The 55957-nt window shown below is 69.0% G+C and carries 54 protein-coding genes and 1 pseudogene (1 of these 55 only partly in view); 35 read left to right on the top strand and 20 right to left on the bottom strand.

Annotation, left to right across the window (positions count from 1 at the left end; translation table 11 throughout):
• Positions 1 to 73: 73 nt before the first annotated feature.
• A complete protein-coding gene (locus POL67_RS26525) occupies positions 74 to 1057 on the bottom strand; it encodes a bile acid:sodium symporter family protein (RefSeq protein ID WP_271921929.1) in 984 nt (327 codons plus the stop codon).
• 189 nt (positions 1058 to 1246) lie between these two features.
• Here POL67_RS26525 and POL67_RS26520 point away from each other — a divergent pair, with 189 nt between their 5' ends.
• The 5 genes from POL67_RS26520 to POL67_RS26500 all read left to right on the top strand — a co-directional run bounded on the left by POL67_RS26520 (position 1247) and on the right by POL67_RS26500 (position 3820).
• Positions 1247 to 1636, top strand: a complete 390-nt coding sequence (locus tag POL67_RS26520; RefSeq protein WP_271921927.1) for a hypothetical protein — start codon at positions 1247 to 1249, stop codon at positions 1634 to 1636.
• A gap of 155 nt (positions 1637 to 1791) precedes the next feature.
• Positions 1792 to 2580, top strand: a complete 789-nt coding sequence (locus tag POL67_RS26515) for a HipA family kinase (RefSeq protein WP_271921925.1) — start codon at positions 1792 to 1794, stop codon at positions 2578 to 2580.
• Positions 2564 to 2956, top strand: coding sequence for a DUF3037 domain-containing protein (locus tag POL67_RS26510; RefSeq protein ID WP_308789552.1), 393 nt, complete (start codon positions 2564 to 2566; stop codon positions 2954 to 2956). Before POL67_RS26515 ends, POL67_RS26510 begins: the two co-directional genes overlap by 17 nt.
• Positions 2957 to 3048: 92 nt before the next feature.
• Positions 3049 to 3447, top strand: a complete 399-nt coding sequence (locus POL67_RS26505; RefSeq protein ID WP_271921921.1) for a hypothetical protein — start codon at positions 3049 to 3051, stop codon at positions 3445 to 3447.
• 13 nt (positions 3448 to 3460) lie between these two features.
• Positions 3461 to 3820 (top strand): hypothetical protein, encoded by a 360-nt coding sequence (locus POL67_RS26500; RefSeq protein ID WP_271921919.1) that lies wholly within the window; start codon positions 3461 to 3463, stop codon positions 3818 to 3820.
• A gap of 1 nt (position 3821) precedes the next feature.
• Here POL67_RS26500 and POL67_RS26495 read toward each other — a convergent pair whose 3' ends face one another.
• Positions 3822 to 5363 carry a sigma-54 interaction domain-containing protein gene (locus POL67_RS26495; protein WP_271921917.1) on the bottom strand — a complete coding sequence of 514 codons (1542 nt, stop codon included), beginning with the start codon at positions 5361 to 5363 and terminating at the stop codon, positions 3822 to 3824.
• Between the two features lie 155 nt (positions 5364 to 5518).
• On the opposite strand from POL67_RS26495, the gene POL67_RS26490 reads away from it, so the two are divergent.
• The 5 genes from POL67_RS26490 (at position 5519) to POL67_RS26470 (ending at position 10508) form a co-directional block, all read left to right on the top strand.
• Positions 5519 to 6757, top strand: coding sequence for an RtcB family protein (locus POL67_RS26490; protein WP_271921915.1), 1239 nt, complete (start codon positions 5519 to 5521; stop codon positions 6755 to 6757).
• On the top strand, positions 6754 to 7392 hold the full coding sequence (locus tag POL67_RS54315) for a peptide chain release factor-like protein (RefSeq protein ID WP_373372372.1): 639 nt from the start codon (positions 6754 to 6756) through the stop codon (positions 7390 to 7392). The genes POL67_RS26490 and POL67_RS54315 overlap by 4 nt, the downstream gene beginning before the upstream one ends.
• A gap of 17 nt (positions 7393 to 7409) precedes the next feature.
• Positions 7410 to 7904: a hypothetical protein gene (locus POL67_RS26480; protein ID WP_271921913.1), complete on the top strand. Its 495-nt coding sequence runs from the start codon at positions 7410 to 7412 to the stop codon at positions 7902 to 7904.
• Positions 7905 to 8040: 136 nt separating this feature from the next.
• A complete protein-coding gene (locus POL67_RS26475; RefSeq protein WP_271921911.1) occupies positions 8041 to 9450 on the top strand; it encodes a TolB family protein in 1410 nt (469 codons plus the stop codon).
• A gap of 26 nt (positions 9451 to 9476) precedes the next feature.
• Complete coding sequence (locus tag POL67_RS26470) at positions 9477 to 10508, top strand: synaptic vesicle VAT-1 family membrane protein (protein ID WP_271921909.1); 1032 nt, start codon at positions 9477 to 9479, stop codon at positions 10506 to 10508.
• Here POL67_RS26470 and POL67_RS26465 read toward each other — a convergent pair.
• Both POL67_RS26465 and POL67_RS26460 read right to left on the bottom strand, forming a co-directional pair.
• Positions 10498 to 11373, bottom strand: coding sequence for an ankyrin repeat domain-containing protein (locus POL67_RS26465; protein ID WP_271921906.1), 876 nt, complete (start codon positions 11371 to 11373; stop codon positions 10498 to 10500). The two genes, POL67_RS26470 and POL67_RS26465, sit on opposite strands and share 11 nt — an antisense overlap.
• Positions 11374 to 11428: 55 nt before the next feature.
• On the bottom strand, positions 11429 to 12046 hold the full coding sequence (locus POL67_RS26460; protein ID WP_271921904.1) for a glutathione peroxidase: 618 nt from the start codon (positions 12044 to 12046) through the stop codon (positions 11429 to 11431).
• A gap of 85 nt (positions 12047 to 12131) precedes the next feature.
• Between POL67_RS26460 and POL67_RS26455 the strand changes: the two genes are divergently transcribed.
• Positions 12132 to 12917: an alpha/beta fold hydrolase gene (locus tag POL67_RS26455; RefSeq protein ID WP_271921902.1), complete on the top strand. Its 786-nt coding sequence runs from the start codon at positions 12132 to 12134 to the stop codon at positions 12915 to 12917.
• A gap of 4 nt (positions 12918 to 12921) precedes the next feature.
• Complete coding sequence (locus POL67_RS26450) at positions 12922 to 14862, top strand: AMP-dependent synthetase/ligase (RefSeq protein WP_271921900.1); 1941 nt, start codon at positions 12922 to 12924, stop codon at positions 14860 to 14862.
• A gap of 25 nt (positions 14863 to 14887) precedes the next feature.
• Here POL67_RS26450 and POL67_RS26445 read toward each other — a convergent pair whose 3' ends face one another.
• Entirely contained in the window at positions 14888 to 15838 is a 951-nt protein-coding gene (locus tag POL67_RS26445) for a hypothetical protein (RefSeq protein WP_271921898.1), read from the bottom strand.
• Positions 15839 to 16144: 306 nt separating this feature from the next.
• Between POL67_RS26445 and fabG the strand changes: the two genes are divergently transcribed.
• A complete protein-coding gene (gene fabG, locus POL67_RS26440; protein ID WP_271921896.1) occupies positions 16145 to 16882 on the top strand; it encodes a 3-oxoacyl-ACP reductase FabG in 738 nt (245 codons plus the stop codon).
• A gap of 3 nt (positions 16883 to 16885) precedes the next feature.
• Here the strand turns inward: fabG and POL67_RS26435 are convergent, their stop codons facing one another.
• Positions 16886 to 17416: a hypothetical protein gene (locus POL67_RS26435; RefSeq protein WP_271921894.1), complete on the bottom strand. Its 531-nt coding sequence runs from the start codon at positions 17414 to 17416 to the stop codon at positions 16886 to 16888.
• A 115-nt stretch (positions 17417 to 17531) separates the two neighbouring features.
• Positions 17532 to 18359, bottom strand: coding sequence for an N-acetylmuramoyl-L-alanine amidase (locus POL67_RS26430; RefSeq protein ID WP_271921892.1), 828 nt, complete (start codon positions 18357 to 18359; stop codon positions 17532 to 17534).
• 129 nt (positions 18360 to 18488) lie between these two features.
• On the opposite strand from POL67_RS26430, the gene POL67_RS26425 reads away from it, so the two are divergent.
• The 3 genes from POL67_RS26425 to POL67_RS26415 all read left to right on the top strand — a co-directional run bounded on the left by POL67_RS26425 (position 18489) and on the right by POL67_RS26415 (position 23009).
• Positions 18489 to 19406 (top strand): alpha/beta fold hydrolase, encoded by a 918-nt coding sequence (locus POL67_RS26425; RefSeq protein ID WP_271921890.1) that lies wholly within the window; start codon positions 18489 to 18491, stop codon positions 19404 to 19406.
• 77 nt (positions 19407 to 19483) lie between these two features.
• Positions 19484 to 21811: a glutamine--tRNA ligase/YqeY domain fusion protein gene (locus tag POL67_RS26420; protein WP_271921888.1), complete on the top strand. Its 2328-nt coding sequence runs from the start codon at positions 19484 to 19486 to the stop codon at positions 21809 to 21811.
• A gap of 388 nt (positions 21812 to 22199) precedes the next feature.
• Positions 22200 to 23009 carry a DUF3025 domain-containing protein gene (locus POL67_RS26415; protein WP_271921886.1) on the top strand — a complete coding sequence of 270 codons (810 nt, stop codon included), beginning with the start codon at positions 22200 to 22202 and terminating at the stop codon, positions 23007 to 23009.
• Here POL67_RS26415 and POL67_RS26410 read toward each other — a convergent pair.
• Entirely contained in the window at positions 22968 to 23855 is an 888-nt protein-coding gene (locus tag POL67_RS26410) for a hypothetical protein (protein WP_271921884.1), read from the bottom strand. The two genes, POL67_RS26415 and POL67_RS26410, sit on opposite strands and share 42 nt — an antisense overlap.
• Positions 23856 to 24007: 152 nt before the next feature.
• On the opposite strand from POL67_RS26410, the gene POL67_RS26405 reads away from it, so the two are divergent.
• From POL67_RS26405 to POL67_RS26395, 3 genes are all read left to right on the top strand, one after another.
• Entirely contained in the window at positions 24008 to 24991 is a 984-nt protein-coding gene (locus tag POL67_RS26405) for a TIR domain-containing protein (protein WP_271921882.1), read from the top strand.
• 193 nt (positions 24992 to 25184) lie between these two features.
• Entirely contained in the window at positions 25185 to 25808 is a 624-nt protein-coding gene (locus POL67_RS26400) for a nuclear transport factor 2 family protein (protein WP_271921880.1), read from the top strand.
• Between the two features lie 77 nt (positions 25809 to 25885).
• Positions 25886 to 27073 carry a PAS domain-containing protein gene (locus POL67_RS26395; protein WP_271921878.1) on the top strand — a complete coding sequence of 396 codons (1188 nt, stop codon included), beginning with the start codon at positions 25886 to 25888 and terminating at the stop codon, positions 27071 to 27073.
• Between the two features lie 350 nt (positions 27074 to 27423).
• On the opposite strand, the gene POL67_RS26390 is transcribed toward POL67_RS26395, so the two are convergent.
• Positions 27424 to 28284 (bottom strand): AraC family transcriptional regulator, encoded by an 861-nt coding sequence (locus POL67_RS26390; RefSeq protein ID WP_271921876.1) that lies wholly within the window; start codon positions 28282 to 28284, stop codon positions 27424 to 27426.
• A gap of 57 nt (positions 28285 to 28341) precedes the next feature.
• Here POL67_RS26390 and POL67_RS26385 point away from each other — a divergent pair, with 57 nt between their 5' ends.
• Complete coding sequence (locus POL67_RS26385; protein WP_271921874.1) at positions 28342 to 29172, top strand: HmuY family protein; 831 nt, start codon at positions 28342 to 28344, stop codon at positions 29170 to 29172.
• Positions 29173 to 29192: 20 nt separating this feature from the next.
• Positions 29193 to 30764 carry an MXAN_6640 family putative metalloprotease gene (locus POL67_RS26380; RefSeq protein WP_271921872.1) on the top strand — a complete coding sequence of 524 codons (1572 nt, stop codon included), beginning with the start codon at positions 29193 to 29195 and terminating at the stop codon, positions 30762 to 30764.
• Here POL67_RS26380 and POL67_RS26375 read toward each other — a convergent pair.
• On the bottom strand, positions 30713 to 32269 hold the full coding sequence (locus tag POL67_RS26375) for a S8 family serine peptidase (protein WP_271921870.1): 1557 nt from the start codon (positions 32267 to 32269) through the stop codon (positions 30713 to 30715). The genes POL67_RS26380 and POL67_RS26375 overlap by 52 nt on opposite strands.
• Positions 32270 to 32353: 84 nt before the next feature.
• On the opposite strand from POL67_RS26375, the gene POL67_RS26370 reads away from it, so the two are divergent.
• Positions 32354 to 33622 (top strand): tetratricopeptide repeat protein, encoded by a 1269-nt coding sequence (locus POL67_RS26370; protein ID WP_271921868.1) that lies wholly within the window; start codon positions 32354 to 32356, stop codon positions 33620 to 33622.
• Between the two features lie 6 nt (positions 33623 to 33628).
• Here the strand turns inward: POL67_RS26370 and POL67_RS26365 are convergent, their stop codons facing one another.
• Positions 33629 to 34555, bottom strand: a complete 927-nt coding sequence (locus tag POL67_RS26365; RefSeq protein ID WP_271921866.1) for a hypothetical protein — start codon at positions 34553 to 34555, stop codon at positions 33629 to 33631.
• Positions 34556 to 34698: 143 nt separating this feature from the next.
• Between POL67_RS26365 and POL67_RS26360 the strand changes: the two genes are divergently transcribed.
• Positions 34699 to 35343: a hypothetical protein gene (locus POL67_RS26360; protein ID WP_271921864.1), complete on the top strand. Its 645-nt coding sequence runs from the start codon at positions 34699 to 34701 to the stop codon at positions 35341 to 35343.
• Here POL67_RS26360 and POL67_RS26355 read toward each other — a convergent pair.
• Positions 35331 to 35885, bottom strand: a complete 555-nt coding sequence (locus POL67_RS26355) for a dihydrofolate reductase family protein (RefSeq protein ID WP_271921862.1) — start codon at positions 35883 to 35885, stop codon at positions 35331 to 35333. The genes POL67_RS26360 and POL67_RS26355 overlap by 13 nt on opposite strands.
• A 63-nt stretch (positions 35886 to 35948) precedes the next feature.
• On the opposite strand from POL67_RS26355, the gene POL67_RS26350 reads away from it, so the two are divergent.
• The 3 genes from POL67_RS26350 to POL67_RS26340 are packed head-to-tail and all read left to right on the top strand — an operon-like array spanning position 35949 to position 38025.
• Positions 35949 to 36944 carry a helix-turn-helix transcriptional regulator gene (locus POL67_RS26350; protein ID WP_271921860.1) on the top strand — a complete coding sequence of 332 codons (996 nt, stop codon included), beginning with the start codon at positions 35949 to 35951 and terminating at the stop codon, positions 36942 to 36944.
• Positions 36945 to 36979: 35 nt separating this feature from the next.
• Positions 36980 to 37348 carry a nuclear transport factor 2 family protein gene (locus tag POL67_RS26345; RefSeq protein WP_271921858.1) on the top strand — a complete coding sequence of 123 codons (369 nt, stop codon included), beginning with the start codon at positions 36980 to 36982 and terminating at the stop codon, positions 37346 to 37348.
• A gap of 56 nt (positions 37349 to 37404) precedes the next feature.
• Positions 37405 to 38025 carry an FMN-binding negative transcriptional regulator gene (locus tag POL67_RS26340; RefSeq protein ID WP_271921856.1) on the top strand — a complete coding sequence of 207 codons (621 nt, stop codon included), beginning with the start codon at positions 37405 to 37407 and terminating at the stop codon, positions 38023 to 38025.
• A 31-nt stretch (positions 38026 to 38056) separates the two neighbouring features.
• Here POL67_RS26340 and POL67_RS26335 read toward each other — a convergent pair whose 3' ends face one another.
• Both POL67_RS26335 and POL67_RS26330 read right to left on the bottom strand, forming a co-directional pair.
• Positions 38057 to 38539 carry a YchJ family protein gene (locus POL67_RS26335; protein WP_271921854.1) on the bottom strand — a complete coding sequence of 161 codons (483 nt, stop codon included), beginning with the start codon at positions 38537 to 38539 and terminating at the stop codon, positions 38057 to 38059.
• Positions 38540 to 38740: 201 nt separating this feature from the next.
• Positions 38741 to 41170: a hypothetical protein gene (locus POL67_RS26330; protein WP_271921852.1), complete on the bottom strand. Its 2430-nt coding sequence runs from the start codon at positions 41168 to 41170 to the stop codon at positions 38741 to 38743.
• A 127-nt stretch (positions 41171 to 41297) separates the two neighbouring features.
• Between POL67_RS26330 and lipP1 the strand changes: the two genes are divergently transcribed.
• Complete coding sequence (gene lipP1 / locus POL67_RS26325) at positions 41298 to 42239, top strand: LipP1 family hormone-sensitive lipase (RefSeq protein WP_373372371.1); 942 nt, start codon at positions 41298 to 41300, stop codon at positions 42237 to 42239.
• A gap of 9 nt (positions 42240 to 42248) precedes the next feature.
• Here lipP1 and POL67_RS26320 read toward each other — a convergent pair whose 3' ends face one another.
• From POL67_RS26320 to POL67_RS26305, 4 genes are all read right to left on the bottom strand, one after another.
• The gene (locus POL67_RS26320; RefSeq protein ID WP_271921848.1) at positions 42249 to 43844 is read right to left on the bottom strand and encodes an acyl-CoA carboxylase subunit beta; all 1596 of its coding nucleotides are present in this window, start codon (positions 43842 to 43844) and stop codon (positions 42249 to 42251) included.
• Positions 43845 to 43901: 57 nt separating this feature from the next.
• Positions 43902 to 44405, bottom strand: a complete 504-nt coding sequence (locus POL67_RS26315) for a methylated-DNA--[protein]-cysteine S-methyltransferase (protein ID WP_271921846.1) — start codon at positions 44403 to 44405, stop codon at positions 43902 to 43904.
• Positions 44402 to 45856 carry a DNA-3-methyladenine glycosylase 2 gene (locus POL67_RS26310; RefSeq protein WP_271921844.1) on the bottom strand — a complete coding sequence of 485 codons (1455 nt, stop codon included), beginning with the start codon at positions 45854 to 45856 and terminating at the stop codon, positions 44402 to 44404. Before POL67_RS26310 ends, POL67_RS26315 begins: the two co-directional genes overlap by 4 nt.
• Before the next feature lie 86 nt (positions 45857 to 45942).
• Positions 45943 to 46746, bottom strand: a complete 804-nt coding sequence (locus tag POL67_RS26305; RefSeq protein WP_271921842.1) for a hypothetical protein — start codon at positions 46744 to 46746, stop codon at positions 45943 to 45945.
• Positions 46747 to 48064: 1318 nt separating this feature from the next.
• Here POL67_RS26305 and POL67_RS26300 point away from each other — a divergent pair.
• Positions 48065 to 48307, top strand: coding sequence for a hypothetical protein (locus tag POL67_RS26300; RefSeq protein ID WP_271921840.1), 243 nt, complete (start codon positions 48065 to 48067; stop codon positions 48305 to 48307).
• The gene (locus POL67_RS26295) at positions 48304 to 49767 is read left to right on the top strand and encodes an FAD-dependent monooxygenase (RefSeq protein ID WP_271921838.1); all 1464 of its coding nucleotides are present in this window, start codon (positions 48304 to 48306) and stop codon (positions 49765 to 49767) included. The genes POL67_RS26300 and POL67_RS26295 overlap by 4 nt, the downstream gene beginning before the upstream one ends.
• 39 nt (positions 49768 to 49806) lie before the next feature.
• On the opposite strand, the gene POL67_RS26290 is transcribed toward POL67_RS26295, so the two are convergent.
• A complete protein-coding gene (locus POL67_RS26290; protein WP_271921836.1) occupies positions 49807 to 50682 on the bottom strand; it encodes a hypothetical protein in 876 nt (291 codons plus the stop codon).
• A 197-nt stretch (positions 50683 to 50879) separates the two neighbouring features.
• Here POL67_RS26290 and POL67_RS26285 point away from each other — a divergent pair, with 197 nt between their 5' ends.
• The 3 genes and pseudogenes from POL67_RS26285 to POL67_RS54310 all read left to right on the top strand — a co-directional run.
• Positions 50880 to 51179: a hypothetical protein gene (locus POL67_RS26285; RefSeq protein WP_271921834.1), complete on the top strand. Its 300-nt coding sequence runs from the start codon at positions 50880 to 50882 to the stop codon at positions 51177 to 51179.
• Positions 51180 to 51307: 128 nt separating this feature from the next.
• Positions 51308 to 51790 carry a hypothetical protein gene (locus POL67_RS26280; protein WP_271921832.1) on the top strand — a complete coding sequence of 161 codons (483 nt, stop codon included), beginning with the start codon at positions 51308 to 51310 and terminating at the stop codon, positions 51788 to 51790.
• A gap of 78 nt (positions 51791 to 51868) precedes the next feature.
• A pseudogene (locus POL67_RS54310) lies at positions 51869 to 52045 on the top strand (transposase); the annotation flags it as partial.
• A 40-nt stretch (positions 52046 to 52085) separates the two neighbouring features.
• Here the strand turns inward: POL67_RS54310 and POL67_RS26275 are convergent.
• Entirely contained in the window at positions 52086 to 52943 is an 858-nt protein-coding gene (locus POL67_RS26275) for an alpha/beta hydrolase (protein ID WP_271921830.1), read from the bottom strand.
• Positions 52944 to 53907: 964 nt separating this feature from the next.
• On the opposite strand from POL67_RS26275, the gene POL67_RS26270 reads away from it, so the two are divergent.
• From POL67_RS26270 to POL67_RS26260, 3 genes are all read left to right on the top strand, one after another.
• Complete coding sequence (locus POL67_RS26270; protein WP_271921828.1) at positions 53908 to 54087, top strand: hypothetical protein; 180 nt, start codon at positions 53908 to 53910, stop codon at positions 54085 to 54087.
• Positions 54084 to 54890 (top strand): CPBP family intramembrane glutamic endopeptidase, encoded by an 807-nt coding sequence (locus POL67_RS26265; protein WP_271921826.1) that lies wholly within the window; start codon positions 54084 to 54086, stop codon positions 54888 to 54890. The genes POL67_RS26270 and POL67_RS26265 overlap by 4 nt, the downstream gene beginning before the upstream one ends.
• A 143-nt stretch (positions 54891 to 55033) precedes the next feature.
• Positions 55034 to 55957, top strand: the start of a protein-coding gene (locus tag POL67_RS26260) for a hypothetical protein (RefSeq protein ID WP_271921824.1). 2010 nt of this gene lie beyond the right edge of the window; only the first 924 of its 2934 coding nucleotides appear in the window; it begins with the start codon at positions 55034 to 55036; its stop codon lies off the right edge, out of view.

Below are 55957 nucleotides of genomic sequence, written 5' to 3'. Positions count from 1 at the left end.
CCCCATGGGGGGGTCCTCGGGCTGAGCATTTGTGCTGGGGCAACGGCCCAGCTCCGCGCCTCCAAAAGAACGCTCAGGCTTCTGCCAGGGCGAGACGTGCCTGACGGTTCGCGATGACGCTGACGATGACGAGCTGACAGAAGTGGTAGAGCATGATGGGCGCGAGGATCAGGCCGAGGGCTGGGTTCGCGCCGAAAATGATGGGCGCGAGCGGCACGCCGGTGGCGAGTGATTTTTTGGAGGCGCAGAAGAGACAGGCGACTGTGTCGGGTCGGTTGAAGCCGAGCAGACGGCAGGGAATCATCATGAGCGCGTAGATGAGGACGAAGAGCGCGAGGACGCCGAGCAGGATCTCCACGATTCGCAGCGCGTCCTGGCCCTGCCAGATCCCCTCCATCATTGAATCGGAGAACGAGTTGTAGACGATTGCGAGGATGATGGCCCGGTCGGCGAGCTTGATCTGCTTTTCGTTGCGCTGCGCCCAGGCGGCGAGCCCATGGCGCGCCACCTGGCCGATGACGATGGGCAGCAGCACCAGCAGGACGATCTTCCCGATCACGGGCAGCAGCGGCATTGCCTCGCCGCTCGTCGAGAGAAACCAGGCCATCAAGAGCGGCGTCGCGAAGACCCCGATCAGGCTCGACAGCGTGGCATTGAAGATGGCGGCCGGCACGTTGCCCTGGGCGAGCGACGTCATCGCCACCGAGGAGGAGACCGTCGAGGGGAGCGCGGCGGTATAGAAAAAGCCGATCCAGATTTCCTGCGGCAAAAAGCTCTTCAGCGGCGTGCCGAAGAGCAGCACCACCACCGGGAAGAGCACGAAGGTGCAGAGTTGCACGCAGAGATGCAGCCGCCAGTGCTTGATCCCGGCCTTCATCTTTTCCGGCGCGAGTGTCAGGCCGTAGAGGAAAAAGACCACGGCGACGCCGTAGGCCGCGACTTCGTTCATGTGCAGGATGCCGCCCGTCGCGCCGGGCCCGGGCATCGCCATGGCGAGCGCCACGACGGCGATGAGCGCGAGGAGAAAACCGTCGATCGTGAAGCCGCGGATCGTCATGGCCTCGCCTTCCTTAGCGTGGGGTGCGCCAAGGGGAAAGCGCGCTGCCGGCAAAGCGGCTTCGCCACGCCGTGAGGTTCGCCGCCTCCTCGACCGTCAGCGTGCTGGCAGAAGCGCCGCGCGCGCCCGGCCGGCCGTGCCCCGGCATGAGGGGCCTATCCCTCGGGGGCGTCGACGTGCGATAGCGCAATGATGCGAAAGATTCTCTTTCTCCTCCCGATCCTCGGCATCCTCGCGTGTGGCGACCTTCTCGATCAGGCGCCGCTCGGCACGAAGCAGGCGCGCTGTGACCTTCGCCCCGAGCGACCGCAGTGTACCGACATTCGCAACTTCAAGGGTCCCTCGCTGATCACGTTCCAGGGCGTCTGCGCGACGCTCGAGGCCACGACGAAGAGCGCGTCGTACGAGGAGGGCGCCGTCTGCGACCTCTCGGACGCCTGGGGGGGCTGCCAGTCGAGCAACATCGACGGCCACCGGCAGACGAACTGGTACTACAAGGGCGACGACAAGTACCCGGACGAGGCCGCGGCGAAGGCGGAGTGCGAGAGCGGCCAGACCTGGGTGGCGCCGGAGAACTAAAATTTTCTCTCGCGGCGCGGGGCTCTCGTCCCGAGGGGGACGCCTCGCGTCCCCCTCTCGCCCGGGCAAAGCCCGGTCGATTCACCCCCCGAGGCGAGCTCGCTTCGCGATCTCGCAGAGCATCGAACGGTTCGATGCTCTAGACTGCGCCGCGCATGCTGCGCACCATCAACGCTGTCCGGTACGTCACCCCGCTGCGCGAGGGAGGGTCCGTGCCTGCGCTCGTGGAGGCCAACGACGATGGGCTTTACGTCGTCAAGCTCCGCGGCGCGGCCCAGGGGCCGAAGGCGCTCATCGCCGAGCTCGTGGCGGGCGAACTCGCGCGCGCCGCGGGGCTCTCCGTCCCCGAGCTCGTGCTCATCACGCTCGACGCCGCGCTCGGCCGCGCCGAGCGGCACCGCGAGATCAGCGACCTGCTCGACGCGAGCGTGGGCCTGAACCTCGCGCTCGATTACCTGCCGGGCAGCGTCACCTTCGACCCCGTCGCGGGCCCGACGCCGGATCCCGTCCTGGCCTCGCGCCTCGTGCTCTTCGATTCGTTCGTCACGAACGTCGACCGCACGCCGAAAAACCCGAACCTCTTGACCTGGCACCGCGCGATCTGGCTCATCGATCACGGCGCATCCTTGTATTTCCACCACGGCTGGGGCCCCTCGGATCCGCTCGCCGAGAGCCGTGATCCGTTCACGTTCGTACGAAAGCACGTCCTCTTGCCCTGGGCGACCAAGCTCGCCGAGGCGGCGGCGCACCTTCGGGCCTCGTGGTCGGAGGCGTTTCTCACCCGGGTCGCACAGGCGATCCCGGACGAATTCCTCACGGACGACATGGGATTCGCTTCCCCCGACGCCCACCGCGCTGCGTATGGCGCGTGGCTCTCGGCGCGGCTCGCCGCGCTCCCCTTGATCCTCGCGGAGGCCGAGCGTGCCCGTGCCGAACTCGTTTGAGTACGCCATCGTGCGTGTCGTCCCCCGCGTCGAGCGTGGCGAATGCATCAATGCGGGCGTCATTCTTCATTGCGCCGATCATGATTACCTCGGCGCGCGGATCGAGCTCGACGAGGCGCGGCTCCTCGCGCTCGCGCCGGACGTGGACCTCGATGCCGTGCACCGCCACCTCGCGGCCATTCCGCGTATCTGCGAGGGCGGGCGCGACGCGGGGCCGATCGGGCAGCTCTCGCGGAACGAGCGTTTCTCCTGGCTCGTCGCCACGCGCAGCACGATGATCCAGACGTCGGCGGTGCACGTGGGCCTTTGCGACGCGCCGGACGTGGTGCTCGAACGATTGCTCGACAAGCTCGTCCGTATACCGCGTCCGCGGTGATGGGTGGTCATTCGAGTTTCCAGCACGCCTTCGTCTTCAGAATTTACGTTCCTTTGGCTTGGAAGCGTCTATACTCCCCAAAGGAGCCAGGAATGAACCAGAAAAACTTGCTATTCGCGGGCCTTGGCCTCGTCGTGGTCTTCGCGACGGGGTGCGGGCCCGACATTGCGGGGACATGCGAGGCGCAGGAGGCGTGTTTGGGCGGCAACGAGGCCGACATCGACGCCTGCATCGCGTCGTACGAGGGCGTACGCGACACGGCGTACGGCATCGGCTGCGGCGACGAGTTCGACACGTTCGTCACGTGCTCCGAGCCCTTGCTGGAGTGCTCGAGCCAGTCCACGGGGGAGATGTGCATGTCGAACGGTGACTGCAACGGCGGCGCCGTTTGCAGCAATGGGCAATGTATGACCAAGGCCTTTGGCGTCCCCTTGACCAACACGGACACGTGCGAAGCCGAGCGGAACACGTATTCGCGCTGCAACAACTGAAGGAGGTAGGAGCATGATTCGAACGATCCTCGTGAATGCCGCCCTCCTCCTGGGACTCGCCTCCGCTTCGGCGGGGTGCTCCCGGGCGCAGGTCGTTTGCGACATCATCTGCGAGTGCGAGCACTGTAGTGATGAGGACGAGATCCAGACCTGCGAGCAGTTCGCGACGCGGGAATCCGTGGCCGACGCCTACGATTGCGGCGACGCCTGGGCGACCTACACGACCTGCATCGAAGAGCAGGGCAAGTGCGACGAGAAGGAAGCCCGCTACTCGACCATAAACGACAACAACAACGACGTGTGCGAAGACGAGAAGAACGCCCTCGACTCGTGCATCGACGCGGCCTCGGCGCACGGCGGCGCTCGATTCTGACCTAGGCTTCGTCGTCCTCCGCCATCCCGAACGCCCGCATCTTTCGCTTCAGCGTATTCCGGTCGATCCCGAGCGCCCGCGCGGCCCGGCTCAGGTTGCCGCCCTCCGCCGCGAGCGCGGCCACGAGCGCCGCACGCTCCGCAGCCTCGACCACGTCCCGGAGCGACCGCACCTCGCTGCCGTTGCCGCGCCCGCCGCCGCCCTCGCTGCCGCTTCCGCTTCCGCCGCCGCTTCGGATCTCCGGGGCCAGATCCGACACGTTCACCACGTCATCGCAGAACACGGCCCAGCGCATCACCTCGGCCCGCAGCTCGCGCACGTTCCCCGGCCAAACGTGGCTCGCGAGCGCCCGCATCGCCTCACGCGTCACCCGGAGCCGCCGCCCGCCCTTTTTCCCCCGGATCTCCGCGAGGAACGACTCCACGAGCAGCTCCACGTCCCCCGGCCGCGCGCGGAGCGGCGGCACCAACAGCGTCGCCCCGCGCAGCCGATAGTAGAGATCCTCCCGGAACGCGCCCGCCTTCACCATCGCCCCGAGATCCCGGTGCGTCGCGGCCACGATCCGCACGTCGACGTCGACCTTCCCCTCGCCGCCCACGCGCCGCAACGTTCCTTCCTGCAGCACGCGCAAGAGCGCCGCTTGCACCCGCGGCTGCATCTCGCCGATCTCGTCGAGGAAGAGCGTTCCGCCGTGCGCCTGCTCGAACACGCCGCGGCGCCGTTTCCCCGCGCCCGTGAACGCGCCCGCCTCGTGGCCGAAGAGCTCGCTCGACAGCACGCCCTCCGCGAACACCGAGCAGTTCTCCGCGACGAACGGCCCCTCCTTCCGCGGCGAAAGCGCATGGATCTCCCGCGCGCAGAGCTCCTTGCCCGTGCCCGTCTCCCCGAGCACCAGGACCGGCGCGTCGCTCGCCCCCACCCGATCGAGCTTCGCCCGTAGCTCCACCATCGGCGCGCTCTCGCCGAGCAGCAATGAAGCGCCCTTCTGCGCCGCCGCCCGGAGCCGGGCGAGCTCGTCGCGCATCGCGCGGATCTCCGGAAACCCCTCGATGTCGAGCCGCACCTCGCGCACGGCCTTCGGGTGCGGCACGGGCACGAACGCGGGCGGGATCACCTGCAGCATCCGCGCGGGCAAGAGGCCCGCTTGCACCAGGATCACCCACAACGTCTGCGCTTGCGGTGTGCCCGCCGAGAGCAGGACGTCGAGCGCCACGTTCGAGGCCAAAAGCTCCGACTTCGCCCGCCCCACGAGCGGACCGAGCGCGCGGAACAGCATCCCGTAATCGGAAGGATCGGTGACCGGCACGACCACGAGCTCGACCTTGCCGATCCGCGCCTCGATCGAGCGGCAGAGCGACCGCGCCGGCGCCTCGCCCTCGGGGATCGTCAGCACCCACGCGACCTCGTAGCGGCTCTCGTCCTGATCGAGCAGCCGCAGCACCGGCCCCCGATCACTCGACGGCCGCGGCGCGTGGTGCGACGGCGTCCTCCCCGTCACCCCCGCATCCGACCACGTCAGGAGCGCCCGCTTCACCTGGTGCATCGTACACCATGCATGGTGCGCCATGCACCGTCGTTCTGATGCGCCATGCACCACCTCGCCGAGACCACCCCCCAAATTCCCGCGAAATCGGGCTGGCACGGTTTCCGCATTACGGGGCCGCGAAGTCAATCAACGACGGTTCCGAGATTCCTGTCATGGGCACTTCTTCTCTCCCCCAACCTTCCCTTCCCCCGCACGCCCGCATCTTCGCCCGCCCCGATGTCTGGATGGAGGGCGACGCGATCACGCAGTTCACCCGCGTCGCCGAGCTTCCCGGCTGCGTGCGCGCTGCGGGCATGCCCGACCTTCATTCCGGACGCGGGCCCATCGGCGCCGCGTTCGCCTTCCAGGAGCGCGTGCTCCCGTACCTCGTCGGCGGCGACGCCGGGTGCGGCGTGCTCCTCTTCGCCACGACCGCCTCGCCGCGCGCCGTGGACAAACTCGAGCGCCGCGTCCGCGCCGCGATGGACGAGGATCCGCTCGCCGACTGCGACCCGCTCGAGGTCTTCGACGCCTGCTGGCACAAGGGCGCGAAGGGCCTCGCCGAGGTCGCGAACGTACCGGACGACATCGCCGCGATGGCCGAACGCGAGCGCGAGCTCGACCTCGGCCCGAGCGGAGATCCCGCGGTCTACCGCGATCCTTCGCACGGCCGCGCGCTCGGCAGCATCGGCAGCGGCAACCATTTCGCCGAGATCACGCGCGTCACCGAGGTGCGCGACGAGGCCACGGCGGACGGGATGGGCCTCGAGAAAGGCGGCCTCGTCGCGCTCGTGCACACGGGCTCGCGTGGGCTCGGCGCGCAGATCGGGCGCCGGTACGGCGACGCCACGCTCACGGGCGAGGCGATCGACGTCTACCTCGCGGATCTCGCGGGCGCCGTGCGGTTCGCGCAGGCGAACCGCTTCCTCGTCGCGTGCCGGTTGCTCCGCGCGCTCTCGGCCTTGCGCCGGGACAAGGTGCGCGGCGTGATCGACATCGTGCACAACACGATCCGGCGCGAGGACATCGCGGGCAGCCCCGTGTGGATCCATCGCAAGGGCGCCGCGCCCGCGAGCCGCGGCGAGGCCACGGTCGTGCTCGGCAGCCGCGGCGCGCCCTCCTGGGTGCTCCTTGGCCATGGGCACGAGGGCGCGCTCGCGTCGGTCGCGCACGGCGCGGGACGCCGCATGACCCGCACCGAGGCGCGGGCCAAGCTCGCCACGCGGTACAAGCGCGCCGAGCTCGGCCGCACGGCGCACGGCGGCCGCATCGTGTGCGACGACGCGGACCTGCTCTACGAAGAGCACCCCGACGCCTACAAGCCGATCGAGCCGGTCGTCGCGAGCCTGGTCGACGAGGGCCTCGCCGCGCCGATCGCCTCGCTCGTGCCGCTCGTCACGGTGAAGCAATGAAAAAGCTCGTCGTGCAGGTGACGGCCGGCTACGGGCCCGTGGAGGTGCGCAGGTTCGTCGCGCTCCTCGCGGCGCGGCTCGCGGACGCGTGCGCCGCGCGTGGCCTCGTCGTCGAGGAGACGGTGACCCACGGCGACGAGGAGTCTCCCCTTTCGGTGGAGCTCGTCGCCTCGGGAGATCCCGCGCTCCTCGAAGGCGAGGTCGGCACGCACGCGCTCGTCGCGCGCAGCCCCGATCGCGGAAAGGCCGCCCGCAAGCGCTGGTACGCGTCCGTCGTGCTCCACGAGGACGAGGAGGTTCGTGTGGACGACGGGGCCGCGATCGACCCGCGCGACGTGGAGGTGACGACGATGCGGGCGAGCGGCCCTGGCGGGCAGAACGTGAACAAGACGGAGACGGCGGTCCGCGCGAAGCACGTGCCGACGGGGATCGTCGTGCGGGTCGCGGACGAGCGATCGCAGCGGGCGAACCTGCGGCGCGCGCTCGCGCGGATCGCGGCGCTCCTCCGGGCGCGGTCCGTGCGCGCGGCGGCCGCGAAGGAGGCCGCGCGCTGGTCGTCGCACGCGCGGCTCGAACGAGGCGCGCCGGTGCGCTCGTACGCGCTCTCGTCCGAGGGCGCGCTCGTGGAGACGTGAGCCTTCAGGGGTGAACGATGCGAAAAGACATGTTCGAGCTCATCATCGAGCGGCCGCGGTACGACTGGGGCCGCGGGCGCGGCGCGGGCAAGGGGCGTTACGCGACGCGCATGAAGGCCGATCCCGAAGCCGCGCCGCTCAAGGAGGGCATGAAGTACCGCGGCCGCACGCGGGATCTGAACGAGAACCTCGCCCCACTCCGCCGCTTCCTCGCGCGCCGCGTGGGCCGCCCGTGGGACGCCGTGTGGTCGGAGATTCGCGCTTCCCTCTCGCCCGACAGCGCCGTGCAGAAGCACGTCTTCGATCACGTCCTCCAGTTCGTCGAGCGAAACCCCGTCCTCATCGACGGCATTCCGTACGCGCCCGACGGCCGCGGCCCGCGGCGGGAGGAGTTCTTCCCGCTCCGCAGCCATGGCCTCTGGCGATCCTTTTACGTTTGTCCGCGGACCGGCCTGCTCTGCGACGCTAGCGAGGCCCATCGCCGCCGTAAAAAACGCGCTCCGCAGGCATGACGTCGTTGTCAGGGAGATGCCGCGCTCGCGCCGCGCGCCGCGCTCCCCGTCCCCAGGCGTTTTTCATGGGCCGCCGCGATGGCACCTTTTTTGCCGGCCGCGGAGGCCGCGCGACGCGCTTTCAGGAGGACTTTGCATGCTTCGACTTCCCTACCTTGCCTTCGTCTCGACGCTCGCCCTCACCGGCTGCACGGGCCTCTCGCTCGGCGAGAACAACCCGGGCCAGGACACCTGGCTCGGCAACGGCGCCATCGCCGTCGACGACCGCACCGAGACGTCCTTCGTCCTCGCCAGCGATACCGCAAACGCGGCCCAACCCGAAAAGATCCCTGCGAGCACGCTCTTCGCGATCGACCCCGACACGGGCCTCGTGCGCGAGGCTGCCGATCTCACGGGCCGCGCCGATCCGCGCCTGCTCTTCCCGGCTTCGGGCCTGCTCGTGATGAGCGAGGCGAACGACAAGGATCGACTCGATCTCTTCGACCACGAGACGCTCGCGCTGAAGAAGAGCGTGGACCTCGACGTCCGGTACAACGGCACCCGCATGAGCCCGAGCCGCAAGTTCATCGGCGTCGCGGACAACACCTCGGAGAAGACCCCGATCCACATCATCGAGGCCGACACCCTCGACCGGCACGTGATCCCGCACGACGGCGAGGGGCTCGAAGCGATGTTCCTGAACAAGAGCGACACGCTCGTGGCGATCGTCTTCTACGATCAAAACACACCCGCCCCGCGCGCGCGCCTCCTCGCGTGGTCGATGCAAGAGGTCGCGAGCCGCGAATTCGAGGTCGAGATCGGCGGCTCGTTCTGGGCGGCGCCCCTGTTCGACATCGAGGTGCCGAACATCACCGCGGACGTCGGGGCCTCGTTCACGTGGGTCGGCATGAGCCCGGACGACAAGTACATCGTGTTCCCCGTCCGCAAGGCCGAGGTCCAGCCGAACGACGCGATCGTCTACACGCACGAGTTGCTCGTGCTCGAACCGGCGACGAAGGAGCTGCGCGAGGTCCCCGGCGCGCGCGGCCCCGTCGGCTTCACGCCCGACGGCTCGACGATCGTGTCCTACGGCGATCAGGACATGAACGGCAACCAGGAGCTCTGGCTCGTCGACGCCGCGACGCTCGACGTCGACCCGGAGCCCGTGACGATCGAGGGCGGCATCTCGTACTTCGTGAGCCGCGACGGCAATTTCGTCGTCGTCGCCTCCTCGGACGGCGATCAGCGGCTCGTGCTCTACGACGTGGACCAGGACAAATCCACGCAGATGGAGGGCCCCAGCGTGGGCCTCACGGAGTTCGTGAGCCGTGTGGGCCACAAGGAGATGTGGGCCGTCGACGATCAGTCGCTCTTCCGGCTGGATCTCGCAGCCGGCGAGATCGCGCAGGTCGCGACGACGTTCACGCCCGAGCACGTGAACATCCTGCCCACGCGCGACCGGCTCGTGCTCGACGACGCGGACTCGAACGACATCGTCTTCTTCGACCTGAAGGAGAAGAGCGTCAAAACGATCGTCGCGCTCCCGGTCGGCCAGCCCTCGCGCTGAGCCTGCCCGCAGGCTAGCGTGGGCCCATGCGAAAGGTCGTGATCCATGGGCCCGGCAGCTACGATCGCCTGAAGCTCGAAGAGCATCCGGATCCCAGCCCCGGCCCCGGCGAGATCCTCGTCGACGTCGAGGCCGCGGGCGTGAACTACGCCGATTGCATCGTGCGCATGGGCCTCTACGAGTCGGCGAAGAAGTACGTCGGCTGGCCCATCACGCCCGGCTTCGAGGTCGCCGGCAAAGTCGCAGCTCTCGGCGCCGGTGTGGCCGGGCCTGCCCCGGGCACGCCCATCTTCGCGGTCACCCGATTCGGCGGCTACGCGAGCCGCGTCGCGATCCCCGCGCACCAGGTGTTTCCCCTGCCAAAAACCTTCTCCGTCGCCGAGGCTGCGGGCTTCCCCTCGGTGTTCCTGACCGCGTATTACGCGCTCTTCGAGCTCGCGAACGTGCGCCGCGGCATGAACCTGCTCGTCCACTCGGCAGCGGGCGGCGTGGGCAGCGCGCTCGTCGAGCTCGGCAAGATCGCGGACTGCCGCGTCGTCGGCGTCGTCGGCGCGAGCCACAAGGTCGCCGTCGCGCGCAAGCTCGGGGCCGACGCGGTCATCGACAAGAGCGTCGAGCCGCTCTGGTCCGTGGCCGAGCGCCTCGCGCCCGAGGGCTACGACGCCGTGTTCGACGCGAACGGCGTGGAGACGCTCGGCGAGAGCTACCGCCACCTCGCCTCGGCCGGAAAGCTCGTCGTCTACGGCTTCCACACGATGATGCCGCGCAAGGGAGGCCGACCGAACTGGCTCAAGCTCGCCCGCGACTGGCTGCGCACGCCCCGCTACAACCCCCTCGACCTGACGAACGACAACAAGAGCGTGCTCGCGTTCAACCTCTCCTACCTCTTCCACAAGAAGGACTTGCTCGACGCGTACATGACGAAGCTCGTCGGCTGGATCGACGAGGGCCGCATCCAGGCGCCGCCCGTGACGTCGTTCCCCGTGGAGCGTGTGGCCGACGCGCACCGCGCGATCGAAGGCGGCGGCACCGTCGGCAAGCTCGTGCTCACCTTCTGAGCGCTTCTTCGAGCAGCCGGACGCTCTCGGCCTTGCCCGCCTCGCGCGCCCAGTCGAGCGCCGTCTTCCCCGTCCCGTCATCGGCGCGTGGATCGGCGCCGAGCGCGAGCAGCGCGCGCACCGTCTTCGTGTCGCCGTTGTAGGCCGCGAGGTGCAGCGGCATCCAGCCGTACCTCGTCGTCGCGTCGATCGGCACGCCGGCCGCGACGAGTAACTCCACGGCCTCGGCCTTGCCCGCGTTCGCCGCCGAGAGCAGCGCTTCACACCCGTGTTTTCTCGGATCCACGCCGTGCGCGAGCAGCCACGTGATCACGTCCACGCGCCCCGCGGTCGCGGCCCCTTCGAGCGCCTCCGTCTTGTCCGGATCGAGCCCGCGCTCCACGAAAAACGCCGCGAGCTCGAGCCTCCCGCGCCGCGTCGCCTCCTCGAAGGCCCGCGGCTCGATCGGCGCGCCCGCCTCGACGAGCTGCCGCGCGATCCCCGCGTGCCCGCCCATGACCGCCGCCGTCACCGCGTTCTGGTTCGCCATCGCGTCCCGCGCGTCGAGGCTCGCGCCGCCGTCGATCAGCGCCTCCACGACGCTGATCTCTCCCCGCGCGGCTGCCTCCACGAGCGGCGTGCGCCCCGTGAGCTCGTCTGCGGCATCGGGATCCGCGCCGCGCTCGATCAAAAGCTCGGCGACGCAGTCGTGCCCGTTCATGATCGCGAGCATCAACGCCGAGGCCGTCCCTTCGAGCACCTCGCGATCGACGCTCGTCGTGTACCTCCGCGTCGCGTCCACGTTTGCCCCGCGTGCGAGCGCGTCCTTCACGCGCGCCTCGTCGCCGCGGCTGGCCGCATCGAGCAGCTCCTCGTCGAGCGTCATGTTCGGGATCTTGTTCGATCGAAGCGAGGGTGGGAAGCCGTTCCCCCGAGCAGGCTCAGCTTCCGAGCGCTTTTTCGATCGCCTGGACGAGCTTCTCGTCCTCGGGCTCGACGGCCGACGGGAACCTCTCTTTCACCGCGCCATCCTTGCCGACGAGGAATTTTTCGAAGTTCCACTTCACCTCGCCCGCCGGCGCAGCCTGCGTGAGGAACGTATACAGCGGATGCTTGCCGCTCCCCTTCACGGTGATCTTCGAGAACATGGGGAACTTCACGCCGAACTTGCTCGTGCAGAACGTGGCGATCTCGGCGTCGGTCCCGGGCTCCTGCGCGCCGTAGTCGTTCGAGGGGAAGCCGAGCACGGAAAAGCCCTTCGCCTCGAAGCGCTCGTGCAGCTTCTCGAGGCCCGCGTATTGCGGTGTGTAGCCGCACTCCGAGGCCGTGTTGACGACGAGCACGACGTTGCCCCGGAAGTCGCCGAGCGAGCGCTCCTCCCCGACGATCGTCTTCACCTTGAAATCGTGCAGGCTCCTCTTCGTTCCGTCCTGAACTGCGGCTCCCCCGGCCGAATCCGTCCCGGCTTTCGGAGACGCCGGAGGCTGCTCGCAACCGACGAGCGCCGCGCCCCCCACGAGCGCAGCAAAGACGACCGATCCAACCTGAAGGCTCTTCATGGCGCCTGCTTAGGGGGCTCGTGGTGGCTACACAAGGGGCATGCTGGCCATAGACGAAGGGCCTCGGGTCGAAGATGATGCCGGTATGCCTTCCCTCCAATCCGGATCACTCACGATCCATTGGTCGACGCGCGGGGACGAACACGGCGAGCCCTTCGTGTTCGTGCACGGCAACTGGACCACGAGCCTCTTCTGGCGCCCTGTCCTCGACCGTTTGCCCGCGCGCTACCGCTCTGTCGCACCCGACCTCCGCGGCCGCGGGCAGACCCGCGCCGCACCTCACGATTACAGCGTCCCACGCCTCGCCCAGGACCTCGCCAGCTTGATGGACGCCCTGGGGTGGTCCGCGGCGCACCTCGTGGGCCACTCGCTCGGCACGGCCGTGATCCTCGAGCTCGCGCTCACCGATCGCGCCCGCGCCCGCTCCCTCACGCTCGTCGCGCCTGCCTGGCCCGATGGCATGCCGCGCGCCTACCACGTCCCTGACCGCCAGCGCCTCGCCCAGGAGAACCTCGCCATCTTCGCCGCCGCGTTCCGCGGCATCGCGCCCACGGCGCCGAACGACGCGTTTTTCCAGGAGCTCGTCGCCGAGAGCCACCACCAAGCCCCCGAGGCCACGATGGCCACGCTCGACGCGCTCCGCGATTGGGCGCCCGGCGATCGGCTCCGCGCGCTCGCGGGCGTGCCGGCCCTCGTCGTCAGCGGCGAGCGCGACATGCTCTCCACGCGCGAGGTGGGAACACGGACCGCGGATCTCCTCGGCGCGCGCCACGAGATCGTCCCTGGCGTGGGCCATTCGCCGAACCTCGAAGCGCCCGAGACCCTCGTCGCGCTCCTCGATTCCTTCGTGAAGGCACCTGCCGGAGGCTGAGCTCATGCTCGATCCTGTCGTCCCGCCGCCCGATCCCGCCGTCCCGCTCGCGAACGAGGCGCGGTCCTTGGCCGACCTCTTCTTGCGCCGCGCCGCCGCCACGCCGACGGCCGTCGCCTGGAAGGCGAAAAAAAACGGGGAATGGAGGTCCACGACCTGGGCCGAGTTCAAGGCGCGCGCCATGGCCCTCGCGACCTTCCTCGCGAAGCGTGGCCTCGCGCCCGGCGACAAGATCGGCATCGTCGGCAGCACCCGCCCCGAGTGGTGCATCTGCGACGTCGGCGGGCAGCTCGCCGCGGTGGTCACGGTCGGCGCGTACCCCACGCTCGCCCCGGGGCAACTCGCGTACGTCCTCGATCACGCGGACGTGGTGGTCGTGTTCGTCGAGGGCAAGGACGAGGTCGAGAAGATCCTCGCCGTCAAGCACGAGGTCCCCAAGCTGGAGCTCGTCGTCGTGTGGGACACGCAGGGCCTCGAAGAGACCTTGCGCCAGCATGCGTGGCTCGTCAGCTGGGACGAGGCCCTCGAAGCGCCGGGCGACGCCTCCCTCGTCGCGGCCCGCATCGAGGCCATCGACCCCGACGACACGGCGCTCTTTATTTACACGAGCGGCACGACCGGCCCGCCCAAGGGGGCGATGATCTCGCACCGCAACATCCTCGTGACGCTCGCGGGCGTCCATTTCAACGCGTTCTCGCGCTCGGACATCTCGCTCTCGTTCTTGCCGATGGCGCACGCGGCCGAGCGTATCCTCGCGTTTTGGGGCCGCATCGATTTTGGCATCGCCACCGCGTACGCGACGAGCGTGCCCGCGGTGCTGGAGGAGCTCAAGGAGGTGCGCCCGACGCTCTTCGGCAGCGTCCCGCGTATCTTCGAGAAGGCCTATGCTCGCATCCAGACCGAGGTCGACAAGGCCCCGACAGCGCGAAAGCGGGTCTTTCGGTGGGCCGAATCGGCGGGCCTCGCGGTCGTGGAGGCCTGGCAACGCGGCGAGACGCCCTCGCTCCCGGCGCGGCTCGCGCATCGCGTGGCCGACAAACTCGTCTTTTCGCGGGTCCGGGAGGTGTTCGGCGGCCGCGTAAAACGTTTCATCACGGGGGCGGCGCCGATCCCGCGCCCGATCCTCGCGTTTTTCTGGGCGGCGAACCTCCCCATTTACGAGATGTACGGCATGACCGAGGCCACGGTCGTGACACACGGCAATCGCCCGGGCCAGGTCCGCCTCGGCTCCGTCGGCCGCGCGCTCCCGTTCGTCGAGGATAAAATTGCCGACGACGGCGAGATCCTCGTGCGTGGCCCGAACGTGTTCAAGGGGTATTACAAAAACCCCGAGGCGACGCGGGAGATGATCGACGAGGAGGGGTGGCTGCACACGGGCGACATCGGCCGGAAGGACGCGGATGGCTTCGTGTTCATCGTCGATCGCAAGAAGCACCTCATCATCACGTCGGGCGGGAAAAACATCAGCCCGGCGAACGTGGAGAACGAGATCAAGGCGAGCGACACGTTCATCAGCCAGGTGCACGCGCATGGCGACCGGCGGCCCTATTGCACGGCGATCGTGACGATCCACCCGCTCGAAGCCGTGGAATGGGCGAAGGCGCGTGGCCACCTCGGGGACGCGCAAGCCGACGAGTTACGCCGCGCCCTCATGGCGAGCCCGCTCTCCCGTCCGCCGGGGCTCGCGCCGGTGATGGAGAAGGCCACGACCGATCCGGAGGTGCAAAAGCGGGTCGCGTCAGCGGTCCGCCGCGCGAATACGAAGCTCGCGCGCGTGGAGGGCATCAAGCGGATTCACCTGCTCGAACGGGATTTTTCCCTCGAGGAGGACGAGGTGACGCCGACGCTCAAGGTGAAGCGCAAGACCATCGAGAAAAAATTCGCCCAGGTCTTCGACCGGCTTTACGAGGATCCGGGGTTCGGGATTTCGATCGAAGAGGAATGAGCGAGGAAAGCTCGCCGCGCTCGGGTTATCCGTCGACCGGTGCGGCGAGCCAAACTTCGAGGTCCGGCGTGGACAGGTCGAGGACCGCATCCACGAGCCGGAGTCTGCTCTCCCGCTTGCCGATTCGCAGAGCCAGGCGATCGCATTCCTCTGCGGAGAGCGTCCGCCCGAGGCGCCGTTCGATCAGGCTGGCGGCGACCTCGATGTGTCCGAGCTTTCGTCCTTCCTCTCGACCCTCGCGGTAGATCCAGTTTTTCATGACGAGCACCCTCGGCAAACAGGAGCGTATCACACGGCGCAGCGTCGTGTCACGTCTGTTGAGCCGAGCCAGTACGGCCATCGCGACCCCCATCTCCTCGAAACTCTCCTCCGAGCTGTCTTCGCGGAGTCTATCGAGGATCCGCAGCATCTTGGCCGGATCCGCGTCTCGGGCGAGCGGCGTGAAGAGCGTCCACAGCGGGCTTGCGGATTCGGCCGCCCTGCGTTCGAGCTCCGCCACCGTCCGCTGATAGACTGGCTCGATCCGGAAACGCACCCCGGAAAAACCCGTTTCCTCGGACGAGGTGCGGTACTCCCCTTCCTCGGGCCAGGGTTCGTCCCGACCGGACAGGAGCACGACGACGCTCTCGATGCGCGGAAGCCTTCGCGTCGCCTTCGCGCGCGCCTCGTCCCGCAGCGCCATGGCCGTCATCACGTGGTATTCGAAGACCCGCCACGGCAGGTCGCGCGGCATCACGAGCGACCATTCCACGTGAAGCAGCCGCTCCTCGCTCCCCGCCTTGACGAGGAGCGCCCGATCGAGCCGCCGCTGGCGCGAGGTGAGCTGCGTCTCGGACCATGTCGCCGACTCGATGGGCGCGCGTGTCCTCGAAAATGCCCTCGCCAGGGCCAGCGGGAGCTTTTGCGACACGTGGCGCAGGGTCAGGTCGACGTCATCATCGCCGCCCTCCTCGTCATCCTCGTCGCGCGCCGCCATACCCGGGCCCTGTGCGAGCGCCGTGCCCGACGAATATCGCGGGGAAAGACCGCACAACGCGAGCAAACAAGCATGGCGCCGCCATGGCGCCCGGCCGGCGGCGCCACCTCCTCCGGCATGCTGCGCCGCAACATGAAATTCCTTGACGTCCATCCCCGCGCCGCCCTACGCTGACCGGCGACTGGCTGCTCGATCCCCTATCGATCAGCTCAGCCCCCATTTTACGCCCTGCTGCGGGCGCGCCCCCGGCAGGGGCTCGATCTGCGCGTACCGTTGTGCGCCGCAGCATGACGGAGGACGGAAGCCATGCGAGGATTGTCCGGCAAAAGGGTGCTCATCACGGGGGCGGCGAGCGGCATCGGTCGCGCCACGGCGACGCGGTTTTACGAGGAGGGCGCAGAGCTTCTCCTGAACGACGTCGTGCCCGCCGATCGCGCCGATCTCGCCTCCGCATTCCCCGAGCGCATGACCTACGTCCCGGCCGACGTCTCGCGCCCCGAGGGCCTCGCCGCCCTGGAGCAGGCCGTGCGCGACAAGAAGGGCATCGACGTCCTCGTCAACAACGCCGGCATCACCCGCGACAAGAGCCTCGCCAAGCTCTCGGCCGAGGACTGGGATCAGGTCATCGCCGTCAACCTCACCGCCGTCTTCAAGCTCTGCCAGATGGCCGCCGCCTTCATGAAAGAGCAGAAGAGCGGCGTCATCCTGAACGCCGCCTCCGTCGTCGCCCATTACGGCAATTTCGGCCAGGCGAACTATGTCGCCACGAAGGCCGGCGTGATCGGTCTGACCAAGACCCTCGCCCGCGAGCTCGGCCGAGCCGGCATCCGCGTCAATGCCGTCGCCCCGGGCTTCATCCTCACCGACATGGTCCGCAAGGTCCCCAAGGAGAACCTCGACGCCATCGCGGGCCAGACGCCCTTGAAGCGCCTCGGCGAGCCCGCCGAGATCGCCTCGGTCTACGCGTTCCTCGCGAGCGACGACGCCTCGTACATCACCGGCGCGGTCCTCGACGTGAACGGCGGCCTCGTCCTCGGGACGTGACCGCTACCGCGCGAAGAGCACGAGCACGTCGTTCAGCATCCCCACGAGCGACGGCGGCATCCCGCCCCCGCCGAGCGCATCCGCGAACGCGCAGAGGAGCTGACCCAGGCGCCCGCCCCCGGCGTTTGCCGTCAGGACGAGCACGACCCGGCTGAGATCGATCTGCAAGCCGAGGGCCGAGAGCGAGAGCGGCCCGAGCTCGAGCTCCAGGATCGTGCACGTCGCGTGCGTGATCGACGCTCCCATCGCGACCCCGATGTTCACCGTCCCCATCACGTTCCCCGCGAGGTCGGTGAGCCGCGCCGTCACCTTCCCGTTCGCGACGAGCTGCCCGCTCTGCGAGGCAAAACTCTCGACCGTCACGGTGCCAGCGAGCTGCCCTGTCACATGGCCGAACGCGTCCACGACCGAGCCCGTGACCGGCGCGCTCATCCCGTACACCCCCGCGGCCTTCGCGCCCTGCGCGTCTGCCCCCGCGAGCACGAGCGCGCCTGCGAGCCCTGCCACCACCCCGAGGGACGTCCGCCGATCCATGATCCATCCTTTCCGCGTGGCGTGCCGGTGCACACACCGGGGGCGCCGGCCGAGGCCCCGGCAACCGGCGTACCGAGCACGCGGCGTCATCCGCTCCGCGCCGTAGCGGGCGTTCCTAGGAGCCGAGGACGTCCACGAGCGCCGCCCCCACGGCCGAGGCGAACGACACGAGCGTCGCCGGCTCGTCCCAGCGCCGCGCATCACGCGGATCGAGCGCGTGGTGCGTCTCCACCAGCACCGAGGGCATCTTCGGCCGCCGCAGCACGAAGATCCGCCGCTCGGGCGTGTGCCTGTCGACGAAGACCCCAGGCTGCTCCGGATCGACCGAATACAGGTCGCCGTACTCCACGCCCGCGTACGCCGAAAACCCCGCCTCCCGCATCCGCCGCGCCACGGCCCGCGCGAGCGCGTGGCGCGCGTCGGCGAGCTTCGGCTCCCCCTCGTCCGACCAGAGCACCGAATACCCCGGCGCTGCCAGGTTCACCACGCATTCGCGGCCGGGCTCGGGGTTCCAGCGCTCGCCTGTTTGACCTCGAACGTCCGAGTGCAGGCTCAAGAACACCTCGGCTCCCCACGCCTCGGCATCCTCCACGCGGGCCCGGTACTCCACGGGCCCCGGCCCCTCCCGGGAGAGGCGCACCTCGAACGCCCCCATCGCCCGCAGCGCCGCGGCGAGCGCGCGGCCCGCGGCCATCGTGAAGTCCTGCTCTTCCCGGCAGAAACACGACGAGTTCCCCGGGTTTCCCGCCGCGCCGTGCCCCGGATCCACGAAGACCCGCCGCACCCCGAAGCCAGCTGGAAACCACGGCGTCAGCGCGGCGAGCGGCCCGAACGGATCGGGCAGCCGCGTGACGCGCCCGCCGCGGCGCAGGGCGACGGCCGTCGTGGCGGCCGCGGCGCCCGCGCCGGCGAGGCCGAAAAGCAGGGATCGACGCGAGATCACGCCCCTCGTTCGTAGCCGAGCCAGCCCCTCCGCGCCAACGTGACCGCCCCTCCCGGCGCGCGCTTTCCCTTGCTTTCCGCGGATCCCTCGGGCTATCGCTTCGAGGGAGCCCTACGAACGAGCCTCGTCATGCCCTTCGCGCCTCCGCCCCCCCTGCCCGGCTTCCTCGCCGCCGACATGCCCCTGCGCCGCCGCGCCTACCGGCTCGAACACACGGACGACGCCGGCAAGCTCGTGCATTTCGTCGACCACGGGCCGGAGCGGGCGCGCCCGGCGCTCTTCGTCCACGGCAACCCCACCTGGTCGTTCCTCTGGCGCAAGGTCATCGCCGGCCTGCCCGAGCTGCGCTGTATTGCGCCCGACTTGCTCGGGTTCGGACTCTCCGACAGACTCGCCCGCCTCGAAGACCACTCCGTCGAGCGCCACGCCGCCGTCGTGGCCGAGCTCGTCACGGCGCTCGACCTGCGGGACCTCGTCCTCGTCGGGCAGGACTGGGGCGGGCCGATCGGCGTCCTCGCGGCCTCGCTCGTGCCCGACCGGATCGCCGCCGTCGTCCTCGCGAACACCTCCATCCTCGCCCCGGCGCGCCCGCGGGGCACCTTGTTCCACCGCTTCGCCCGCGTGCCCGTCGTGAGCGACGTCGTCTTCCGGGGCCTTGGCTTCCCGCAGAACCTGCTCGCCATCGCCCAGGGCGATCGCCACTCGATCCGCGGCACCACCGCCCGCGCCTACACCTACCCGCTGCGCAGCCTCGCCGACCGGATCGGCCCCCTCGCCCTCGCGCGGATGGTCCCGGACAGCCCCGAGCACCCGAGCCTCCCGGCGCTCCAGCGCGTCGAGGCCTGGATCCGCGGCTTCTCCGGGCCCGTCGCGCTCGTATGGGGCGAGCGGGATCCGATCCTCGGCAAGGCTCTCGCGCGGCACCAGCGCGTCTTGCCGCGCGCAAGCGTCACGACCACCCAGGCGGGCCACTTCCTCCAGGAAGAGGTGCCCGACGAGATCGCCGCGGCCGTGGAGGACGTCATCGAGCGGCTCAAGCGGCGCTAGCAGGAAAGCGCCTCGTGGAGTAGGTTCCCGCGTCCGCGGAGCGGCCACGAGCGTCGCTTTGCCCTGGAGAGCCCACCGTGACGACGACAAGGCGCCCGGAAGAGCGCGAAGAGAGCGCGGCCCAGAACTTCATCCGGGCCATCATCAGCGAGGATCTCGAGAAGGGGCGCCACACGAAGGTGGTGACCCGCTTCCCGCCCGAGCCGAACGGCTACCTCCACATCGGCCATGCGAAGGCCATCTGCACGAACTTCGGCCTCGCCCGCGAGTTCGGCGGCGTCTGCCACCTCCGCATGGACGACACGAACCCCACGACGGAGGACGTCGAGTACGTCGAGAACATCCAGCGCGACGTGCGCTGGCTCGGCTTCGACTGGGGCGACAAGCTCTTTTACGCCTCCGACTACTTCGAGCGCCTCTACGCGTTCGCGGTCGAGCTCATCAAGAAGGGCAAGGCGTACGTCGACAGCCTGAACGAGGCCGAGATCCGCGCGTATCGCGGCACGGTGAACGAGCCCGGGAAGCCGAGCCCCTACCGCGACCGCTCGATCGAGGAGAACCTCGACCTCTTCGAGCGCATGCGCAAGGGCGAGTTCCCCGAAGGCGCGCACGTGGTGCGGATGAAGGGCGACCTCGCCTCGCCCAACATGAAGATGCGCGACTGGCCGATGTACCGCATCAAGCGGGCGCACCACTACCGCACGGGCGACACCTGGTGCATCTACCCGCTCTACGACTTCGCGCACAGCCTCTCGGACGCGATCGAGGGCATCACGCACTCGATCTGCACGCTCGAGTTCGACAACAACCGCGCGCTCTACGACTGGTTCGTGGAGAACGTCGACGTGCCCGCGCGGCCGCGGCAATACGAGTTTGCCCGGCTCAACCTCACCTACACCGTGATGAGCAAGCGCAAGCTGCTCGAGCTCGTGAAGGGCGGCCTCGTGCGCGGCTGGGACGATCCGCGCATGCCGACGCTCGCGGGCATGCGCCGCCGCGGCATCACGCCCGACTCCTTGCGCGCCTTCTGCGAGGAGATCGGCGTCGCCAAGACGAACAGCACCGTCGAGGTCGAGAAGTTCGAGTCCTGCATCCGCGCCGACCTCGATCGTCGCGCCGGCCGCGTGATGGCCGTGCTCCGGCCGATCAAGCTGGTCCTCGAGAACTACCCGGAGGGCAAGGTCGAGGAGTTCGAGGCGCCGCTCTTCCCGGACGATCCTGGCAAAGGCGGCAGCCGGAAGATCCCGTTCTCGCGGGAGGTCTTCATCGAGCGCGACGACTTCGCCCTCGATCCGCCGGACAAGTGGTTCCGCCTGGCGCCGGGCCGCGAGGTGCGCCTGCGGTATGCGTACATCGTGACGTGCAAGGACGTCGTGCGGGATCCCGCGACGGGCGAGGTGACGGAGATCCGCTGCACGTACGACCCGGAGACGCGCGAAGGCGCGGCGCAGGCCGGCAAGAAGGTGAAGGGCACGCTGCACTGGGTGAGCGCAGCGCACGCGCTTCGGGCCGAGGTGCGCCTCTACGACCGGCTCTTCCGCGACGAACGGCCGGACCTCGTGGAGGAAGGCCAGGACTGGAAGGCAGGGCTGAACCCCGATTCGCTCGTGGTGCTCCCGGGCGCCGTCGTCGAGCCGAGCCTCGCCGCGGCCGAGGGCGGGCAGCATTTCCAGTTCGAGCGCCAAGGCTTCTTCTTCGTCGACCCGATCGACGCGAAGCCCGGCGCGCCCGTCTTCAATCGCACGGTCTCGCTCAAGGACTCCTGGGCGAAGATCGCCGAGCCGAAGCAGGAGGCGGGGCGAGCAAAGAAGGCCGACGAGGCGAAGCCTGCTGTAAAGACGAGCCCGGAGGAGCGACTCGGAAAACTCACGCCGGAGGCGCGGGGGATCGCCGAGTCGCTCGAGTCCCGAGGCCTCGGCCGCGAGGACGCGATCGTGCTCGCCGAGGACGCAGATCTCCGCGCCTTCTACGAGCAAGCGGTCGCGGCGCACCCAGGCCCGAAGACGGTGGCGAGCCTCGTCGTGAACGAGCTCGCCCGCAAGCTCGACGGCAAAAAGCCGAGCACGCTCCCGTTCGGCGGCGCAGCACTCGGCGAGCTCGCCTCGCTCATCGACGACCGCACCATCACGCCCACGATCGCGAAGGAGGTCCTCGCCGAGATGCTCACGAGCGGCGAGAGCCCGCGCGCGATCGTCGAGAAGAAGGGCATGCGCCAGGTCTCGGACGCCTCCGCACTCGAGCCAATCGTGGACAAGGTCCTCGCCGAGAGCCCGAACGAGGTGAAGCGCTACAGGGAGGGCAACACCAAGCTCCTTGGCTTCTTCGTCGGCAAGGTGATGAAAGCCTCCGGCGGCAAGGCCAACGCCGAGCGCGTGAACGAGCTGCTCCTCGCGAAGCTCGGCTGAGCGTAGCGCCGCGCCGGGGTTTCACCCCGGACCCCGTCTGGTCAACGATGGGGCTACGCTCGGCAAGCCGAGCTACGCCCCAAACCCCGGGGTTGTCCACCCCTGGACCCGGACCAGGCACGGCCTGGACCGGGGGCGTAGAAACCGCGCGATGCGCGGTTTCTACGACGGGCCCGTGGCAAGACCCGCGACGATCCTGCCAGGCAAACCAGCCGCGTGGACGTGTCCGCTGGCGACCCCATCTCGGTCGACAGCGCGCTTGCGCGCTGTCGCCTTCGGTCCAGGCCGTGCCTGGTCCGGGGTGAAGGGGGCGGACAGCCCCCTTCTCGGGTCCGGGGTGAAACCCCGGGCTGGCGTGGACGCCGCAGGGCGGTTTACCCTGGGGCGCGTGATCGCCTGGGATTCGGGGTTCTTCCGGAAAAGCTCCCTCTACTGGCCCATCCGGGATGTGGCGGCGCGCTTCGAAGGGGCCCTCGAGTGGCCGGCGGTCGAGGCTGTGGACGAGACGCTCTCCGAGGCTGCGGGTGTCCACTTTCGCCTCCAGCCGCCGCGCCCTCGGCGCCGTCGCGGCCGCAGGCCGGTCGACCCGTCCTCGCTCTATGACGCCCGCATCCATGTCGAGGGGTGGGTGCCGACGCGGCCTTCGAACTGGCATGATTTCCTGAATGCGCTCGTGTGGGCCACGTTTCCGGCGGGCAAGCGCGCGCTGCATGCTCGGCAGCACCGGACTGTCGCGGCGCGGCTCGGGGATGCGCCCAAGGCGCTGCCGGATCGGCGTACGCGTGAGCAGGACGGGCTTGCGATGCTCGACGAGGGCAGCCTGCTCCTGCTCGCCGACGAGGGACGCGTCCCTGCCATCATGGCGGCGCTCGAGGCGCGGGACACGTTGGCTGTGCAGAACGAAATGGCCGAAGGGAGCGCGCTTGCCCTCGTCTTTGGCCATGCGCTGTATGAGAGCCTCTTGCCGGAGGACCGCCGGTCGATCTGGGCGATGGTGGCTCTGCTCCCCTGCCCTGGGCCTTTGCCGACCGAGCGCCGTGCATGCACTCGGCTTGCGGATGCGCGCCTTGCGGAGCTCCTCACGACGCCGGGGACCTTCTCGCGGCCTGAGACGTTCCGGAGCTTGCCGCTCGACGAGCGGGTGCTTTGCGGGGAATCAGTTCTTCGACGCGAGCCAGGCGGCGAGCTCTTCGGGTGACAGATCGAGCACGAGGTCCCCGACCTGCTCGGCGCCGATCTCGCGTACCCGCTCGGCGAGGCGAGCGCGCTCCTCCGCGCGTAGGCTCTGCGCGAGCCTGCGTTCGAGCTGGCGCACGAGCAGCCGGAGCTCGCCTTCGAGGAGGCCCTCTGCGTGGCCTTCGGCGTGGCCTTCGGCAAAAAACTTACGACCGAGGTCACTTTGGGGTCGGTAGTTCTTCCACATGAGCGCCTCGATGGCCCTGCGTGCAGCCTCGCCCAGGGAGTATAGCACGACATCCATGTAAATCGCCTTGCGGTCCGGGTCTTCGATGCCTGCGATGGCGGCGATGGCGACGTCGAGGCCGACGTCGGTTCGTCCGTGGGCCATGGCGGAGAGCACGGCGAGCTCCGGCCGCTCGTGCGCGGCGGCCTCCTCCGTGACGACGGGGATGCCCTGGGGCCCGAGGACGAACGGGGTGAGGCGCGCCTCCCCTGGGCCGAGCACGATCGGCCGTGCCAGGCGCGCGGCGAGCGCGGCGTCGTGCGTGACGACGAGCAAGCACGCGGGGCACCGATACCGCGCCCGCGCGCCGACGACGTAGGCCGGCCAAGCGAAGGATTTGTCGGGGTCCGCGGAGAGCTGAGCCTCGACGAGGATGACGAGGACGGCCTGGCCGTCGAGCAAGAGGACGAGCAAATCGGCGCGTAACTCGCGGGGGATGACGTCGGCGATGTCGGCGGACTCGATGCGGGCCTCGGTGAAGGCCGGGAGCGCGACGGAGAAGACCTCCGCGAGCAGTTCCGCGGCGAGCACGGGGCGGTTGCGGAAGAGCTCGATGATCGCCTCGTGCGGCAGGGAAGGCACGCGCCCCGGATACGTTTGTCCAAGGAGGCGGTCAAGAAAAACGCGTGCGCTGCGCCTCGCGTCCACGTTGACAGCCGGGCGCGGCTGGGCATCATGGGCACGTCCCCCGAACCCGTCCGCGCCTCCCTCCGAGGCCGGGAACGAGGAATCCCATGTCGAACCGCCGCTCCCGTATCTTCATCGGGGCCTCCCTCGAAGGGCTGCCCGTGGCCCGCGAGCTCAAGCGTGGTCTCGCCGAGGATGCCGATTGCACCCTCTGGACGCAGGGCGCGTTCACCCTCGAGAAGCTCTGCCAGGCCTCGCCCGCCATCGAGTACGCAATCCTCGTGCTCGGGCCCGCCGATCTTTCGAGCGAGGCCGCCGCGGGGCGGAATCGGCCGCGCGACAGCGTCCTCTTCCAGATCGGCCTGTTCGCAGGGCTCCTCGGCCGCAGCCGCATGCTCCTCGTCCATTCGCGGGACATCCCCCTCGACCTCCCCCCGGACCTCGCAGGCCTCCGGACGGCGACGTTCTCCGACGCCGGCAACCTCGAATCGGCGCTCGCGCCGGTCCTGTCGCTCCTCCGCGGCGGGCTCGAAGGGCGCACCGCGCGCCTCGCGCGCCTCAGCCGCCCGAAGGACACGGCGAGCGCGTCTCCGAAGACGACCGAGGCCTCGCCCAAGGACGCGCCCCTCGATGCGCGGGCGCTGATCGAGCGGGCCCTCGACGTCGAGGACAAGCCGGGCGAGTCGATCGATCCCGACCTCGTCGAGGGGCTCTGGCGGGACGAGACGGACGATACCTCCCTCGTCGTGCGGATGATCGGCAGCGAGATGCGCGCGCCGTATGCGTTCCGCGGCGCGACCCGGCTCACCGGCGAGTTTTTCGGATGGAAGCTCCACGAGGGCGTGCTCTCCGGCCATTTTCGCTGGGTGCAGCAGGGCATCGAGGGCCGGATCGTCCTGCGGATGATCGGGCTCGATCGGCTGGAGGGCGTGTGGTTCTTCGGGTGGACCGACCGCGAGATCCAGCCCGAGGTCCTTTCGCGCGTCGCGCAGCCCATTCGCCTCGTGCGCCAGCGCGCCCCGCGCGCGTTGCCTCCCTGGTCGGAGGAGTTTTTCCGCGCCGCCGAGCTCGTGGCCAACGTGAAGCATTGAGCCGGCCCCTTCGGCGCGTCGCGTCGTCCTCCTGGTGGGATGCGCGCGTGCGGGGGCCGATGTTCGTCGAGGAACGGTTTCCTCGCCACCATCCCTCGGAGGGAGACGCCCGACAATGGGGCGTGTATGTTTGCAGAGCCCTTGACCCGGCGCGCGGGCGCGCTCTACCGTAGCCGGTTCGAGGAGGTTCACAATGAAGCAGAACAGCCGATCGAGTTCACGGGCTTCTTGGGGTCGCACGGGCGCCGCGGTATGCGCGGGGGCCATCGCGGCGAGCGCCTTCGGCGCTGCGAAGCCGGCCGAAGGTGGACATCACGGCGGTGGACTTCCCCAGGGCGGGGTGCCCGCCGCGCTGCAGCGCCTCGTCGACGAGGCGGAGATCGAGAAGCTGACCTATTGTTATGCCGAGGCGACCGACACCATCGGGCGCGGCGATCTCGAGGGTGGTCGGAGCCGTTACCAGCAATGCTTCACGTCGAATGCCATCGTCGCGGCATATTACCCCGGTGACGACCCGAACGGCCCCCCCAGCCTGATCTCCGGTCCCTCCGCGTGGGCGGACGTCGCGAAGAACGAGTTCGACACGGCGGGCTACGTCTCGACGCAGCACCTGAACGGCAACGTCGTCATCAACGTGCAAGGCAATACGGGGACGATGAAGACGTACCTCCAGGCGACGCACGTCCTCGAGGCGAACAGCTCCGTCGAAGTCGCACACGGGTGGTACGACGATATCGTCGTTCGCACGCCGCAGGGCTGGAGGATCGCCAAGCGCACGCTGCACCTCCAGACGTTCCTGCGCATCGAATCGCCCTGACGAAGGAAGGCCCCCCGGGGGGGGCGGGTCGTTGCGAGACCGCAGGCCACGACACGCATTGACGAGGGTTCCCTTGCATGTCTCTTTCTCCTGACGAGCACGACCTCCAGTACGAATTCTTCTTTCAGACGTCCCGGGACCTGCTTTGCGTGCTCCGCGCCGATGGGCGCATGATCCGCACGAACGAGGCATTTCGGACCACACTCGGGTATACCGAGTCGTCGCTCGTGGCCGAGGACTTCGCCCGGCTCGTGGTCCCCGAGGACGTCGCGCCGCTGCACACGTTCCTGCGTTCGAGCGCGGGCGAAGCGGAGCTCAAGCTCAATGCGAGGTTCGTGCACCGGGACCTGAGCCACCGGACGATCGTGTTTTCGCTGCGCCGCCTCGGCGGGAAGGTGTACGCGACCGGGATCGAGGTCGAGGCGCAGGGCCCCGTGGACGAATGGAAGCGGCGGCGGGATCTGCTCCAGAAGATGCAAATGACGGGGAGGGTCGGAGCCTGGGACGTCGATCTCGCGACGTCGACCCAGTACTGGACCGAGGAGACGTACCGGATCCACGAGCTGCCCGTCGGGTTCGATCCAAACGTCGACGTGTCGTTCTACACGCCGGAGCATCAGCCGATCATCGGGGCAGCCTTCGAGGCATGCGCCCGCGAGGGCAAGCCTTACGATCTACAATTGCAGATCGACACGGCGAAGGGCCGTCGGATCTGGGTGCGCACCTCAGGCACGGCGATCATGGAGAACGGCAAGGTGACGCGGGTCATCGGCGCCTTTCAGGACATCGACGACTACAAGCGTCGCGAGATCGAGCTCGAGGAGCAGCTCGCGATCATCGAGAAGCAGCGGTCAGAGATTCACGCGCTCTCGGTGCCGATCATCCAGGTGTGGGACGACGTGCTCGCGCTGCCAGTCATGGGCGAGCTCGATCAGGCGCGCGCAGACGACATGACGGAGCGGCTGCTCGAAGCCGTCGTGGCAAACGCAGCGCGGTTCGTGATCCTCGACCTGACCGGCGTGGAAGCCGTGGACGAGGGGACCGCCGAGCGGCTCTCGCGGATCCTCCGAGCCATCCGGCTCCTCGGCGCCGAAGGCTTCGTCACAGGCATCCGGCCAGGCCTGGCGCAGACGTTCATCTCGTGTTTCGGGGGCGGGTTCGAGGGCGTGACGACACTCCGGAACCTGCGCGAGGCCATCCAGGCATGCATGCGGGGCGGCAGGCGGCGGACGGACGGTCGAGCGGCGAGCGCCAAGGGAGCTTGAAGGCGTTTCGCCGGGGTTTCACCCCGGGCCCGACCAGGGGTTGTCCACCCCTGGACCCGGACCAGCGCAAGCGCTGGACGCGGGGTCGATGAACTGCGCTCCGCGCAGTTCATCGAACAGCCAGGGTCAAGACTGGCGACGACCCTGCCCACCAAGGCCGCAGCGCTGCAGATTCAACGGGCAGCGTGCTCGTCGCCAGCTTGGAACCCACCTCCGTGGTCTTGCCACCGGCCCGTTGGAAGAACTGCGCACCGCGCAGTTCTTCCACCTTCGGTCCAGGCCGTGCCTGGTTCGGGTCGAGGGGCGAACAGCCCCCGCGGGGTCCGGGGCAGCGCCCCGGCGCGGCGGCATCACCTCGGCGCCTCCAGGACGCCGCGGCGGTGCGCTGCCCGGAAGGCTGCGGGTGTCATGCCGCGTGCGCGGCGGAAGATGCGGATGAAATGGGTCGGGTCTGCATACCCGACACGCTCGGCGACGATGTCGATTCGCTCGTCCGATGTGACGAGCAGCCGTGCTGCCTCTGCGATGCGACCGGCCATGATCCACGCGCCGGCCGTCTTTCCGGTCGCTTGCCGGAGCGCCGTTGTCACGTGCGCGGGGGAGCGCCGCACGGCTGCGGCGACGTCGGCGAGCGAGATCGGCTCCATGCAATGCTTTTCGATGTAATCGAGCGCATCGGCGACGAGCGGCGAGCCTGCGGCTGAGATGTCCGGCGCGGGGAAGGGCTGCGCGCGCAGCACCTCGGCCAGGATCAGGGCGACGAGGCTCTGGACGACGAGCTTGTCTGTGGGGCTTTGGGGGGCGCTCGTCTCCTTTCCGAGTTCGCGGAAGAGCCCGAGGAGGTGCTCGTGTCGGGCGGAAGGGACGCTCACGACGGCGGACGCGCCGCTCCGTACGCGCTCGAAGGGCGCGAGGAGGGGCCCGAGTTCGCGTGAAGGGAGGCATGGGATGCAGAGGCCGAGGCCCCAGAACTCCGCGCCCTCCGTGGTGTGCATGCGGTGGGGCTCGCCCGCGGGTACGACGAGCACGTCCCCAGCGCTGAGCGTGTGGCGCCCGCGTTGCTCGACGATCGCCGAGCCGCCCACGTAAAACGACAGGACGGCGTACTCGTGCGTGGCGGGGCGCGACGGGGTTTTCTTGTCGCAGGCCACCGCCCGGCGGGCGACGAACGCAGCGCCGTGACCGGCGACCTCCCAACTCGTGCGGTTCATGGGGGGCATCCTACCAGAGCGCGCCATGTGGACGGAACTCGTGGTAGCATCGCGCCCATGCGTTTCTTTCTCCCTATCTCTCTCCTCGGCTCTCTCCTTGTGTTCGTTCCCGCCTGTAGTTCGGATCCGGCGGATCCCTCGGGCGCTGGCGCCTCCGGCGGCAGCGGCGGGGCCGGCGGCGCGGGCGGCGGTGGTGGCGGCGGCGGTGGCGGCGGCGAGCCGGCCGGTTGCAGCGAGCCGAACGAGGTTCCTTGTGAAGATCAGGTCATTCAGGGGATGAACCTCCAGAATGACATTGCCCCCGGCCTCATCACGAACGAGCCGGACGGCAGCGGCTTCCGCACCGGGGTCGACGCGACCGCAGGCGGCGCGTTCGTCTCGGATCCGGACTCGTATGTGTATGGAAAGTTCACCGAGACCGGCCTCCAGAAGGTCGAGATCTCCGACGAGGATTCGATCGCGTCGATGGACTGGGACATCGCGTTCCGGCGCTACGTCGTGCGGATCAACAGCGGAAACTCCGGCCCCTCCTGCGTCACGGCCACGCGCACGAAGGTCGACACGAAGTACGAGGAGGTCTCGGCGGCGCCCGATCTCCCGTTCCGCAAGGACGAATACTTCTCCGAGGCTTGCGAATTGATCCCGGATGGCTCGGGGTTGCCCGGGTCGCCGGCGACTGCGCTCTCGGGCTTCTGGACGTACACCTCGTGCGTGAAGATGACCGGGACCGTCTATGCGATTCGCCTCGCCGACGGTCGAGCGGTGAAGCTCATCGTGGACACGTGGTACGAGCCGTCCGTGCAGGAGCAGTGCAACACGACGGACTCGATTCCGATGATGAACACCGGCTCTGCGAACTACCGCATCCGCTGGGCGTTCCTGCCGTGAGGGCGGCTCGCCTCGTCGGGATGGCCGCGCTCTCTATGCTCGCCGCGTGTGGGCCGGAGGGCGCGGGGCTGGGGGGGCTCGGCGGGGATGCGCCGGCGCTCGTGCCCCTCGACCGGCCGGATACGCCGGGCAATGGGCTCCAGTTCAATTTCGAGCCGGGGGACGTCGTGGAGACGTTCGGCTCGCCCGGGGGGAAGTTCCTCGTCCATTTCACGCTCGCGGGCCCGCACGCGGTGCCGCTTTCGGACGCGGACGGCTCGGGCGCGCCCGATTTTGTGGAGCAGGTGGCGTCGGTCTACGACGAGGTGCTCGGCCATTACGAGGGGATGGGGTTCCGGCCGCCGCGCAGCGACGAGGGGCTGCCGGACAACGGGGGCGATGGCCGGTTCGACGTCTACCTCGTCGATTTCGCAGGGATAGGCGACGGCACCTACCAGACCGACACGTGCGGGCCGGACAAGCCGGATCAATGCACCGGCTACATGGTCCAGGAGAACGATTACAAGGGGTACAGCTACCCGTCGACGCTCGTCGCGAACCGCATCCTTGGCAGCCACGAGTTTTTTCATGCCGTCCAGGCCGCCTATGATCACGGCCAGGGGAGCGTCTTCAACGAGGGGACCGCGGTGTGGGCCACCGAGTCGTTTGATCCCACGCTCCCCGATTTCGAGGCGTTCATCGACGGCTACCTCGACAACGTCGACCGCTCGCTCGACGTGCCCCTGCCCGGGCCCGTGGATCCGTTCAGCTATGGCAGCGCGATCTTCTTCCAGTTCCTGGAGGAGCGTTATGGCGACGGCACGATCCGCACGCTGCTCGAAAAGACCGAGGACGGGGCGGACGGCGTGGCCGATCCGGAATGGCTCGCCGTGCTCGACCCGACGCTCGCCGCGGCGGCCGGCGCGTCCTTCCCCGAGGCGTTCGTCGAGTTCGCCACGTGGAACCTCTTCACGGCCCAGAGCGCCGATCCGACGCGCGGGTATACGAACGGCGCCAAGTATGCGCCCGTCAACATGGAGAGCGTCGGCGCGCCGTACACGGACGTGCTGCGGGTGTTTTACGCATCCTCCCAGTACTACCGGGTCGGGACGGGCGCGCGCGGGCAGATGACGGCCGCGCTCGCCACGCCGGAGGACGCCGCGGAGCAGGTCGACGATCTCGCGCTCCTCGTCACGACCCGCACGGGCACCACGGTCGGCCCCGTCGTCCGCGCGCTCGATGTACGCGCGGGCGTCGATCCGATCGATACGTCGGGCGCCGAGGATCTCGTCGTCGTCGTCGTGAACACCGCCCAGGCGGGCAACTCCCGCAAGCCCACCCTTTGCATCGGGTCCCCCGACGAGGTCGAGGCCTGCAAAACCGCCGTCGAGAGCCCCGGCAGCGGGAGCGGCGGCGGAGGTGGGAGCGGCGGCGCAGGCGGGAGCGGCAGCGGCGGCGGCGACCTTGGCGACCCGGACGACCCCGGCGATTGCGGCTGCGCGTTCTCTCCCGCCCCCACGGGCCCCGGCCTCGCGGCGCTCGGGGCCCTCGTGCTCCTCGGTCACCGCCGCGCGCGCCGTCGCAACGACAGGCCCGCGAGCAAGGCCCCGTAAAACGCCCCCGCCATCCACGTTTCTCCGCCCGTACGGCCCGCCCGGCAGGCGCAGCCCGCGTCCTCTTCGACGGGCGGATCCGGCGTCTTCACCGGCGGCTCCACGTCCCCCCGCGCCGCCGTCAGCGCGGCGACCGGGTCCACGATGCCGTGACCGAACACCACGTCATGCCCCGCCGCGTCCGGCGTCGCGTAGGGCGCGGGCCTCGCGGTCTCGACGAGCAAGTCCACGATCTCGGCCGAGCGCAGCTCCGGCGCGACGCTCGCGACGAGCGCGGCCACGCCGGCGGCCACGGGGCACGCCGAGGAGGTGCCGCCGAAGTTGAGCGTGTAATCGGTCGGATCGAGCCCGCCGGGCCCCACGATGTCGGTCGTGAGCGTGCCGATGGGCGCGACGAGGTCGAGCGAGGCGCCGAAGTTCGTGAAGAAGGTCTTGTCGTCGAACTGGTTGATCGCGCCGATCGTCAGCACGCCGCGCACGGCGTTGAGCTCGTCGTCGCCGAGCTCGCGGTTGTCGTTGCCGGCCGCGAAGACCACGACCGCGCCCTTGCCGCCGCGGCCGTTGTCGAAGACGTTGTTGATCGCGTCGCGCAGCGTCGCCGGGACGGGCATGGCCTCGACGTACCCCCAGCTATTCGAAACGACGGCCGCGCCCGTTTGCAGCGCGAAATCGAAGGCCTTGATGGGCGCGGAGAGCGGCGTGGCCTCGTCGGCGAGCATGCGGACGCACCGCAGGCGGCATTCAGGGCAGGCGCCCGCGATCCCGACGCCGTTGTTCGTGGCCGCGCCGATGATCCCAGCGCACGCCGTGCCATGCTCGGCGCCCGAGAACGCCGGGTCGTAACTCGCGTCGTCGTCGCCGTCGACCACGTCGATGCCCGGATCGAGCTTGCCCTGGAGATCGGGGTGCGTGAGATCGCAGCCGCTGTCGATGACCACGACCGTGGTCCCCGCATCGCCCTGCGTGATGCCCCAGGCCTCGGACATGCGCATGCTGTCGTCGCCGAAATACCATTGTCCGGAGAAACGAGGGTCGTTGGGGGTAAAAGGTTCGCCGCGGCGCTCCATGTGGACGTAGAGGTTCGGCACGGCGTCGCGCACGCCTTCGGTGCGGGCGTCGGTGCGCGCGAGGTGGGCGGCGATGGAGAGGCCGTCCGCGCCGGCCGTGTCCTCCACGAGCCAGAGGCCGATCGAGGGCATGAGCGGCTCGACGAGGCGATAACCTCGGCGCGCGAGGGCTTCTTCGCCGCCCGGATCGAGGCGGACGACGGCGGTGTGATCGATCGAGGCCAAGAACGATCGCGATCCGTACCGAAGGCGGACGGGCTTGAGGCTCCGGCCGCGGGGATCGAGGGCCGCCGCGCCGAGGCGCTCGGCCGTGACGGCTTCGTCTCCGTCGAGGAAGGTGGACGCCTCGGGCGTGGGCGCGGCGTGGGCGCGTGGCGCGGCGAAGAGCGTCGCGAGGAGCGGGAGGATCGTGCAAGCGTGCTGGATTCGGGGAGCCATGCGGCCTCCGGGGCGAGGGGTCCTGCCGCGCAGTGTACGCCGAGCCTTGACGGGACGCGCGGCCTCGTGTTTTTTGAGCCGGCGATGCTCTCGATTCGTGCTTCGATTCCCCTCGCCGCCCTCGCCTCCCTCGTGGCTTGCCAGGACGGAGGCGTGTCCCCGCCGCCCGCGCTTTCGGCCACGCCGCAGGCCCCGGCGCCCACGGCGTCGGCTTCGGCGGCCCCGACGGGCGCGGCCCTCGGCGCGGACCTTCCCCGGCCGAAGCGCCCGAAGACCCGCGAGGCGCCGAGCCCCGAGAAGATGCGCGCGTACCGAAAGCACCTCGCGGAGGGGCGGCTCCTCGGCGGGAAGTCGCAATGGCCGGAGGCGATCAAGGAGTTCGAGAAGGCGCTCGCCGTGGTGCCGGGCGACGCGCCCGCGTTGACGGAGCTCGGCTGGGCGGCGTTCAAGGCCGGCGAGCTCGATCGAGCCAAGCAATCGAACGAGGAGGCCCTCCGCCGCACGACGAGCCCGAAGCTCCAGGCGATGGCGCATTACAACCTCGGCCGTATCGCCGAGGAGCGCAAAGATCCGAAGGCCGCGCTCGACCATTACCGGAAATCGGTCGCGCTCCGGCCGAACGAGACGGTGGAGAAGCGGATCGCGGAGCTCTCGAAGCAAGAGAAGGCGCCCGCGGCGCCGGCGGCCGAGCCCCTGCCCTGCCAGACCGCGGCGGTCAAGATCGCCGACGTCTGCGCCTGCCTCACGAAGCCGGAGCCGGGGGATCCGGAGGTGCCGCGGCCGTGCGAGCCGGTGAAAGAGCCCAAGCTGCCCCGGCCCGAGCTCACGTTGCTGGAGGCGCAGACGGGCGTCTTTCAGACGGACTGGATCCTCGTCGCCAAGGGCGAGAAGGGGTTTGTGCCGGTCGGGAAGATCGGATCGACGCACAACCCGGGCGCGTTCGGCATTTACGAGGAGCTCACGATCCCCACCGTGACCGAAAAGACGGCCGGCAAGACGACGGTGCTCTGGTTCGAGGCGCGGCGCGATCGACACGACTCGGACATGGGGATCGACGAATACGAGGAGGAGACGGTCCGGACCGTGACCCTGTGCGTGCCGCCCCAGGGAAAAACGACGGAATGGAAATGCCCGCTCACGGTGCCCGTGGAGCGGACGTACATCCGCGACCGCATGCAGCTCGAAGGCTTCACGCCCGACGCCGAGACGCGCAAGCTCATGACGAAGGGGTTGCCAATCAAGGAAGGCTGGGCGCTCGACGTGAAGCTCGGCGACGGCAAGGCCGAGGTGAGCGTCACCGGGGGCAAGCCGCCGGCCCAGGTGGCCGCGCTCGTGGGATCCCACCCGCTGTAGTCGGCTCTATTTGCGCCGTCGCCGCAGCGCCACGACGGCGCCTTTGCCGTGGGTCGGCGCGTCGTCCGGCGGCAAGGCCACGACGAGGCGCTCGATGGCCGGGAGCACCCGCGTGACGGCGCGCTCGGCGCCGAGCTCGTCGAACGGGCCCGGGTAAACAAGGACGAGGACGTAGATCGTGGCGAACGAGCGCGCGAGGTAGCCGAGCCCCTCCTCCAGCACGCCCTCGTGCAGGTGCTCGCCCCGGTGCAGCTCGGCCATCGTGGGGTTTTTTCGAACGCGCGTGATGGCCGCGCGGGCGAGCTGGACCCGGCGCCCGATCGCCTCGCGATCCTCGGCCGAGAGCGGCGCGAGCTCGTCCACCGGCGGGACCAGGCGGAAGCGGCGGGCAGAGGGCTCCTCGGGCTCCTTGCGCTCGCCCGGCGGCGGGATCGTGAGGCTGCCCGGCCTGCGCACGAGCGCGACCCAGGAGATGCCCGCCGCGTGGGCGCGGGCGAAGGTCTCGGCGACGCGGGCCTCGGCCTCGGGGTCGTCCGTGCCCGTGGGGGCCTCGGAGGCGCCCCAGACGACGGGCGAGGTGGCGTCGATGACGAGGGCCCCGAGCGCGCCCGTGCGGCCCGCGAGCGCGGAGAGCTCGGCCCGCAGCGCTTCGGCCGGCTCGGGGCGCGGGCGCGGGACCTCGGCGGCGACCTCGCCGAAGAGGTCGGCGAACGACTCGATGAGGGTCGCGAGGCGCGCCTCCTTGTCGGCGCGGTCCACGAGAGGCGCGGCGAACGTGACGACGAGCTGGCGCCCCCGGCCGAGGTCCCAGCGCAACGTGGTCCCGTCCCCGTCCGCGCTGGGATCGGCGTCGCTCGGGACGATCTGGACCGAGACGGCGTCGAGCTCACGCTCGAGGATGGTCGCGAGGCGCTGTCGCGTGGCAGGGGTCATCCGCGACGCACTCTACCCGAGCGCGTCACGTCGTCCAATTTCAGCGGAGTCTGCCGGCGGAGCCGTTTCAGCAAGAACGGCCGAGCCATCCGGACCACGCGTGATAGAGATGGGTCTCGGCGCCGCGCGCCGAGGAGGTCGCATTGCAAAGCCACGTCGTGTTTGCCGCCGTCGTCGCAGCGCTCTTCGTTGTTGGCTGCGCAGGACGCGCGGTCGTCGAGGCCGAGACCGACGCGGGGGCTTCAGGATCGGGCGGGGGAGGCGGCGCGCCGCTCGTCGATGCCGGCGTGGAGGACGCTGCGGGAGGCGCAGGCACGATCGAAGGGGGGCCGTTTCAACTTTGCCCGATGGACGGAGTCGTGACGGCGGCGGTCACGGGCACGACGCCGCTCGGCGCCATCGACCTCCCGTACGGCTGGATGGGTACCTTGAACGCGGAGTGTGGGGGGATCCATGTCGTGCTGAGCGCGGCATCTTCGTTTGATCCCTCGTTCGGGACCAAGCCGTCGTCGCCGTCGCTCGCGTTCGGTCGGACCATGTTTCTTCCGATGACGGGACTCCTCGGCGCAGCGGAGGCCAACGTCGAGGTCGAGGTCGACGGTGCGTTCGCCTCGGCGACGGGATGGCTGGATATCACCCGCGCGGACCCGATGCCCGACGGGCCTGTGGAGGAAGGCATGGACTCCCCTCGGACCGAGGGGACGATCAGCGTCCAAGGCCCCGGCTGGGACGTCTCCGGGAGCTTCACCGCGCTCTACTGCAACTGGATGGATATTTATTGCCCTTGAGACTGCGCCGGGACCTCGTACCGCAGCTCGACCAATCCACGGCCGAAGCGGGTGATGCCCTGGAGCTCGAGCGGGCCCGGAATCGAGGCGGGCAGGAGCGGCGCCCCGCTGCCGAGCACGACCGGAACGACGCCGAGCAGGATCTCGTTCAGATGTCCGCGTTTTGCGAACTGGGCGACGAGGTTGCCGCCGCCGACGAGCCAGATGTGTTTCCCTCCGGCTGCGCGCACCATCTGCTCGTGCACGACGCTGACGTCCTCGGTGGTGAAGTGGATGTCCCCTCCCGCGATGGCCGGTAGGTCGCGATGGGTGAACACCCAGGTCGGCAGGTCGGCGTAGGGCCAGGCCTCGCGGCTCTCGGCGAGGAGGAACTCGTAGGTCGCCGCGCCCATGGCCAGCGCCCCCACGCCCGCGAGGAAGGCCTTGTAGTGCGCGTCCACGCCTTCAACGCCGTTGAATTGAAGGAGCCATCCGAGATGACCCTCGGCGTCCGCGATGTACCCGTCGATGCTGGCCGCTACGTAGTATTGGGTCTTGGTCATGGACGGAGTATGCCGAAGGATCCCTGACATCTCCTGTCAGTGTTTTTCTGGCATGATGCGCGCGTGCGATCCAGCCGGCTCCTCGCGCTCCTCCTCGTCCTCCAGCAACGCCGACACGCCACCGCCGCGGAGCTCGCGGATGAGCTCTCGGTCTCCGTCCGCACGCTCTACCGGGACATCGCGTCGCTGATGGCGGCCGGGGTCCCGCTCTGGACCGAGTCGGGGCCGGGCGGCGGGATCCGCCTCGTCGAGGGATGGCGTACGCGCCTCGATGGCCTGACCGCCGAGGAGGCGAGCGCCCTCTTCCTCTCGGGCGCGCCGCAGGCGGTCGCCGACCTCGGCCTGGCCACGGTCGCGGTGACGGCCCGCGTCAAGGTCGACGCCACCCTGCCGGCCGAGCTGCGAGGCCGCGCCAGCCGGATCCGGGAGCGATTCCTGCTCGACGCGCCCGGGTGGTTCACGCGCCCCGAGCAGCTCGTGGCGCTGCCCGTCGTCGCCGAGGCGGTGTGGGACGGTCGCCGGCTCGACCTCTCTTATGGCGAACGGTCGAACCGCCGTCGCGTCGATCCGCTCGGGCTCGTGCTCAAGGCGGGCACGTGGTACCTGATTGCGCGACATCGGCAGGACATCAAGACCTACCGGATCAGCCGAATCCACCGGGCCGGCATCCGGGCCGAGACGTTCGTCCGGCCCGGCGGCTTTGATCTCGCCGCATGGTGGGCCGATTCGTCGGCGGCGTTCGACAGGTCCTTGCTCACCTATCGCTGCCGGGTTCGCCTCTCCTCGGACGCACAAAGGAGCCTCCCGCGTGTGGTCCCGCATGACGCCGTCCGCCGCATGCTCGAGGACGCCGGGCCGCCCGACGCCGAGGGATTTCGGACGGTGGATCTCCTCTTGGAGAGCGAGGAGGTAGCCGCGGACCAGCTCACGGGCCTGGGCGACGGCGTCGAGGTGATCACGCCGGAAGCCCTGCGCGATCGGCTGTATACGGTGGGCCTGCGAATGGCGCAGCGGAATGCGCCGTCACGCTCCTCTGCTGCCTCGGGCGTTGTGGATTGACGACGCGGCGAAACTGCGCGAACACCTCGGGCACCATGGATGCGGCGCTCGTCGTTCGATCGGTATGGGAAGGCATGGAAGCGAGGGACTGGGACGCCGTGCGGCGCCTGCTCGCCGAGGATCTGGTCGTGACGTGGCCGCAGACGCGGGAGCGGATTCGCGGCGCGGATGCCTTCGTCACGTTGAACCGGACCTACCCCGGGGACTGGCACATCACCGTGGAGGAGGTGCTCGCCGTGGGGGATCGCGCGGCTGCGCGGGTGACCATCGTCAACGGGGCCGACGTGTTTTACGCAAGCGGGTTTTACGCCGTGCGTGGCGGGCAAATCGTCGAGGCCACGGAGACCTTCGCCGACCCGGGGGAGCCTCCGTATGACCGCGGGCACCTGGCCGAGCGGTATTGACGGTATCCCACCAAAACTCGACGGCGAGAGGCCCCGTCCGTTATCCTGCGCTCCGCGTGTACCTCCCCCGAGCCTTCCAAGCATCCGATCCGGCCGAGATCCACGACTTCATCGAGGCCTACTCCTTCGGCGCGCTCATCGTTGCCCAGGCCGACGGCGCCCTGGAGATCGCACACCTGCCCTTCCTCCTCGATCGCCGCGCGGGGCCCCACGGCACCCTGCGCGCCCATGTCGCGCGGCCAAACCCCATCTGGAAGCTCGCCGCCGCGGGTCACCCCGCGACCGTCGTCTTCTCGGGCCCGCATGGATACGTCTCGGCGCGCTGGTACGAGCACCCGCGCGAGCAGGTCCCGACCTGGAACTACATGGTCGTGCACGCCCACGGCCGCCTCGAAGCTCCCATGGATCGAACGAGTTTGTCGGCCCTGCTCGACGATCTCTCCTCTTTCCACGAGCGCGGCGCCTCCGAGCCGTGGCGCATGGAACACCTCGAAGACGCCTTCCGCGAGGATTTGCTCGACGCGATCGTGGGCCTCTCCCTCCCCATCGATCGCCTGGAGGCCAAGTTCAAATTGAGCCAGAACCGCTCGCCGGAGGACAGGGCGCGCGTGATTCGCGCCCTCCGCGAGCGCGGAGGACCGGACGACCTCGCAATGGCCGAGCGGATCCGAGAATGAAGCGACGCGGGGCGCGTTCGTCGGCCCCCAGCTATCGCGTCGAAAACGTCTCGCGGAACGCCGCGATCGTGAGGCCTTTCGGATCGGCCACCTTCGCGGCGGCGATCTGCTGTCCGCTCCGATAACGAATGCCCTCGCCGTCGTGCGCGAATTCGCTGAGCTCGACGAACGAGCGGTCCTGCCCTTTTTCGAATACCCGCGCATGAAAGAGCACGTGCCAGAAGCCGGCCTCGTCGGGGCCGTCGTGGTCGAGCACGTCGAGGCGCATGAACTTGAGCGTGGAGGTCGCGTCCCGGATCTCGCGGATCACCTCGGCCTCGGGCCGCTTGCGGTCCTCGTGGTCGGGGTGGAGCGTGCGCAGGACGTACGCCGACTCCTTCCGCGCATACGCCGCAAAACGCGAGCGCATCAGCGTCACGGCGTCGGGCGCCTCACGCTCGCCGCGGTGATAGGGGGCACAACACTGCGCGTAGGGCAAACCGGAGCAGCAAGGACAATCTCGGGCTGGGGCCATGGTGTGACGTGGCAACGTAGCAGAAGCGAGGCCCCGGGGGGCCAAACGTGCGTCACGGCAACGGATCTGCCGCGCACATCGAGCACGTACCCTGTGGGCTGGCCGCCGATCGGGATCCGCGTGATCCGGACGAGCGGCTCGATCGCGGCCGGGCGGGAACTCGAGGTCGGGCCGCCGTGCACGGAAATGGAGCGCATGACGCTAACGACGACACCGGAGGAGCACGCGCCCCTCGCCCCCTTCCCGCTCCGACCAGGCGACGCAGACGGCCTCGCCCGACGCCGCGATCGCGGGATCCACCGACGCTCCCTCGCTCCGCGAGACCGAATCCCCCGGCGCCGCGCCTGCTCCGCTTGCGCTCCAAGCTCCCCCGACGAACCGTTTGACCAGGACCTCGCCCGACGCGCGATCGGCATACGCGACGTGCAGCCCGCCGGCCTCGTCGAATGTGATTGCCGGGCTCCCGCCGGGCCCCGGCGCGTCCCCTGCCCCGGCCGCGCCCGGCGCGAGAAGGGTGGTCCAGGACGAACCTTTGAAGAGGGCCACGTAAGGCGCCTCGGCCGGGTTCCACCGGAAAGCGAGGCCGAGCTCGCCGGAAGGGCCGGCCGCGAGGTCGAATCGCTCCGGGGGGAAACCGGTGCTCGGCGTGGGCGGGCTGGTCCAGGGCGGCAGATTCACGAATCGATCCCCTTCGAGGCGCCTCGTGTACACGACGAACGCGCCAATCTTCCAGTCGAGCATCCCCACGACGGGCCTCCCCGCGCCGTCCGTGGTCATCGCCGGCGTGATGTAGACGGGCGCGGGGTCCGAGGAAATCAGCCGGAGCGCTTGCCCCTGCTCCAGGAAACGCGAAAGGCCGAGCTTGCTCTTCGCGCGGTCCGCCCAGCCCACGACGGGCGCCCCGGATTCATCCATTTCGACGCCGAACGCGAGTGTTTGCCCGGCGTGGGGCCCGCCCGGCGCTCCCTCCTTTCGCGCCACGTGCAAGATTTCCCATGAACGCCCGTCCCAGCGCGCCACCACCATCGCCCCGCCGGCGGACGTGGAAAACACCAGAAGGACCCGCCCCTCGACATCGATTGTGAGGGCCGGGCGGAGCCCGGACCCCGGACGCCCCGGCTCCAGCGGGAGCTCGGGCGCCGTCTCCCACGTGCAGCCCGTCCAGCGCCGCACGACGATCGTGCGCTTCGCGCCGTCCACGAGCCAAGCCACGGCGACCTTGCCCCCGCGCATCGCGAGCACCGGCGGAACCCCCTCGGCCACACCTCGACCGAGCCCGTCCTCGGGCTCCGCGGCTCCGCCCGGCGCGTGATACGCCCCCGCAGACCAGATTCGCGCCGCGATCTCGCTCCCCCCGCGAACCACGACGGCAGGCGGAGCCGACCCCTCGGGCAATGCCACGGCGAGCGACCCGTGGCTCCGCGCGGGCGGAAAATCCGCGGCGCCTGGGCCTCCCGTGAGCTCGACGGGGATATCGTTTTCCCACGCCACGACCCGGAGCTCGGATCGAGGTCCACTCGTATCGAGCACGGCGATGCGCGGACGTGCCCCGCCTGCGAATGCGAGGATTTGCCCGAAGAGCGGCCGATCCGCTGGTTGCTTCGCTTCCCGGGAGCCTTTTTCGTCGCTCCACCACACGTGCACCCGATACCGGAGCCCGCCCTGGTCGGTGACCTGCTCGTTCCACGCCTTCCAGTGCACGTTTTTGGGGCCGAACGTGATCCAGGGATCCCCCATGAAGATCGCGTCGTGCTTGGGCACGATTTCGGACTCCGTGGTGAAGGCACTGCCGGTCCAGGCAAGGACGCTGATGGCGCGGTCCTTCCGGAACGTGATGTAGGGATGCCCCTTGGGATCCGACGTCAAGGTAATGTTCTTCGTATGGGGCGCGCAAGCATCGACGGGCCCGATTCCGGGGGACGACCACGTCACCCACGCGGCGCCGGTCCACCGGTGCACGACGGCGCGCATGGCCCCGATCCCCGCCTCGGCCCACGCGACCAGGGGTCGGCCCTCGACGTCCACGGCGAGCTGGGCCGGTGCGACGGGTTGAACCACGAGAGGACAGGTGATGATCCGGGGCGGCCCGGGAATGCTGAACACCCGGGCGGGCGGCGGCTTTTTCGGCGAGAGATCCACCACGGCGTTCCCTTCGATGCGATGGACCCGCACGTGTGTGTCTTCGAAGAAAGACACGAGCACGCGCCCCACCGAATCGCGTGAAAGCGTGACGGCGCCAAACCCCCCGACATTCCCCGCCGAAATGGGCGGCAAGTCCTGGAACCGCCCTCCTTCGAGCCTGCGCAAGCGGACGCCGGGCGTTTCTGCCCAGGCGACGACGAGCCGCCCCTCGGCATCGTACACGGCGCTCGGCGTCGCCCCGGGGCCCGCGGCCGGAGAGATGACGCCGGGGCTCGGCGCGGGGGTGGCGGAGGACGGCGGCGCCGAGGTGCCGAGCGCAAACCAGCCTCGATCGGATGTCGTTTCGTCGAGGGCGCCGGGGCAAAGGACGAGCGGGCGCGGCGCGGAGGTCGCGACCGGCAGGCTCGAAGCGCGCGGCGAGGACGTCGCGGGGTGCGAGGGTTTTGCGGGCGCAGGCCCACAGCCAGCCGCGAGGCTCCCGAGGGCCAAGAAGACCAAGCGCCGGCGTGGGGAGGAGGCACGAGCCATGACGGACGAGGAGACCGCCTGCGCGCCGCGCCGTCAAGATTACGTTTCCTCCTTGACCGCGCGGCGGAATTGATGCGATCCGGCTTCTATGTTGCACCCCCAGGCCCGGGCCCTGATCGATTTCATGGAACGGAGCGGCTTGCCGCCGGCGCATACCCTCTCGCCGGCAGATGCGCGGCGCGTGTACCGCGAGCGCCGCGCGTTCACGCAGCCCGACCCGCCCGCGGTCGCGGAGGTGCGGGATCTCCACGCGGAGGCGCCGCACGGCCGGATCCCCCTTCGGCTGTACCGCCCCGCAGGTACGACGATCGATACAGCCTTGCCGGTGCTCGTGTATTTCCACGGCGGCGGCTGGACGATCGGCGACCTCGAAACGCACGACACGCTTTGCCGATCCCTCGCGAACGGCGCCGGCTGCGCGGTCGTGGCGGTCGATTATCGCCTCGGGCCCGAGCACCGGTTTCCCGCGGCCGTCGACGACAGCCTGGCCGCGACGTACTGGGTGCAGCGAAATGCCGCGGCGCTCGGGATCGACGGGACGCGCATCGCGGTCGGCGGCGATAGCGCGGGCGGTAACCTCGCCGCCGTGGTCGCGCTCGCCGCGCGTGACGCGGGAGACCTCGGGATCACGTTCCAGCTCTTGATTTACCCGGCGACGGACATGCGCCGGATCGCCCCGTCGCACACGACGAACGGCCAGGGGTATCTGCTCACGCGGGACTCCATCACGTATTACCACGACCATTACATCGACGACCCCGCGCACGACCTCGACTGGCGCGCCTCGCCGCTGCTCCACCCGAACCACGAACACTTGCCGCCCGCGCTGGTGCTGACGGCCGGCTACGATCCGCTGCGCGACGAGGGGCGAGCGTACGCCGAGCGCCTGACCGCGGCGGGATCAAAGGCGAGCTACGTCTGCTTCGATCGGCAGGTCCACGGCTTCGTGACGATGGGCAAGGTGTTCGACGAGGCGAACACGGCCGTCGCGTTTTGCGCGGCGTCGCTGCGCGCGGCCTTGTTCCGCTGAGGAAGACGCTCACCAGGTATCGACGAACCGCCGCGCCTCCGGGCGCGCGGGCGTCGGGACCGATTTCAATCCGCGCAGGATCCAGGCGCGTGTCTCGGCCGGATCGATGACGGCGTCGAGCTCCAGGAAGGAAGCGGTGTTGAGGGCCTTCCCGCGCTCGTAGACGTGCGCGACCATCGCTTGAAACGTCGCCTCGCGCTCCTCGGGGTTCTCGATGGCATCGAGCTGCTTGCGCATCGCGAGCCGCACCGCCCCCTCGACGCCCATGCCGCCGAACTCCGCCGTCGGCCAGGCGATCGTGAAAAACGGAGCATGAAGGTGCCCGCCGGCCATGGCCTGCGCGCCGAGGCCGTACGCTTTGCGCAGGACCACCGTGAACAGCGGCACACGTAGGCTCGCCGCCGCCACGAACATTCGCGAGGTATGGCGCACGAGCGCGGTCTTTTCGGCCTCGGGGCCGACCATGAAGCCGGGCGTGTCGCAGAGGGAGATGAGCGGCAGGCCAAACGCATCACAGAGCTGCATGAACCGCGCGGCCTTGTCGGATGCGTCGGCGTCGATCGCCCCGGCGAGGCGATACGGATCGTTCGCGAGGAGCCCGAACGGCCGGCCCTCGATACGCACGAGCGCGGTCACGAGGCTCGTCCCGAAGTCGCGCCGGAGCTCGAGCACGGAGCCCGTGTCCGCGAGCGTCTCGATGATCGGCCGGATCTTGTAGGCCCGCCTTCGACGCTCCGGCAAGGCGTCGCGCAAAACGCGCTGATCGCTGCATGTGAAATCGGCGACCGGGCCCTGGAAATAACCGAGATACTTCTTTGCGACGGCGACGGCCGCGGCCTCGTCGGCGGCCCGCACGTCGACCACGCCGTTCTTGCTTTGCACGTCGATCGGCCCGACCTCCTCGGGCGTGTATTTTCCGAGCCCGCCTCCCTCGATCATCGCCGGCCCGCCCATGCCGATCGAGCTATTTTCGGTCGCGATGAGCACGTCGCAGCAGCCGAGCAGCGCGGCGTTCCCGGCAAAGCAGCGACCCGAGACGATGCCCACGCGCGGGACGAGGCCGGAGAGCGCGGCGAACGAGAGAAAGCTCGGCGTATCGAGGCCCGCGACGAGCGGCATGTCCGTGTCATTGGGCCGTCCCCCTCCCCCTTCGGCGAAGAGCACGACCGGCACGCGCCATTGCGCCGCGAGCGCGAGCATGCGGTCGAGCTTCTTGTGCCCCATGCCGCCCTGCGTACCCGCGAAGACCGTGTAATCGTAGGCGAGCACGATCGTGCGCGCGCGCTCGTCGTCGAAGAGCGCGCGGTTCACGCTGCCGACGCCGCAGACGATCCCGTCGGCGGGGCTCGCCCGTACAAGCTCCTCGACCGAGTGCCGCTGCCGCTGCGCGGCCAATGCGAGGGCCCCGTACTCGACGAAGCTGCCCGGATCGACGAGGTCCTCGATGTTCTCACGCGCCGTGCGTTGCCCGGTCTTGCGCCGCCGCGCGACGGCCTCGGGCCGGCCTGCGTCGGTGGTCGCGTGGAGGCGCGCGCGGAGCTCGGCGAGCTCGGGCCGCGCCGGAGGCTCGTCCGGGCGGCCCGCGGGATCTCGGAATTTGCTCATTGGCCCGGACAGGATCGCAGATGCGGGGCGCGCCTGTCCAGGGACTTGCGATCGGAGCTAGTGAATGACGTGGCGGGGCGCGTGGTGCTCTTGCTCGTGCGAGAGGAGCCACTGCTTGGCCGCGACGCCGCCCGCATACCCCGTGAGCGCGCCGTCGCCGGCGATGACGCGATGGCAAGGGACGATGATGCTGATCGGGTTCTTCGCATTCGCCGCGCCGACGGCCCGCGCCGCCTGCGGCCGGCCGAGCGCCCGCGCGAGCTCCGCGTAGGAGCGCGTCTCACCAAAAGGAATCCCGACGAGCGCGCGCCAGACCTCACGCTGAAAAGCGCTTCCTTGCAGATCGAGCGGTAACGTGAAAAACGCGCGTCCTCCTGTGAAATACTCTGCGAGCTGGCGCGCGGCCTCGGCGAGGAGCGGATGGTTTTGCCCGTCGTGGGCCATGATCACAGGCGCGCCCTTGTGCTCGGGCAGGTAGACGCCCACGATCGCTTCGTCCGAAGCGACGACGTGGAGGCCGCCGACGGGGCTCGAAATACGGCGTTCATACAACGAGTTCATTCCTCAAATGCTCCTTCTGAAAGGCCCTGCCACAAATGAATGACCGCATAAGCACGCCACGGCCTGAACGCCGCGGCGCGCTCCTCGGCTTCGCGTGTCGATGGTACGCGCAGTGCTTTGCGAACGCCGAGATCCGAGGCAGGAAACGCGTCGGGAAATCGATAGACGCGCATGCCGAGGTATTGCGCGGTCCACGCGCCGATGCCCGGCAACGCGATGAGCGCGGCCACGGCAGCCTCGGGATCCTCACCGCGCTCGAACCGGACCTCGCCCTGCGTGACGGCACGCGCGAGCGCCTGGATGGAGAGCGCGCGCGCCGCGGGCAAACCCATCTGCGCGATGTCGGCGAGAGGCGCCTCGGCGAGCACGGACGCGGGCGGGAAGAGGTGCGTCACGCCGGCGATCGGCGTATCCATGGCTTTTCCAAACCGCCTCGCGATGCGCCCACCAAGCGTCGTCGCCGCGCGTACGGAGACCTGCTGCCCGAGAATGGCACGCACGGCCGCCTCGAATCCGTCGAACACGCCCGGCACACGCAGCCCCGGATGACGCGCGACGAGCGGCGCGAGCAGAGGATCCCGGCTCAGCGACTCCGCGATGAGGAGCGGATGCGCGTCGAGATCAAAAAGCGCGCGCAGCCTGCCGAGCAGAGGCCCGAGCGCGCCCGCGAGCTCGGGCGCGACCTCCACCCGGAGCGCGTTTTTCTGGGGCGGATGCATCACCCGCAGCCATCCGGTCCGCTCGCCGAGCCGCACCGAGCGGGCATACACGCCGCCCTCGACGGCCTCGACTCCGGCAATCGCGCGCGCGGCGAGAAACGCGAGGAGCGCATCCCAGTCGAGCGGCGGCCGATAATCGATCCGCAGCGTGATGGCGGCGCCGGCCTCGGCCTCCCCGAGCGCGCGCCGGAGCGCGGACGGCGGCCTGCCGAACCGAGCCGAAAACAGCGCATTGAACCGCCGCACACTCCCGAACCCGCTCGCGAACGCAATCTCGGTGAGCGGCAGGGAAGAATCCTGCAAGAGCTGCTTCGCGAGCGCGAGGCGCCGCGACTGGGCGAGCTCGACGGGCGCCACGCCGAGCTCGGCTTCCATCGCGCGCCGGAGGTGCCTGCCGGTCACGCCGAGCGCGCGCCCGAGATCGTCGACGGAGCCCTCGTCGAGAAACCCGCTTTCGATCCGCGCGAGCGCAGCGCGGACGAGGCGCGGCACGGAGTCCTGCGGCGCGCCACCTGGCGAGAGCTCAGGCCGGCAGCGAAAACACGCGCGAAACCCGTCGCGATCGGCCTCCGCCGCGGACCGATAAAACACGCATCGATCCCGCGCCGGTGTTCGGGCCCGGCACACCGGCCGGCAGTAGATGCCGGTCGTCCGTACGGCCACGAAAAACATGCCATCGAAGCGCTCATCACGCGCGCAAAGGGCTCGGTAACAGGTCTCCGCGTCCATCATCGCCCTCCCCTCGTAGCGCGGCCGCGCCCCGATGTCTGGCCGTTTTCGGACGCGACAGCGAACTCGTTCCGCCGGCTCGCCGGCCGTCAGATCCCGCGGCTCGCGGCGAACACGATCCAGGCTGTCACGAGCGCGATGAAATAGACGAGCCCGGCGACGACGATGAGCCGCGAACGCCTGCCCTCCGGCCCGGCCTGAGCGACGGCAAGCACGATCCCGAGCTTCGAGAGCGACCCACCCTGCGCGTAGCGATCCATGACGAGCCGCATCAAATGCGGAAAGACCCAGAAAAACGGCGCGAACAGCACAACCTCGGCGAGCGCGACCACGAGCCCCACGGGGAGGCCGAGCGGCGCCGGCCCGAACGCGGCGACCTGCACGGCGCGGACGTTTGGATCGAGGTTCGTGGCGAGCACGCACCCGAGGAACAAGCCCGCGAGGATGCGCCCTGCGCCCTCGGGCGATATCCGAGGCTTCGTGGCGAGAGGCGTGCCCTGCTGGAGGCGCCGGACGTTGCGGTGACAAAACGCGGCGATGGATCCAAAAAGCACGAAGAGGCCGAGCGGAAAGCCGCGCCGGAAAGGCAGGTTGAGCTCCTCGTCGAACTCGATCTGTGAATACGCCCCGAGACGGCTCAGGGACGGATCCTCGGGTAGGTAGGTGATGTCGAATGTCTCGCCGAGCGCGCCCGGGAGCTTTTTCCGGTCGACGTTCCACGTGTATGTGACGCCGCCGACCTCGTACTGATAATGCGCAACGGAGGCCGAGCCCTGGTGCGTGACGGCCGTGACGGTCGCGGTGCCGGCGCGCCCATGATCGGCGAGCGCACGCAGCCGGAGCTCCTGGCGTCGAAAGAGAAGCCCGAGCACGAGCGGGATGACCAGGGCCATCGTCGCAAAAACGATCCTCGCTCGCGCATCGGTCGCGATGTTCCTGCGGCGCTTCTCTTCGTCCATTGGCTGGTTGGGTGGGACTTTATGCCCCGGGAGGCAGGTTTGGCTAGGGGAAGCTGCCGAGATCGAAGGGCAGCTCCGCACCTTGAAGACCGAACTCGACCGCGCTCCTCGGGGCCAACCGTATCGAAGCAGGTCGTCAGCAAGACGCGGAAGTCCGTCGCGGAGTTCTCAGCGGACACTGTGCGTCGCCCGGTGCCGCTGAACTCAATCGATCCCGGAGGGCTTCTTGTGCGCTTTCAAGGAACGCTATTCATCACCTTCGAGCTTCTTGCAGCTCTCCTCGTCCTTCAGATCGCAGCCCTTCCGGTAGAAGGCAGCGGCATCTTTCGCGGAGTGTTTCTCGATCATGATGCCTGAATATCGACACGACTCGGCGTGATTGGCGGCACAAGCCTTGTTGAAGGACTCTCGCGCGAGCGGGATCATCGTAAGGTCTTCTCCTTCGCTGTCCTCTTCGTAGCGCAATTTCACGTCGTCGGTGGAGCCCGCCACACTATCGACGCGCCAGCCGCCGGCGTAATGGACATCGCGGCCCTTGAGCGCCGCCTTGCCCGTCTTGTAGCAATCGAGCGCCCGCTCCAGGATCTCACACCGGTACTTGCACTGCTCCGCGGTTTGGCACGAGCCGTCTTCCGTCTGCCCGACCTCGCGCGCTTTTTCTTCGCGTCTTCCTCGAGCGCAGCCTGCTCCGGGTCATAAACAAGCTTTGAGAGTCCAGACAGGTTACATGCGGCATTCGTGAGAGAAAGGGCGACAACGAGCCACGTCGTCGACCAGAATCGCTGGGGCGCTTGCATGCGCGCGAAGATACCGGCGCCGCTCAAAAGTGCAAGGCGGTTGCGGTGCCCTTCTCGACCTCGCGCAGCGTCGTATGATCGCTCGTCGCCAACGGCGCGATGGTCCCGAGGCTCGCGGGTGGTGCTGGCCGGCGACGTACACCCGGTGTCGATTTTCTTGCCCTGCGAATCCACCCATACCCCGGCGCCAGCGAACCGCGAGCGCAGGCAAATCACGAACGAGGTCCTGTGCGATACGGGCGCCCCCCGGTGCCGCCGTGCCGCCGCTTCGCAGAGCGGTTTGTCCGTCCCCCGCGGACAAACCGAAGCGAAAGGAGGGCCGTCCCCCTCCCTTCCATGTCCAGCATATAGCGCATGGGGGGGCTTGCGGCAAGACCCAGGTCGTGCCGTAGAGTCGCTGGCCTCGGCCAGACCCTCTGGCCGAGGCGAGAATCTCCAGGAGTGGGAGGAGCGACATGCAGGCGTTGTTGTCGAAGGATGGGTCGCGCGGGGACGTCGAACCGATGGCGGGACGCGCGGTGCAGCTGGGGGCACGCGGCGCGGAGGCGCGGGTGTGCGCGCCGCCGGACTTCGCGGAGCTGCCGGCGGGTGTCGGCGTGCCGCTGGTGCCGATCGGCCAGCCGGTGTGCCCGCCGGTGACCGGGGCGACGCTGCCCCCGCGCGCGGCCGTGTTGATGCCGACCGGAGGGTGGCGATGATCAAGCATACGGTGGTGATTGCCGGAGGGGGGCCGACAGGGCTGATGTTGGCGGGCGAGCTGGCGTTGGCGGGCGTCGACGTTGCCATTGTCGAGCGGCGCCCGAGCCAGGACCTCGCCGGCTCGCGCGCAGGCGGCCTGCACGCACGCACGCTCGAGGTCCTCGATCAGCGTGGAATCGCCGATCGGTTTGTCTCGCAGGGACAGGTGCATCAGGTCGTGCACTTCCACCTCCCTCTGGACATCAGCGACTTTCCCACCCGACACAACTACGTGCTCGGGCTGTGGCAGAACCACATCGAGCGCATCCTGGCCGGCTGGGTCGACGAGCTGGCCGTGCCAATCTATCGCGGACGTGAAGTGACGGGCTTCGCGCAGGACGACACCGGCGTCGACGTCGAGCTGTCCGACGGCAAATCGCTACGGGCGGAGTATCTCGTCGGCTGCGACGGAGGACGCAGTCTGATCCGAAAAGCAGCCGGCATCGAGTTCCCCGGCTGGGATCCGACGACGAGCTGGTTGATTGCCGAGGTCGAGATGTCCGAGGAGCCGGAATGGGGCTTCCGACACGACGCCGTTGGTTCCCACGCGATTGGCAAGTTGGAGGATGGGCGGCGGATGCGGGCCGTGTTGACCGAACAGCAGGTAAGACTCGCCAGCGAACCGACCCTGCGCGATGTCAGTGACGCGCTGATCGCCGTCTACGGGACAGACTACGGGATCCACAGTCCCACGTGGATCTCCAGGTTCACCGATATGACTCGTCAGGCCTCGGCCTACCGCGACAGACGGGTCCTGCTGGCCGGCGACGCCGCACATGTGCATCCCCCGATGGGTGGGCAGGGCCTCAACATCGGTGTGCAGGATGCGGTGAATCTGGGATGGAAGCTGGCCCAGGTGGTCAAGCGGACGTCGCCAGAAAGCCTCCTGGATACCTACCACGCCGAGCGGCACCCGGTCGCGGCTCGCGCGCTGCGCAACACGATGGCGCAAGTCGCGCTTCGGCGCACAGACGACCGCACCAAAGTCTTGGGCGACTACGTCTCCGAGCTTCTCCGCATGGCCGAGCCTCGCAAACGACTGGCCGCGGAGATGTCGGGTCTGGGCGTTCATTACGACCTCGGCGAGGGACACCCGCTGCTGGGACGTCGTATGCCCGATCTCGACCTGGACACCGCCAGCGGCCCGCTGCGGGTCTTCACCCTGCTGCATCACGCGCGGCCGGTGCTGCTCAACCTCGGTGAGCCCGGTGGCTTCGACATCACTCCATGGGCCGATCGCGTTCAATGGATCGACGCCAAATACGCTGGTCCGTGGGAGCTTCCGGCGATCGGGGCGGTCCCGGCTCCCACCGCCGTCCTGGTTCGGCCCGACGGATATGTGGCCTGGGTGGGAGACCTGACCCAGGTGGGGCTCGCTGACGCGTTAACCACTTGGTTCGGACCGCCTACGACGGTGTAGCGCGCGGGAGCGGCCCCCGGCTCGCCGAAGGTCAGCGGCTCATGAGGTTCCTTGGGCCGGGATCACGACGATCATGCTGCGATGGGAAGCTTCGAGCGAAGGTGGCTCGTGCGGTCGGACATCGAGCTCCTTCAGCGCACGCGCAGAGGCCGTCGGGAGATCGACGCGTCCGAAGTGACGAACCCACCAGCTCGCGTCTGCGAGCTCCTCCGCGCATCGCTGCGCCAGCTCGCGGATCTTCGTGTCGTCGGTTCGTGTCGTCGCTGTGGTCAACGACGCCAGGCGAGCACGCACGGGGAGGTCGGTCGCGAGCGCGCCCAGCATCAGGTGACAGAGCGCGCCGTGGAACGCTGCGAGCCTGTTCGCCGGCGCCAGCGCATGGCTCTGATCGAAGTCCCGCGAAGCGCGGAGCCGAGCCTTCGAGACCGACCTCCCGTTCAGGGGTTCAGCTGGCAAGACCGCGGCATCGAGGAGCGCGTCGAGGGCACCGATGCCCGCAACGTCGTCGCCGGCGCTCGAGAAGAGCCGCACGACCGGTGAGCGGGCCATCTGCACGTCGACCTCATGGCCGGGATGGATCGCGGGGGGACCGCGGAGCGTGCTGAGCAAGAGGGCGAGCCCGCGGTGGTACAAGATGCCGGCGCGTCGCTCGGCGGACGTGGTGCACGTCAGCGCGGCGTCGAAGTGAGGGATGGCCCCCTTGGCCTCGCCAGCGGCACACAGCAAGATGCCGTCGAACTGAAAGAGCGCCGCGACTTGCTCTCCGGCTGTCGCCGAGAGCGCACCGAGGTCGATCTCGGCGTCGGATCGCGTCACCCTCCGCAGCGCGCGGCCGGGATCGCGGCCCGCGGCGATCCGCTCGCGAACGCGCTCGAACGCGGCGCGGATGTCGGCTTCGCGGAGCATCTGACTCATCGAGCGCCTTTGTACCTTGCCATGAATGCTCCTTGCCTCGCGCGCGGCGAGAGATCGGGCACGGGGCGGTCGGTGTCAAGCACACCGTTCGGCTCCTCGACGTTCGCGACGCGGTAGCCCTCGCCCATCGACATTGTATTTCCCGGCCCCCACATTCGGAGGGTCGGAAGCGGGGGAGTGAAGGCGGGCGTGCGCGGTTGGACGGGCTCGGTGTCGAGGCGGGTGCTACCCTCGAACTCACGGTGGGGATCGCGCTCGTGATACTTGCAGCGGTTGTGATGCTGGTCCAGATCGGGATCACCGTCCGGCTGTGGAAGAGCGACTTCTACACGCGCGGGCAGAAGATCGCGCAGAGCGCGATGATCTGGCTGCTCCCGGTCGTGGGCGTGATCGTCATCTACGCAGGGCTCCGGCACGCCGATGACGTGCCTCGTCCAGAGCCCAACCCCGAGGGCGGCGAACATCAATCGCTCTGGTGGACGAACCACGACCTGTAGCGGCGCCACATCAGGTTGTAGGCGGTCGAGGTGGGTTCGGTGGTGGCCGGCCTCGGGCATCACGGCGGCTCGGGGGCTCGACGCCTTCCGTCTTGCCAAGACGCCGCACAACTGCAATCTGCTCTCACGTGATCACGGTCGAGGAAGCCCAACGGATCGCCCATGCGTATGCTGACGAGCGAGGCGCGATCTGGCTCAACCACGCCGTCATTGACCGTCAAACCTACTGGTTCTTTCCAGTAGGGTACGTTGGTTCGTGCGGCGTCATCGTCGACAAGGCCGATGGTCGGCTGAGCGTTATGGGTTCGGCGTTGCCCCTGGATGCCTGTTTCTGGGGACACGAGCACGGTTTTTCGCCAGAGTTCGTGACGCTGCGCGTGACGAAGGTCCATGATCGCCGACGCGCCATCGAGTTCCTTCTCAACATCGTGCGTGAGGGGCCACCACGCCAAAGAAACCCAAACCCGAGGCGAGCGTGGCTCGGAGAGCAGCTTGACGCGCTTCCTTGCGAGTTTGGTCCTCAGCGCCTATGGCTCTGGATCCCGGAGTTCCGTCAAGTCACAGCGGAAGGATGGTTCGAGTACGAGATTTGGGAGCCGTCCGCGGGGTGACCAGCCGCGTCCGACGTTTCGTTTTTGCTTCCTCGGTGATCCTCCCCCGGATCCGTGGACAAACCCAAAGGCGCGGAGATGCGCTGGGAGAGTTCCATGGCGACGCGGAAGCGGAGGTCGTTCAGCGCGGAGTTCAAGGCAGAGGCGGTTCGTCTCTGTCAGGTCGGGGACCGGAGCATCGCGAAGGTCGCGAAGGATCTGGATCTTACTGAAACGGCGCTACGTGCGTGGGTGAGGGCTGCGGAGACAACCGTCGGGGAGAAACCCCCCGAGGCCCTCGGCGTGAGGCGACATTTCAGGGGGCCGGCAGCAGGTCCCCGAACCGCGCGTCTCCCTCGAGCGACCAAGGGAGCGATTTGCGGGTCGCCTCGGCCACGGGGCCATTGTAACGATGTCCCACGTCAGCGGTTTTTACGATACGCGTCGGAATCTTTGCCTCTCTCAGCCGCGCCGCCGCCCAGCGGGCGTCCCTCTCGCAGAAGCTTTGAGAGCAAATGAAGAGCACGCGATTGCCGCCACCCTTGGCGAAAGCCTGCACAACCTCGGGCTTCCACGCGTCATGGCCGCCTTCGATGAGCACGAGCCGCGGAAAATCCGCAGGGCGGCGGCTGGCGATCGCGACGCCTTGAATCGCGCCGAGGGAAAAGCCCATATAAAGTGGAGGACCTGGATCCACGTGATCGGGATAAGCCGCCGCGAGCGCCCGAAGGCCGGCGTCGATCTCCAGCTCGAGCACAGCGTTGCTCTCGTAGGTGAAGCGAATATCGTCCGGGCCGGGAGAATTGTCGCGCGGGATGCCGCGAGGGCACAAGATGAACGCGCGATCCTCGAACAAATCACGAACGGCCTGACATTGCCATTCGGGCCGACCGTAATTGCCGTGCGCGGCGATGACGACGGGCCGGCGCGACGTCGCGCCGTTCGGCAGAGATACGACAGCCGCGGGATGACCGGGCACCGTGAGATGGACGAAGGGCGACGCGGCTCGGAGCGGACTCGGCTCCTTCGGCGCGACGACGGCCGAGGGCAGCGCCGGCGGCGCGCTCGGACTCGGGCTCGCGGTGGGCGCCGCGGCGCTGGGCTCGGCGCGGCGCGCGTCGCAGGAGGACGCGAGAGCCAAGAGGAGCGTGAGGATCGGCAGCGATCGAGACACGGGCTTTCGTGTTTAAACGAGACATCTTCTCTGCGCCAGCGATCCGCTCGTCGGCGGGGAGCTCCTCGCGCTCGATGCTCGCCGCACCCCTCTCGGCCGCCTCGCGAGAATCTCCCCCGGCCGGCTCGCGGCTCGACCGCGCTCGACGTCGTATTTCCGCCACCACCGCAACCGGGGGGTCGGAGTGGCGGAAACGAAGCGAGGTCGAGGGCGACGGGGAGGTCCCCTCTCCTCGGGGAGAACGATCGGACAGAAGTCCCAGGAGGCCGATCATCGGTTCGGGTCGTGGGGGGGAGGATCAGAACCGATACGCGCATCGGTTCGGGTCGTGGGAGGGAGGATCAGAACCGATACGCGCATCGGTTCGGGTCGTGGGAGGGAGGATCAGAACCGATACGCGCATCGGTTCGGGTCGTGGGGGGGAGGATCAGAACCGATACGCGCATCGGTTCGGGTCGTGGGGGGGAGGATCAGAACCGATACGCGCATCGGTTCGGGTCGTAGGGGGAGGATCAGAACCGATACGCGCATCGGTTCGGGTCGTGGGGGGGAGGATCAGAACCGATACGCGCATCGGTTCGGGTCGAGGATCCTCGCCGAGCCCTCGGTACACGGGCACGCTGCCTGGCGCGCGTTCGCGCAGGCCCGGGCGCTCCTGGATGCGAAGCGGTGGCCCGAGGCCACGAGCGCGTTCGGTGAGATCGCGCTCACGTATTCCCACGAGGATCTCGGCATCCTCTCCGCCATGCCCTACGTCGAAGGGCTGAACCTACTCGGGAGCCAGCTCGAGCCTCCCCGGGAGGGCTGCCACGACGAGATTTCCGCCGGACTCCCGGCATTGCAACGGCTTTACTGCGAGAATGGCGAAAATCGTGTATAAGGATATCGTTGGCCGCCGCATGGAAACATGCTACGCGCCGAGGAGGCAGCAATCCTCGGTTTCTTCGTCCTAAGCGCACGAGCCATGAGCAGTCGTTGGAGTCACCAGCTCATCGAATGGAAGCCGTCGCTGATGGGCCACTTCAAGCCCGAAGCGATGCAGGAAGACCTCCACAGGCAGGGCAAGCTGGGCTGGGAACGGGTCCCGATCATCGTCCCCGCGCCGATAGCGCCGGCGATGATGGTGTTCAAGAAGGCGCAATGATGGCCGCCACGACCCCCGTGCCCGCTTCCACCGCCCCGTGGAAGCCCGACCTGAAGATCGCCGCGCTGCTCGGCGTGGTTTCGGCGCTGGCCGTGGCCGCGCTGGTCCCGTACCTGGTGCAGCTGATGCCGGACAAGTTCGCGAAGCTGCCGGTGCCGCTCCCGGTGTTGGTCGTCGCACAGTCGATGCAGGCGATGGTCGTGATCGGCCTGATGTCGCTGGCCGGGCTGCGCATGGGCCGTCGTGTCGGCCTCGGCGCGCCGCTGCTGCAACGCTGGATCAACCGTGAGCCGCTGGTCATCGCGCCGCGGCCGCTGCAGGCGATCCTGCTCGGCGTTGCCGCCGCGCTTGGGGTCGTCGCCCTGTCCGCGGGGATCGATCCGTTCCTGCCGCCGATGCTGCACCCGCCGGCGAAATCCGGTGCCGGAGAATCGGCGCTGAACGGTTTCCTCGCTTCCTTCTATGGCGGCATCGTCGAGGAACTGCAACTGCGCCTGTTCCTGATGACGCTGATGGTGTGGCTGGTCGCGGTGCTGCGCAAGGCCAGGCCGTCGCCGCGCGTCTACGGGATTGCGATATCCATTGCCGCGCTGCTGTTCGGCGTGGGCCACCTGCCCGCCGCGCACCATGTATGGGGGCTCGATGCGGTTGTCGTCGTACGCACCGTGCTGCTCAACTCCATCGCCGGACTGGCGTTCGGCTGGCTGTACTGGAAGCGCGGGCTGGAGATGGCGCTCCTCGCCCACTTCAGCGCCGACATCGTGTTGCACGTACTGGCTCCCCTGATCGCGAAAGGAGCCTGACGTCGCGAAACGGAAGGAGATGTCCAGATCGCGTCGCTGTCCCGCTCCGCCGCGCTCGACGCCGAGCACGGACGGAGCGAAATCGAGGCCCGTGTGACAAGCCTGTTGTCGAGGACGTCCCGTGGACGATAGGCTTGCTAGTTATGTTACCGTCTTTCTCAACATTCTTCGGTCAGAGAGGCAGGCGAACCTCGCTGCGCCTCCTCTCTTCTCTCTCCACCCTCGTACCCCTCACCCTCGGCGCAGCGCTCCTCTCGTCGTGCGCCGACCGGCCCGGGCCGGCGGACGCGCCTGCCGCGGCCGACCGCGGGCCGGGGCTCTCGCGGACCGGCGGCGAGCACAAAAAACCCGCCGACCCCCTCAACCTGACCGTAGGGTCCGAGATCGGCCTCGACGCGCCGGTCCTCGGGGACGTCGCCGGCTTCAAGCGATTCCCGGCGATGGCTTACGGCGGCGGGCAGTACCTCGTCGTATGGGAGGACTTGCGGGAGGGGTACGCATACGAGGACGCTACCAACGTCCCCCTCTACGCCGCGCGCGTGGCGCAGGACGGGACGCCGATCGATTCGCCGGCCTTCCTCATCGCCCGGGGGGGCAAGCCGGCCGTCGCCTCCGACGGCTCGGGCTTCCTCGTCACCTACGCGGGCGCTCCAGGCTCCGGCTGCAACCAGTGCGGCGTCCGCGTGGACGCGAATGGCGCGATCCTCGACGCCACCCCCCTCACGATCGCCGCGACAGGCTCGGTCACCGCCGTGCCGGCCGTCGCCTGGAACGGCGCCGTCTATCAGGCTGTGTGGCCCTGCGCCAGCAACAGCTCCTGCGCCGCGCAGATCACGCCGGCTGGTGTCGTCGGGCCCACGGTCTCGCTGCCCCTCGCGCTCAACCCTTACCCTGCCCGCCCCATGCGCCCCCTGCGCGTGGCCTCCGACGGCGCGGGATTCCTGGTGCTGGCCATGCTCCCGACGGGGAACATCGGCGCCATCCGCCTCGACGCGCAGGGCGCGCCCCTCGAGGCAGCGCCGTTCAGCGTCGGCTCCGCGTCCTACTTTCATTATGACCCCGAGGAG

Source organism: Polyangium mundeleinium, assembly GCF_028369105.1.
In the GTDB taxonomy this organism is placed as follows: Bacteria; Myxococcota_A; Polyangia; order Polyangiales; family Polyangiaceae; genus Polyangium; species Polyangium mundeleinium.
The sequence above is the reverse complement of the archived record's forward strand: the minus strand, read 5'-3'. Positions and strand labels throughout refer to the sequence as shown.

Bases quoted from the DNA above. Each gene is read 5' to 3' on its own strand.
- POL67_RS26525 (WP_271921929.1), bottom strand. From the start codon at position 1,057: ATGACGATCCGCGGCTTCACGATCGACGGTTTTCTCCTCGCGCTCATC.
- POL67_RS26520 (WP_271921927.1), top strand. From the start codon at position 1,247: ATGATGCGAAAGATTCTCTTTCTCCTCCCGATCCTCGGCATCCTCGCG.
- POL67_RS26515 (WP_271921925.1), top strand. From the start codon at position 1,792: ATGCTGCGCACCATCAACGCTGTCCGGTACGTCACCCCGCTGCGCGAG.
- POL67_RS26505 (WP_271921921.1), top strand. From the start codon at position 3,049: ATGAACCAGAAAAACTTGCTATTCGCGGGCCTTGGCCTCGTCGTGGTC.
- POL67_RS26500 (WP_271921919.1), top strand. From the start codon at position 3,461: ATGATTCGAACGATCCTCGTGAATGCCGCCCTCCTCCTGGGACTCGCC.
- POL67_RS26495 (WP_271921917.1), bottom strand. From the start codon at position 5,363: ATGCACCAGGTGAAGCGGGCGCTCCTGACGTGGTCGGATGCGGGGGTG.
- POL67_RS26490 (WP_271921915.1), top strand. From the start codon at position 5,519: ATGGGCACTTCTTCTCTCCCCCAACCTTCCCTTCCCCCGCACGCCCGC.
- POL67_RS54315 (WP_373372372.1), top strand. From the start codon at position 6,754: ATGAAAAAGCTCGTCGTGCAGGTGACGGCCGGCTACGGGCCCGTGGAG.
- POL67_RS26480 (WP_271921913.1), top strand. From the start codon at position 7,410: ATGCGAAAAGACATGTTCGAGCTCATCATCGAGCGGCCGCGGTACGAC.
- POL67_RS26475 (WP_271921911.1), top strand. From the start codon at position 8,041: ATGCTTCGACTTCCCTACCTTGCCTTCGTCTCGACGCTCGCCCTCACC.
- POL67_RS26470 (WP_271921909.1), top strand. From the start codon at position 9,477: ATGCGAAAGGTCGTGATCCATGGGCCCGGCAGCTACGATCGCCTGAAG.
- POL67_RS26465 (WP_271921906.1), bottom strand. From the start codon at position 11,373: ATGACGCTCGACGAGGAGCTGCTCGATGCGGCCAGCCGCGGCGACGAG.
- POL67_RS26460 (WP_271921904.1), bottom strand. From the start codon at position 12,046: ATGAAGAGCCTTCAGGTTGGATCGGTCGTCTTTGCTGCGCTCGTGGGG.
- POL67_RS26455 (WP_271921902.1), top strand. From the start codon at position 12,132: ATGCCTTCCCTCCAATCCGGATCACTCACGATCCATTGGTCGACGCGC.
- POL67_RS26450 (WP_271921900.1), top strand. From the start codon at position 12,922: ATGCTCGATCCTGTCGTCCCGCCGCCCGATCCCGCCGTCCCGCTCGCG.
- POL67_RS26445 (WP_271921898.1), bottom strand. From the start codon at position 15,838: ATGGCGGCGCGCGACGAGGATGACGAGGAGGGCGGCGATGATGACGTC.
- fabG (WP_271921896.1), top strand. From the start codon at position 16,145: ATGCGAGGATTGTCCGGCAAAAGGGTGCTCATCACGGGGGCGGCGAGC.
- POL67_RS26435 (WP_271921894.1), bottom strand. From the start codon at position 17,416: ATGGATCGGCGGACGTCCCTCGGGGTGGTGGCAGGGCTCGCAGGCGCG.
- POL67_RS26425 (WP_271921890.1), top strand. From the start codon at position 18,489: ATGCCCTTCGCGCCTCCGCCCCCCCTGCCCGGCTTCCTCGCCGCCGAC.
- POL67_RS26405 (WP_271921882.1), top strand. From the start codon at position 24,008: ATGTCGAACCGCCGCTCCCGTATCTTCATCGGGGCCTCCCTCGAAGGG.
- POL67_RS26400 (WP_271921880.1), top strand. From the start codon at position 25,185: ATGAAGCAGAACAGCCGATCGAGTTCACGGGCTTCTTGGGGTCGCACG.
- POL67_RS26395 (WP_271921878.1), top strand. From the start codon at position 25,886: ATGTCTCTTTCTCCTGACGAGCACGACCTCCAGTACGAATTCTTCTTT.
- POL67_RS26390 (WP_271921876.1), bottom strand. From the start codon at position 28,284: ATGAACCGCACGAGTTGGGAGGTCGCCGGTCACGGCGCTGCGTTCGTC.
- POL67_RS26385 (WP_271921874.1), top strand. From the start codon at position 28,342: ATGCGTTTCTTTCTCCCTATCTCTCTCCTCGGCTCTCTCCTTGTGTTC.
- POL67_RS26380 (WP_271921872.1), top strand. From the start codon at position 29,193: ATGGCCGCGCTCTCTATGCTCGCCGCGTGTGGGCCGGAGGGCGCGGGG.
- POL67_RS26375 (WP_271921870.1), bottom strand. From the start codon at position 32,269: ATGGCTCCCCGAATCCAGCACGCTTGCACGATCCTCCCGCTCCTCGCG.
- POL67_RS26370 (WP_271921868.1), top strand. From the start codon at position 32,354: ATGCTCTCGATTCGTGCTTCGATTCCCCTCGCCGCCCTCGCCTCCCTC.
- POL67_RS26365 (WP_271921866.1), bottom strand. From the start codon at position 34,555: ATGACCCCTGCCACGCGACAGCGCCTCGCGACCATCCTCGAGCGTGAG.
- POL67_RS26355 (WP_271921862.1), bottom strand. From the start codon at position 35,885: ATGACCAAGACCCAATACTACGTAGCGGCCAGCATCGACGGGTACATC.
- POL67_RS26345 (WP_271921858.1), top strand. From the start codon at position 36,980: ATGGATGCGGCGCTCGTCGTTCGATCGGTATGGGAAGGCATGGAAGCG.
- POL67_RS26335 (WP_271921854.1), bottom strand. From the start codon at position 38,539: ATGGCCCCAGCCCGAGATTGTCCTTGCTGCTCCGGTTTGCCCTACGCG.
- lipP1 (WP_373372371.1), top strand. From the start codon at position 41,298: ATGTTGCACCCCCAGGCCCGGGCCCTGATCGATTTCATGGAACGGAGC.
- POL67_RS26320 (WP_271921848.1), bottom strand. From the start codon at position 43,844: ATGAGCAAATTCCGAGATCCCGCGGGCCGCCCGGACGAGCCTCCGGCG.
- POL67_RS26315 (WP_271921846.1), bottom strand. From the start codon at position 44,405: ATGAACTCGTTGTATGAACGCCGTATTTCGAGCCCCGTCGGCGGCCTC.
- POL67_RS26310 (WP_271921844.1), bottom strand. From the start codon at position 45,856: ATGATGGACGCGGAGACCTGTTACCGAGCCCTTTGCGCGCGTGATGAG.
- POL67_RS26305 (WP_271921842.1), bottom strand. From the start codon at position 46,746: ATGGCCCTGGTCATCCCGCTCGTGCTCGGGCTTCTCTTTCGACGCCAG.
- POL67_RS26300 (WP_271921840.1), top strand. From the start codon at position 48,065: ATGCAGGCGTTGTTGTCGAAGGATGGGTCGCGCGGGGACGTCGAACCG.
- POL67_RS26295 (WP_271921838.1), top strand. From the start codon at position 48,304: ATGATCAAGCATACGGTGGTGATTGCCGGAGGGGGGCCGACAGGGCTG.
- POL67_RS26290 (WP_271921836.1), bottom strand. From the start codon at position 50,682: ATGAGTCAGATGCTCCGCGAAGCCGACATCCGCGCCGCGTTCGAGCGC.
- POL67_RS26270 (WP_271921828.1), top strand. From the start codon at position 53,908: ATGAGCAGTCGTTGGAGTCACCAGCTCATCGAATGGAAGCCGTCGCTG.
- POL67_RS26265 (WP_271921826.1), top strand. From the start codon at position 54,084: ATGATGGCCGCCACGACCCCCGTGCCCGCTTCCACCGCCCCGTGGAAG.